General features: G+C 74.2%; 53 protein-coding genes and 1 pseudogene (2 of these 54 running past the window's edge). 10 read left to right on the top strand and 44 right to left on the bottom strand.

The features are described 5' to 3' along the window. The 30 genes from EBO35_RS08400 to EBO35_RS08255 form a co-directional block, all read right to left on the bottom strand. On the bottom strand, positions 1 to 594 hold the beginning of the coding sequence (locus EBO35_RS08400) for an RsmB/NOP family class I SAM-dependent RNA methyltransferase (RefSeq protein ID WP_122817317.1). The gene continues 834 nt to the left of window position 1, outside the view; 594 of the gene's 1428 nt are visible here — the first part of the coding sequence; its start codon is at positions 592 to 594; its stop codon lies off the left edge, out of view. Beyond that, on the bottom strand, positions 587 to 1006 hold the full coding sequence (locus EBO35_RS08395) for an MmcQ/YjbR family DNA-binding protein (protein ID WP_122817316.1): 420 nt from the start codon (positions 1004 to 1006) through the stop codon (positions 587 to 589). The genes EBO35_RS08400 and EBO35_RS08395 overlap by 8 nt, the downstream gene beginning before the upstream one ends. Then, complete coding sequence (gene fmt / locus EBO35_RS08390) at positions 996 to 1925, bottom strand: methionyl-tRNA formyltransferase (RefSeq protein ID WP_122817315.1); 930 nt, start codon at positions 1923 to 1925, stop codon at positions 996 to 998. The genes EBO35_RS08395 and fmt overlap by 11 nt, the downstream gene beginning before the upstream one ends. Next, a complete protein-coding gene (def, locus tag EBO35_RS08385; protein ID WP_122817314.1) occupies positions 1925 to 2470 on the bottom strand; it encodes a peptide deformylase in 546 nt (181 codons plus the stop codon). Before def ends, fmt begins: the two co-directional genes overlap by 1 nt. 73 nt (positions 2471 to 2543) lie before the next feature. Beyond that, on the bottom strand, positions 2544 to 4586 hold the full coding sequence (locus EBO35_RS08380) for a primosomal protein N' (RefSeq protein WP_206422712.1): 2043 nt from the start codon (positions 4584 to 4586) through the stop codon (positions 2544 to 2546). Between the two features lie 93 nt (positions 4587 to 4679). Continuing rightward, positions 4680 to 5876: a methionine adenosyltransferase gene (metK, locus tag EBO35_RS08375; RefSeq protein ID WP_122817313.1), complete on the bottom strand. Its 1197-nt coding sequence runs from the start codon at positions 5874 to 5876 to the stop codon at positions 4680 to 4682. Between the two features lie 137 nt (positions 5877 to 6013). Next, positions 6014 to 7294 (bottom strand): bifunctional phosphopantothenoylcysteine decarboxylase/phosphopantothenate--cysteine ligase CoaBC, encoded by a 1281-nt coding sequence (gene coaBC, locus EBO35_RS08370; RefSeq protein ID WP_122817312.1) that lies wholly within the window; start codon positions 7292 to 7294, stop codon positions 6014 to 6016. Beyond that, complete coding sequence (gene rpoZ, locus EBO35_RS08365) at positions 7291 to 7629, bottom strand: DNA-directed RNA polymerase subunit omega (RefSeq protein WP_122817311.1); 339 nt, start codon at positions 7627 to 7629, stop codon at positions 7291 to 7293. The genes coaBC and rpoZ overlap by 4 nt, the downstream gene beginning before the upstream one ends. 11 nt (positions 7630 to 7640) lie before the next feature. Beyond that, positions 7641 to 8216 (bottom strand): guanylate kinase, encoded by a 576-nt coding sequence (gmk, locus tag EBO35_RS08360; RefSeq protein ID WP_122817310.1) that lies wholly within the window; start codon positions 8214 to 8216, stop codon positions 7641 to 7643. Positions 8217 to 8220: 4 nt separating this feature from the next. Further along, entirely contained in the window at positions 8221 to 8547 is a 327-nt protein-coding gene (gene mihF, locus EBO35_RS08355; protein ID WP_122817309.1) for an integration host factor, actinobacterial type, read from the bottom strand. A gap of 138 nt (positions 8548 to 8685) precedes the next feature. Further along, complete coding sequence (locus EBO35_RS08350; RefSeq protein ID WP_122817308.1) at positions 8686 to 9150, bottom strand: hypothetical protein; 465 nt, start codon at positions 9148 to 9150, stop codon at positions 8686 to 8688. Beyond that, complete coding sequence (gene pyrF, locus EBO35_RS08345; RefSeq protein ID WP_122817307.1) at positions 9147 to 9980, bottom strand: orotidine-5'-phosphate decarboxylase; 834 nt, start codon at positions 9978 to 9980, stop codon at positions 9147 to 9149. Before pyrF ends, EBO35_RS08350 begins: the two co-directional genes overlap by 4 nt. Continuing rightward, positions 9977 to 10867 carry a tRNA-dihydrouridine synthase gene (locus EBO35_RS08340; RefSeq protein ID WP_122817306.1) on the bottom strand — a complete coding sequence of 297 codons (891 nt, stop codon included), beginning with the start codon at positions 10865 to 10867 and terminating at the stop codon, positions 9977 to 9979. Before EBO35_RS08340 ends, pyrF begins: the two co-directional genes overlap by 4 nt. Next, positions 10864 to 11691: an iron-sulfur cluster-binding protein gene (locus EBO35_RS08335; protein WP_122819495.1), complete on the bottom strand. Its 828-nt coding sequence runs from the start codon at positions 11689 to 11691 to the stop codon at positions 10864 to 10866. Before EBO35_RS08335 ends, EBO35_RS08340 begins: the two co-directional genes overlap by 4 nt. Next, positions 11688 to 12770, bottom strand: a complete 1083-nt coding sequence (locus EBO35_RS08330) for a quinone-dependent dihydroorotate dehydrogenase (RefSeq protein WP_241153926.1) — start codon at positions 12768 to 12770, stop codon at positions 11688 to 11690. Before EBO35_RS08330 ends, EBO35_RS08335 begins: the two co-directional genes overlap by 4 nt. Beyond that, on the bottom strand, positions 12767 to 16114 hold the full coding sequence (gene carB, locus EBO35_RS08325) for a carbamoyl-phosphate synthase large subunit (protein WP_122817305.1): 3348 nt from the start codon (positions 16112 to 16114) through the stop codon (positions 12767 to 12769). The genes EBO35_RS08330 and carB overlap by 4 nt, the downstream gene beginning before the upstream one ends. After that, entirely contained in the window at positions 16114 to 17262 is a 1149-nt protein-coding gene (carA, locus tag EBO35_RS08320) for a glutamine-hydrolyzing carbamoyl-phosphate synthase small subunit (protein WP_122817304.1), read from the bottom strand. The genes carB and carA overlap by 1 nt, the downstream gene beginning before the upstream one ends. Next, positions 17259 to 18548: a dihydroorotase gene (locus EBO35_RS08315; RefSeq protein ID WP_122817303.1), complete on the bottom strand. Its 1290-nt coding sequence runs from the start codon at positions 18546 to 18548 to the stop codon at positions 17259 to 17261. Before EBO35_RS08315 ends, carA begins: the two co-directional genes overlap by 4 nt. Beyond that, complete coding sequence (locus EBO35_RS08310; protein WP_122817302.1) at positions 18545 to 19522, bottom strand: aspartate carbamoyltransferase catalytic subunit; 978 nt, start codon at positions 19520 to 19522, stop codon at positions 18545 to 18547. Before EBO35_RS08310 ends, EBO35_RS08315 begins: the two co-directional genes overlap by 4 nt. Continuing rightward, entirely contained in the window at positions 19519 to 20172 is a 654-nt protein-coding gene (gene pyrR, locus EBO35_RS08305) for a bifunctional pyr operon transcriptional regulator/uracil phosphoribosyltransferase PyrR (protein WP_241153977.1), read from the bottom strand. The genes EBO35_RS08310 and pyrR overlap by 4 nt, the downstream gene beginning before the upstream one ends. A gap of 149 nt (positions 20173 to 20321) precedes the next feature. Next, entirely contained in the window at positions 20322 to 21347 is a 1026-nt protein-coding gene (locus tag EBO35_RS08300; RefSeq protein ID WP_122817301.1) for an NADPH:quinone reductase, read from the bottom strand. 53 nt (positions 21348 to 21400) lie between these two features. Next, positions 21401 to 21868, bottom strand: a complete 468-nt coding sequence (locus tag EBO35_RS08295; protein ID WP_122817300.1) for a hypothetical protein — start codon at positions 21866 to 21868, stop codon at positions 21401 to 21403. Between the two features lie 95 nt (positions 21869 to 21963). After that, complete coding sequence (locus EBO35_RS08290; protein ID WP_241153925.1) at positions 21964 to 23088, bottom strand: MinD/ParA family ATP-binding protein; 1125 nt, start codon at positions 23086 to 23088, stop codon at positions 21964 to 21966. A gap of 71 nt (positions 23089 to 23159) precedes the next feature. Beyond that, positions 23160 to 24533 carry a dihydrolipoyl dehydrogenase family protein gene (locus EBO35_RS08285; RefSeq protein WP_122817299.1) on the bottom strand — a complete coding sequence of 458 codons (1374 nt, stop codon included), beginning with the start codon at positions 24531 to 24533 and terminating at the stop codon, positions 23160 to 23162. A gap of 55 nt (positions 24534 to 24588) precedes the next feature. Then, complete coding sequence (locus EBO35_RS08280; RefSeq protein ID WP_122817298.1) at positions 24589 to 25413, bottom strand: DUF1206 domain-containing protein; 825 nt, start codon at positions 25411 to 25413, stop codon at positions 24589 to 24591. A 61-nt stretch (positions 25414 to 25474) separates the two neighbouring features. Then, positions 25475 to 25885, bottom strand: a complete 411-nt coding sequence (gene nusB / locus EBO35_RS08275; RefSeq protein ID WP_122817297.1) for a transcription antitermination factor NusB — start codon at positions 25883 to 25885, stop codon at positions 25475 to 25477. Next, positions 25885 to 26448 carry an elongation factor P gene (gene efp / locus EBO35_RS08270; RefSeq protein WP_122817296.1) on the bottom strand — a complete coding sequence of 188 codons (564 nt, stop codon included), beginning with the start codon at positions 26446 to 26448 and terminating at the stop codon, positions 25885 to 25887. Before efp ends, nusB begins: the two co-directional genes overlap by 1 nt. A gap of 223 nt (positions 26449 to 26671) precedes the next feature. Then, on the bottom strand, positions 26672 to 28123 hold the full coding sequence (locus EBO35_RS08265) for an RNA polymerase sigma factor (protein ID WP_122817295.1): 1452 nt from the start codon (positions 28121 to 28123) through the stop codon (positions 26672 to 26674). Positions 28124 to 28289: 166 nt separating this feature from the next. Further along, positions 28290 to 28874, bottom strand: a complete 585-nt coding sequence (locus EBO35_RS08260; RefSeq protein WP_122817294.1) for an HhH-GPD-type base excision DNA repair protein — start codon at positions 28872 to 28874, stop codon at positions 28290 to 28292. Positions 28875 to 28905: 31 nt separating this feature from the next. Further along, positions 28906 to 29307, bottom strand: coding sequence for a universal stress protein (locus EBO35_RS08255; RefSeq protein WP_122817293.1), 402 nt, complete (start codon positions 29305 to 29307; stop codon positions 28906 to 28908). Between the two features lie 117 nt (positions 29308 to 29424). Here EBO35_RS08255 and EBO35_RS08250 point away from each other — a divergent pair, with 117 nt between their 5' ends. Beyond that, positions 29425 to 29889: a hypothetical protein gene (locus tag EBO35_RS08250; protein ID WP_241153924.1), complete on the top strand. Its 465-nt coding sequence runs from the start codon at positions 29425 to 29427 to the stop codon at positions 29887 to 29889. 62 nt (positions 29890 to 29951) lie between these two features. On the opposite strand, the gene EBO35_RS08245 is transcribed toward EBO35_RS08250, so the two are convergent. The 3 genes from EBO35_RS08245 to EBO35_RS08235 form a co-directional block, all read right to left on the bottom strand. Continuing rightward, a complete protein-coding gene (locus EBO35_RS08245; RefSeq protein ID WP_122817292.1) occupies positions 29952 to 31418 on the bottom strand; it encodes a glutamate--cysteine ligase family protein in 1467 nt (488 codons plus the stop codon). Positions 31419 to 31428: 10 nt separating this feature from the next. Beyond that, positions 31429 to 32595 (bottom strand): carboxylate-amine ligase, encoded by a 1167-nt coding sequence (locus EBO35_RS08240; protein WP_122817291.1) that lies wholly within the window; start codon positions 32593 to 32595, stop codon positions 31429 to 31431. Positions 32596 to 32690: 95 nt separating this feature from the next. Beyond that, a complete protein-coding gene (locus EBO35_RS08235; protein WP_122817290.1) occupies positions 32691 to 33674 on the bottom strand; it encodes a DUF4192 domain-containing protein in 984 nt (327 codons plus the stop codon). Between the two features lie 125 nt (positions 33675 to 33799). On the opposite strand from EBO35_RS08235, the gene EBO35_RS08230 reads away from it, so the two are divergent. After that, on the top strand, positions 33800 to 35239 hold the full coding sequence (locus tag EBO35_RS08230) for a DNA polymerase IV (protein WP_122817289.1): 1440 nt from the start codon (positions 33800 to 33802) through the stop codon (positions 35237 to 35239). Positions 35240 to 35288: 49 nt separating this feature from the next. Here the strand turns inward: EBO35_RS08230 and EBO35_RS08225 are convergent. The 4 genes and pseudogenes from EBO35_RS08225 to EBO35_RS08210 all read right to left on the bottom strand — a co-directional run. Beyond that, a pseudogene (locus tag EBO35_RS08225) lies at positions 35289 to 36077 on the bottom strand (5-oxoprolinase subunit C family protein); the annotation flags it as partial. Continuing rightward, complete coding sequence (locus tag EBO35_RS08220; protein WP_122817288.1) at positions 36074 to 36667, bottom strand: 5-oxoprolinase subunit B family protein; 594 nt, start codon at positions 36665 to 36667, stop codon at positions 36074 to 36076. The gene EBO35_RS08220 and the pseudogene EBO35_RS08225, both read right to left, overlap by 4 nt. A 33-nt stretch (positions 36668 to 36700) precedes the next feature. After that, positions 36701 to 37495 (bottom strand): SDR family oxidoreductase, encoded by a 795-nt coding sequence (locus EBO35_RS08215; protein ID WP_122817287.1) that lies wholly within the window; start codon positions 37493 to 37495, stop codon positions 36701 to 36703. Between the two features lie 26 nt (positions 37496 to 37521). Beyond that, positions 37522 to 38199, bottom strand: coding sequence for a 5-oxoprolinase subunit PxpA (locus EBO35_RS08210; protein WP_122817286.1), 678 nt, complete (start codon positions 38197 to 38199; stop codon positions 37522 to 37524). 23 nt (positions 38200 to 38222) lie between these two features. On the opposite strand from EBO35_RS08210, the gene EBO35_RS08205 reads away from it, so the two are divergent. Together EBO35_RS08205 and EBO35_RS08200 are read left to right on the top strand one after the other, a co-directional pair. Then, positions 38223 to 40400 carry a S9 family peptidase gene (locus tag EBO35_RS08205; protein WP_122817285.1) on the top strand — a complete coding sequence of 726 codons (2178 nt, stop codon included), beginning with the start codon at positions 38223 to 38225 and terminating at the stop codon, positions 40398 to 40400. 210 nt (positions 40401 to 40610) lie between these two features. Next, positions 40611 to 41582 (top strand): sigma-70 family RNA polymerase sigma factor, encoded by a 972-nt coding sequence (locus EBO35_RS08200; RefSeq protein ID WP_122817284.1) that lies wholly within the window; start codon positions 40611 to 40613, stop codon positions 41580 to 41582. 4 nt (positions 41583 to 41586) lie between these two features. On the opposite strand, the gene coaE is transcribed toward EBO35_RS08200, so the two are convergent. Both coaE and EBO35_RS08190 read right to left on the bottom strand, forming a co-directional pair. After that, entirely contained in the window at positions 41587 to 42186 is a 600-nt protein-coding gene (gene coaE / locus EBO35_RS08195) for a dephospho-CoA kinase (protein ID WP_122817283.1), read from the bottom strand. Positions 42187 to 42195: 9 nt separating this feature from the next. Further along, positions 42196 to 42615, bottom strand: a complete 420-nt coding sequence (locus EBO35_RS08190; protein ID WP_122817282.1) for a MarR family winged helix-turn-helix transcriptional regulator — start codon at positions 42613 to 42615, stop codon at positions 42196 to 42198. Positions 42616 to 42686: 71 nt separating this feature from the next. Here EBO35_RS08190 and EBO35_RS08185 point away from each other — a divergent pair, with 71 nt between their 5' ends. Further along, positions 42687 to 44510: an ABC transporter ATP-binding protein gene (locus EBO35_RS08185; RefSeq protein WP_122817281.1), complete on the top strand. Its 1824-nt coding sequence runs from the start codon at positions 42687 to 42689 to the stop codon at positions 44508 to 44510. A gap of 7 nt (positions 44511 to 44517) precedes the next feature. Here EBO35_RS08185 and EBO35_RS08180 read toward each other — a convergent pair whose 3' ends face one another. After that, entirely contained in the window at positions 44518 to 45444 is a 927-nt protein-coding gene (locus EBO35_RS08180; RefSeq protein ID WP_122817280.1) for an NAD-dependent epimerase/dehydratase family protein, read from the bottom strand. 105 nt (positions 45445 to 45549) lie between these two features. On the opposite strand from EBO35_RS08180, the gene EBO35_RS08175 reads away from it, so the two are divergent. Next, positions 45550 to 46239 carry a TetR/AcrR family transcriptional regulator gene (locus EBO35_RS08175; protein ID WP_122817279.1) on the top strand — a complete coding sequence of 230 codons (690 nt, stop codon included), beginning with the start codon at positions 45550 to 45552 and terminating at the stop codon, positions 46237 to 46239. 30 nt (positions 46240 to 46269) lie between these two features. On the opposite strand, the gene EBO35_RS08170 is transcribed toward EBO35_RS08175, so the two are convergent. Further along, a complete protein-coding gene (locus EBO35_RS08170) occupies positions 46270 to 47214 on the bottom strand; it encodes a GlxA family transcriptional regulator (RefSeq protein ID WP_122817278.1) in 945 nt (314 codons plus the stop codon). Between the two features lie 93 nt (positions 47215 to 47307). On the opposite strand from EBO35_RS08170, the gene EBO35_RS19430 reads away from it, so the two are divergent. Continuing rightward, on the top strand, positions 47308 to 47448 hold the full coding sequence (locus tag EBO35_RS19430; RefSeq protein ID WP_164477871.1) for a hypothetical protein: 141 nt from the start codon (positions 47308 to 47310) through the stop codon (positions 47446 to 47448). Between the two features lie 79 nt (positions 47449 to 47527). On the opposite strand, the gene rpsA is transcribed toward EBO35_RS19430, so the two are convergent. Continuing rightward, positions 47528 to 49003 (bottom strand): 30S ribosomal protein S1, encoded by a 1476-nt coding sequence (rpsA, locus tag EBO35_RS08165; protein WP_122817277.1) that lies wholly within the window; start codon positions 49001 to 49003, stop codon positions 47528 to 47530. Between the two features lie 238 nt (positions 49004 to 49241). Between rpsA and EBO35_RS08160 the strand changes: the two genes are divergently transcribed. Next, a complete protein-coding gene (locus EBO35_RS08160; RefSeq protein ID WP_396954391.1) occupies positions 49242 to 50096 on the top strand; it encodes a class I SAM-dependent methyltransferase in 855 nt (284 codons plus the stop codon). An 88-nt stretch (positions 50097 to 50184) separates the two neighbouring features. Here EBO35_RS08160 and EBO35_RS08155 read toward each other — a convergent pair whose 3' ends face one another. After that, positions 50185 to 51108 carry a DUF3068 domain-containing protein gene (locus tag EBO35_RS08155; RefSeq protein WP_127480433.1) on the bottom strand — a complete coding sequence of 308 codons (924 nt, stop codon included), beginning with the start codon at positions 51106 to 51108 and terminating at the stop codon, positions 50185 to 50187. 169 nt (positions 51109 to 51277) lie between these two features. Between EBO35_RS08155 and EBO35_RS19425 the strand changes: the two genes are divergently transcribed. Together EBO35_RS19425 and EBO35_RS08150 are read left to right on the top strand one after the other, a co-directional pair. Continuing rightward, positions 51278 to 53098, top strand: a complete 1821-nt coding sequence (locus EBO35_RS19425) for a hypothetical protein (protein WP_164477870.1) — start codon at positions 51278 to 51280, stop codon at positions 53096 to 53098. Beyond that, positions 53095 to 54339 carry an acyltransferase family protein gene (locus EBO35_RS08150; protein WP_164477869.1) on the top strand — a complete coding sequence of 415 codons (1245 nt, stop codon included), beginning with the start codon at positions 53095 to 53097 and terminating at the stop codon, positions 54337 to 54339. Before EBO35_RS19425 ends, EBO35_RS08150 begins: the two co-directional genes overlap by 4 nt. Here the strand turns inward: EBO35_RS08150 and EBO35_RS08145 are convergent. Beyond that, positions 54231 to 56849, bottom strand: partial view of an alpha-(1->3)-arabinofuranosyltransferase gene (locus tag EBO35_RS08145; RefSeq protein ID WP_164477868.1) — the 3' portion only. The gene runs 1527 nt beyond the window's last position; only the last 2619 of its 4146 coding nucleotides appear in the window; the start codon falls outside the window, past its right edge; it ends in the stop codon at positions 54231 to 54233. The genes EBO35_RS08150 and EBO35_RS08145 overlap by 109 nt on opposite strands.

Genomic DNA, 56849 nt, shown 5'->3' with positions numbered 1-56849 from the left:
CTCGGGGCCGACGGCCTGGCGCAGCTGCTCGACCACCCAGCGGGGATGGGAGTGCGCGATGGCGGCGTGGCCGACCGGGTCGGTGCCGGCGTCCGGGGCGACCTGCGCGACCCAGGCGTCCAGGTCCCGCTCGGAGACCCGCCGCAGCACGGCGTTGGCGAAGCCGGCCGCGCCGGCGCCGACCCGGGACCGGACCAGGTCCACTGTCGTGCTGATCGCGGCGTGGGCCGGCACCCGCATCCCGAGCAGCTGGTGGGTGCCGAGCCGCAGCGCGTCGAGCACCTTGGCCTCCACCTTGGCCAGCGACCGGTCGATGCAGGCGGCCAGCACCGCGTCGTAGGTGCCCTGGCGGCGCAGCGTCCCCGAGGCGAGCTCGGTGGCGAAGGCCGCGTCGCGACCGGTCAGGCCGTGCTCGCGCAGCACGGCGGGGAGCACGAGGTTCGCGTAGGCGTCGTTGACGCGGACGGCCTTGAGCACGTCGAGGGCCGCGGCGCGGGCCGGGTCGGCGACGGGCCGGCCGCGGCCGGCGGCGGCCGGCGGGCGGGCGGCGTTGCGCGGGCGGTTGCCGCCGCGGCGCCGGGCGGGCTCAGCCATCGCCGAGGTGCTCTCGGACCAGGCGCTTCGGCGCGCGGGCGGCCCAGGCCTCGGTGATGACCTCGGCCAGCTCGTCCCGGTCGATCTCGCCGAGCCGGGACTGCGAGACGAGCACCGCGTTGCTGCGGGTCCGCTCGAAGTGCTCGATCGTGAAGAACGGCAGCCGCTGGTCCGCGAGCAGCGCCCGGGTCTCCCCCGGGCCGGCGGTCACGATCACCAGCAGGTCGTCGTACGGCGCCCCGGTCGCGGGGTCGAGCGCATGGTGGTCGGGCTTGCGGAACAGCACGAAGCCCCGGCCGCGGACCAGGTAGGTCGGCACGTCGCCCCACGACGTCCCGAGCTCGACCTCCGGCAGCGACCGGCAGATCTCGTCGACGTCCTCGGGCCGCGCCGGCCTGCGCTCAGCCGTCACCGAGCACGGCGCCCGTCTCGACGCGGGTGCCGCGCGCCCAGTCCGCGGCCCCCATCTGCTTCTTGCCGAACGCCTTGACGTCGCCGAGCCGGACCGCTGTGGTGCCGGTGCCGACGAAGACGGCGTTCTTGCGGACCCCGAGGGTGCCCGGGGGCAGCTCCACCTCGGCGTCGACGGTGACCGGGCCGATCTTGATCCGCTCCCCGGCGTACGTCGACCAGGCGCCGGGCCCCGGGGTGCAGGCCCGGATCCGGCGGTCCACCGCGACCGCGGGCTCGGTCCAGTCGATGCGGGCGTCCTCGACCAGGATCTTCGGGGCGAAGCTGACGCCCTCCTCCTGCTGGGGACGCGCCTCGAGGGCGCCCTGAGCAATGCCGTCCAGGGTCGCGACCAGCAGCCCGGCTCCGCCCTCGGCGAGCCGGCCGAGCAGGTCGCCGGCCGTGTCGGTGGGCCGGATCCGCTCGGTCATCACCCCGAAGGTCGGGCCGGCGTCGAGCTCCTTGACGATCCGGAAGGTCGTGGCGCCGGTGACCTCGTCGCCGGCCCAGATCGCGTGCTGCACCGGGGCCGCGCCGCGCCAGGCGGGCAGGCAGGAGAAGTGCAGGTTGACCCAGCCGTGGACCGGGATGTCCAGCGCGGACTGCGGCAGCAGGGCGCCGTACGCGACCACCGGGCAGCAGTCCGGGGCCAGCGCCCGCAGCTCGGCCTGGAAGTCGGGGTCGCGGGGGTGGGCGGGCTTGAGCACCGGTACGCCGAGCTCCTCGGCGCGCTGGGCGACCGGGCTGGCAACCAGCTTGCGGCCGCGCCCGGACGGCGCGTCGGGGCGGGTGACCACCCCGACCAGCTCGTGGTCGGAGGCGGCGACGGCGTCCAGGGCGGGCACGGCGACCTCGGGGGTGCCGGCGAACACGACGCGCATCACAGACCGAACCCGAGGGTGCGGTGCGGGCTGACCTTCACGGTCGGCCGCTCGAGGCCGAACCACTCCGACTCGCGGATCTCGCGCATCGCGGCCTTGCGGGCCTCGGCGTCGAGCCGGTCGATGAACAGCACCCCGTCGAGGTGGTCGGTCTCATGCTGGAGGGCCCGGGCGAGCAGCTCGGAGCCGTGGATCGTGACCGGCTCGCCGTGCATGTCGAAGCCCCGGGCGACCACCGAGAGGGCGCGGCGGCAGTCGTAGGTCAGGTCCGGCAGCGACAGGCAGCCCTCCGGGCCGTCCTGGGTCTCCTCGGAGAGGTCGAGGACCGGGTTGACCAGGTGACCCGGCTCGCCGTCGACCTGCCAGGTGAACACCCGCAGCCCGACCCCGATCTGCGGGGCGGCCAGGCCGGCGCCCGGGGCGTCCAGCATCGTGTCGGTGAGGTCCTCGACGAGCCGGCGCAGCTCGCGGTCGAAGTCGACGACCTCGACGGCGGGCTTGCGCAGCACCGGATCGCCGAAGAGTCTGATGGGCTGGATCGCCACGGGTGGTCGTGCTCCTCGGCTGCTGTGGATCTCGCGGATGGGACGTCGACCAACGATTCTACGGACCCGCGGATCACAGGCTCGGCGGGTCCACCTGGATCCGCACCGGATCGAGCTTGCGGCTGGCCCGGACCCGCTGCAGCTCGCCCAGCGAGCGGGACAGCGCCGGGCCCTGGGCGCGCGGCACCCGGAGCACCACCCGGCTCTGCTCGTCGACCTCGACCGGCCCCAGGACGTCGGCGGCCGGCGGCAGGTCCAGCAGCGTCACCGCGTCGTCGACCGCGCCCGGGTCGCCGGTCAGCGTCGCCATCCGCGAGGCCGGCGGCAGGTGCGCCGCCACCCGCTCGGCGGTCTCCCGCTCGGCGAAGCCGGCGTGGTCCCAGCGCACCAGGGCCTGCAGCGCCGGGTGCGCGGCGTCGCCGACCACCAGCGCGCGCCCCCCGGGGCGGACCAGGCCGACGGCGTTGGACCAGCGCCGCAGCGCCTCCTCCTCGGTGCGCAGGTCGGCGCGGCCCAGCAGCAGCCAGGTGTCGAGCAGCACCGCGACGGCGTACCCGCCCTCGGCGACCGGCTCCGCGCCGGGGGTGGCGACCACGATCCCGGGGCGGCCCTCCACCTCGGCCAGCACCCGCTCCCCGGCCGAGGAGACGACCCGGGCGCCCGGGAACGCCCGGCCGAGCTCCTCGGCGGTGCGGGCGTCGCCCAGGACCGGGGCCCGCAGGCCGCGGTGGCCGCACTCGGCGCAGGCCCACCCCGGGGCGGCGGTGCCGCACCAGCGGCACCCCGGCGGGGTGCCGGGGCCGGTCAGCGCCAGCGGGCCGGCGCAGGCGGCGCAGCGCGCCGGGGTGCGGCAGCGCTCGCAGGCCAGCGCGAGGACGTAGCCGGCTCGGGGGGTCTGCACCAGGACCGGCCCGTCGGCCAGGCCGATGCGGACCGCGTCGTGGACCTGGCGCGGCATCCGGCTCGCCCGGGCGTGGGCGTCCCGCTCCAGGTCGAAGTCGCTGGCCCCCGCCACGGCGACCCGGACCCGCTCGCGCACCAGGACCCGCGGCGGCGCGAGCTCCTGGGCCCAGCCGGTGCGCAGCAGGTAGGCGGCCTCGACGGTCCGGGCGAAGCCGCCGACGATCGCCGCAGCGCCCTCTCTCTCGGCGCGCAGCAGCAGGGTCTCGCGGGTGTGCGGGTACGGCGCCCGCGGCTCGGCGTGCAGGTCGTCGCCGTCGTCCCAGACGACCACGAGGCCGAGGTCGTGCACCGGGGCGAAGGCGGCGGCACGGGTGCCGACCACGACCGGGCGGGCGCCGCGGGCGACCGCGAGGAAGTCGCGGTAGCGGGCGGCCGGGCCGACGTCGGCGCGCAGCACGACGTGCTGGCCGGGTCCGAGCACGTCGGTGAGCGCCGCGGCGACCCGGTCGGCGTCCTTGCCGTCGGGGACGCAGATCAGCGTGCCGCGGCCGCCGGCGAGGGTGGCGGCCGCCGCGTGGGCGAGCAGCCGCGGCCAGTCCTCGCCGGGCGCGGCGGCCCACACGCCCCGGGGACGCCCGGAGCTCGCGAGGTGGCGCAGGAACGCCTCGGAGAGCGGGTACGGCGCCCAGGCGGCCACCGCGTCCGCCAGCGCCGACGCCGGGGGCCCGGCGGGTGCCGGCTCGCTGGGCTCCTTCTCGGTCGTGGCGTGCCGGGGCGGGACCGCGAGCCGCAGGACGTCGGAGCGGGTGCCGGCGTAGCGCTCGGCGAGGTCGGCGGAGAGCGCGGCGACCTGGGGGCTGAGCACCGGCTCGGGACTCACCACCCGGCGCAGCGGGACGAGCCGTCCGGCGTGGTCGGACTCGGCGGCCCGCTCGACGACGTACCCGTCGACGTCCTGGCCGGCGAAGCGGACCTTGACCCGGACCCCCGGCTGCGCGGCGTCGGCCATCGTGGCCGGCACTGCGTAGTCGAAGGGCCGGTCCAGGTGGGCCAGCGCGACGTCGACCAGCACCCGCGCGACCGGGTCGACGTCGGCGATCTCGGCGGTGGCGGCCCGGCGGGCCCGGGTCGCCCGCGCCTTCGCCTGCGACTCGCGGGCCGTCGCCCGGACCATCCCCGGAAGCTCGGGGTGCTCCAGGCGCTCGGGGCTCATGGGCAGATGTCTACCAGCGGGCGCCGACGCCGTACCTCGCGGGGGAAACCGGAGCTTCCGGGCCACCGGCTCGGCCCAGAAGCTCCCACCCGGTCACCCGGCGACGGCGGCGTTCAGGGCCTCGGCGCGGTCGGTGCGCTCCCAGGTGAACTCGGGCAGCTCGCGGCCGAAGTGACCGTAGGCAGCGGTCTTGGCGTAGATCGGGCGGAGCAGGTCCAGGTCCCGGATGATCGCGGCCGGGCGCAGGTCGAAGACCTGGAGGACTGCCTGCTGGATGACCTCGTCGGAGACCGTGCCGGTGCCGAAGGTCTCGATGAAGACGCCGACCGGGTGCGCCTTGCCGATGGCGTAGGCGACCTGGGCCTCGCAGCGGCGGGCCAGCCCGGCGGCGACGACGTTCTTGGCGACCCAGCGCATCGCGTAGGCGGCCGAGCGGTCCACCTTCGACGGGTCCTTGCCCGAGAAGGCGCCGCCGCCGTGGCGGGCCATGCCGCCGTAGGTGTCGACGATGATCTTGCGGCCGGTCAGGCCGGCGTCGCCCATCGGGCCGCCGACCACGAAGCGGCCGGTCGGGTTGACCAGCAGCCGGTAGCCCTCGGACGGGATGTCGAAGGAGGCCAGCACCGGGTCGATGACGTGCTTCTTGATGTCGGGCTGGAGGGTGTTCTCCAGGTCGATGTCCTCGGCGTGCTGGGTCGAGAGCACGACGGTGTCGACGCGCACCGGGCGGTTCTGCTCGTCGTACTCGATGGTGACCTGGGTCTTGCCGTCGGGGCGCAGGTACTCCAGCGTGCCGTCCTTGCGGACCGCGGAGAGGCGCTCGGAGAGCGTCTGGGCGATCTTGATCGGCAGCGGCATCAGCTCGGGGGTGTCGTCGCAGGCGTAGCCGAACATCAGGCCCTGGTCGCCGGCGCCCTGCTGGTCGAGCTCGTCCTCGGAGGACCCGACCCGGGCCTCGATGCCGGTGTCGACGCCCTGGGCGATGTCACCGGACTGCCCGCCGATGGCGACCATGACGCCGCAGGAGTTGCCGTCGAAGCCCTTCTCCGAGGAGTCGTAGCCGATGTCGAGGACCCGCTGACGGACCTTCTCCTTGATGTCGACGTAGCCGCTGGTGGTGACCTCGCCGGCCACGACCACCAGGCCGGTGGTCAGCAGCGTCTCGACCGCGACCCGGCTGTGCGGGTCCTGCTCGAGCATGGCGTCGAGGACGGCGTCGCTGATCTGGTCGGCGATCTTGTCCGGGTGACCCTCGGTCACCGACTCCGACGTGAAAAGGCGTCCAGTCACAGTCCTGCTCGCTCCCGCTCGTTGAAGGTGGCCGCTGGTGGGGCGGTCGAGGTGCTGGGCGAGGTGCCCGTCACCGGATGTCGCGGACACGATAACGCCGCGTGTGCCCGCAGGTCGGATCGTCTCAGTGGGTCGGCTCAGCGAGTTCCGGGCAGCCGGGCGGCCACCTGGTCCCAGATGACGTGGGACAGCGCCGCCTTGGTGCCGCGCGGCACCTCCACCGCGGCGCCGTCGGCGGCCAGCACGACCGCCTCGTTCTCGGCGCTGCCGAAGACCGCGCCGCCGCTGACGTCGTTGACGACCAGCAGGTCGCAGCCCTTGCGCTCCAGCTTGTGCCGCGCCAGCTCCAGGACGCTGCCGGTGCTGTCCCCGGTCTCGGCGGCGAAGCCGACCACCACGCTGTCCGGCCGCCCGCGGTGGTGGCTCAGCTCGTGGAGGATGTCGGGGTTCTGGACCAGGTCCAGGCCCGGCGCGGAGCCGTCACCGGCCTTCTTGATCTTGGCCTCGCTGACGGCGGCCGGGCGGAAGTCCGCCGGGGCGGCCGCCATCACGACCGCGTCGGCGGTCTCGGCCGCGGCCAGGACCTCCACACGCAGCTCGGCGGTGGTCTCGACGGGCACGACCTTGACGCCGGCGGGGTCCGGCAGCGTCACGTTCGCGGCGACCAGCGTGACCTCGGCGCCCCGGGCCGCGGCGGCCCGGGCCAGCGCGTAGCCCTGCCGGCCCGAGGACCGGTTGCCGAGGAACCGCACCGGGTCGAGGTACTCGCGGGTGCCGCCGGCCGAGACCACGACCCGGCGCCCGGCGAGGTCGGCGGCCGGGCCGGGCACGGCGGCGCGGGCCAGCACGTCGAGCGCGAAGGCGAAGATCTCCGCGGGGTCGGGCAGCCGGCCCTTGCCGGTGTCCTTGCCGGTGAGCCGGCCCTCGGCGGGCTCGATGACGCGGGTGCCGCGGGAGCGCAGCGTCGCGACGTTGTCCCGGGTCGCGGGGTGCTCCCACATCTCGGTGTGCATCGCCGGGGCGAGCACCACCGGGCAGCGCGCGGTGAGCAGGGTGTTGGTCAGCAGGTCGTCGGCGAGCCCGTGGGCGGCCTTGGCCATCAGGTCGGCGGTGGCCGGCGCGACCACGACGAGGTCGGCCGACTGCCCGATCCGCACGTGCGGAACCTGGTGCACGTCGTGCCAGACGTCGGTGGCCACCGGCTTGCCCGACAGCGCCGCCCAGGTGGGGGCGCCGACGAACTCCAGCGCCGCCGCGGTCGGCACCACTGTCACGTCGTGCCCGGACTCGGTGAACAGCCGCAGCAGCTCGCAGGCCTTGTACGCCGCGATCCCGCCGCCGACGCCGAGCACGACCCGAGGCCGCTCCCCCGTCGGGGAAGCGGCCTCGCGGTCGTGGTCGCCGAGCGGGTCGGTCACTCGGTGGTGTCGAACGCGGCACCCGCGTCGGCGGCGGCAGCCTTGGTGGCGGCCTCCTCCGCGGCGAGCTCGGCCGGGTCGACGTCCTCACAGGTCAGCAGGTCGCCGTTGATCTCGCGCAGCGCGATCGAGAGCGGCTTCTCCTGGACGTGGGTGTCGACGAGCGGACCGACGTACTCCAGCAGGCCCTCGCCCAGCTGGGAGTAGTACGCGTTGATCTGTCGGGCGCGCTTGGCGCTGTAGAGCACCAGCTTGTACTTGCTGTCGGTCTTGGTCAGCAGCTCGTCGATCGGAGGGTTGGTGACGCCCTGTGCGTCGATGATGGGTCCAGACACGCGAAAACGCCTCACAGATCAGTTGGGGAATGCTTCAGCAAGGCTACCAACTCACCGGCTGCAGCGTGAACTTCGTGATTGACGATGGTCACGTCGAACTCCGACTCGGCCGCCAGCTCCTCGCGCGCGGTGACCAGTCGGCGCTCGCGCTCCTCGGCGCTCTCGGTGCCGCGACCGACCAGCCGGCGCACCAGCTCCTCCCACGACGGAGGCTTGAGGAAGACGAACAGCGCGTCGGGCATCGTGCGCCGGACCTGCCGCGCACCCTGGAGGTCGATCTCCAGCATCGCGGGTCGACCGGAGGCCAGAGCGAGCTCGACCGGCTGGCGCGGCGTGCCGTAGCGCGCCGAGTGGTGGACGACTGCCCACTCCAGCAGGTTGTCCTCGGCGATCATCTTGTCGAACTCCGCGTCGGAGACGAACCAGTAGTGGACGCCGTTCTCCTCGCCGGGGCGCGGCGGCCGGGTGGTCGCGGAGACCGAGATCCACACGTCGGGGTGGTCCTGCCGCACCGCGGCGGCCACGGTGCCCTTGCCGACAGCTGTCGGTCCGGCGAGCACGACCAGCCGGGAGCGCTGCTTCGACACCCCGTCAGGCCGAGTCGCGAGGAGCGAACTCGGCCTCGAGGGCCGCGACCTGCTTGGTGCCCAGCCCCCGGACCCGGCGGCTCTCGGCGATGCCGAGGCGCTCCATGACCTGGCGGGCGCGGACCTTGCCGAGCCCGGGCATCGACTGCAGCAGGTCGATCACGCGCATCTTGCCGACGACCTCGTTGACCTGGCCCTCGCGCAGCACGTCGACGATCGAGGCGCCCGAGTTCTTCAGCCGGTTCTTGATCTCGGCCCGCTCGCGGCGGGACGCGGCCGCCTTGTCGAGCGCTGCCTGGCGCTGTTCTGGGGTGAGCGGGGGCAGTGCCACGGTGGATGCGGTCCTTCGGTCGGCGAGGCTGTCGACGGCGCTCGTGCGCCGGCTAGTCACCCTAGTCAGAAGCGTCCGACCCGGGCAATCGCCCCGACCCGTCCGCGGTGGAGCGCCAGCGGGCGGGAGCGGCGCACCTCACAGCACCAGTGGGGTGCCGCACACGTCGCGGGCCTGCTGCTCCAGGCCGCCGACGGCGGCGGTGGTGGCCGGGGCGACCAGCTCCCGGGCGGCCGCGTCCACGCGCGCCCGCGCGGCGTCGGTGAGCCCGGCCGGCGGCTGCTCCCGGTCGTACGCCGCGGGGTCCAGGCCGGCGGCACGCAGCGCCTCGTCGAGCGCGGCCACCCGGCCCACCACCTGCTGCCACTCGTCGGCGAGATCCCGCGGCGCCTGGTCCTGGAGCTCCCGGAAGATGCCCAGCGCGCCGAGCAGCGCGTCCGGGCCGCCGCCGCCGACGATGTCGGTCAGCTCGGCCTGGTGCTCCTCGACCAGGCCGCAGTACGCCGCGGCGGGGTCGTCCTGGCCGCAGCCGGCCACGCCGCCCAGAGCGGCCGTCAGCAGCGCTGCGCCCGCCGTCCGGGCCGCTGTCCGGACCGGCCTCACCCCAGCGCCGCGAGCTCGTCGTTGGTGCGTCGTACGGCGTCCCGCAGCGCGGCGGGGTCCGGTCCGAGGCGGAGCACCTCGCGCGAGGAGCTCGGCAGCACCCGGTCGGCGACCGCGCCGAAGACCCGGCGCACGTCGTCCAGGGTGCCGCCCTGGGCGCCGTACCCCGGGGCGAGCAGCGGGCCGCCCATGTCCAGGTCCTCCCCCGGGTCGCCGACCGTGACACCGACGACCGCCCCGAAGCTGCCCAGCGGGCCGGCGTCGGCGTTGAGGGCGCGCAGCCGGTCCAGGACCTCCCCGGCGACGGTGCTGCCGTCGGCGGCGCGGGCCCGCTGGACCTGGGCGCCCTCCGGATTCGAGGTCAGGGCCAGCACGAACAGGCCGGCGCCGTGGGCGCGCGCGGTCTCGACCATCGGGTCCAGCGAGCCGAAGCCCAGGTAGGGGCTGGCGGTGATCGCGTCGACGGCCAGCGGCGAGGACGGGTCCAGGTAGGCGTCGGCGTAGGCCTGCGAGGTCGAGCCGATGTCGCCGCGCTTGACGTCGAGCAGCACCAGCGCGCCCGCGGCGCGGGCCTCGGCGATCACCCGCTCGAGGACCGCGACGCCGCGGCTCCCGAAGCGCTCGTAGAAGGCGGACTGCGGCTTGACCACCGAGGCGTACGGCGCCACGGCCGCCACCGCACCGAGCGCGAACCGCTCCAGGCCCGCGACGTCGTCGGAGAGCCCCCAGGCCCGCAGCAGCGCCGCGTGCGGGTCGATGCCGACGCAGAGCCGGCCGCGCTCGGCCAGGGCGGCGTGCAGGCGGGTGCCGAACGGGACGGGGCTCGTCATCGGGCGGTCTCCTCGGGGTTGTCGGCAGCCTGGTCGGCGGTGAGGTCGGCGGCGATCCGGGCCGCGGTGGTCGGGTCGTGGAGCAGCGCGGTCCCGATCTGGACCGCGGTGGCGCCCGCGGCCAGGAAGGACCGGGCGTCGGCGGTGGTCGTGATGCCGCCGGCGCCCAGCACCGGCAGGTCGGGCAGGGCGGCGTGCAGCTCGGTGACGCAGCGCAGCGCCAGGGGCCGGACCGCGGGCCCGCTCAGGCCGGCGGGCCGGCCGTCGGGCATCGCCGCGGGCTGGGCGCTGCCGACGACCACGGCGCCGGCACCGGCCCCCGCGACCGCGCGGGCGGTCTCGACGACCCGGGCCAGGTCCGGGCGCAGCTTGGCCAGCACCGGCAGGCCGCGCGGCAGCGCGCCCGCGACCGCCGCGACGACGTCCGCGGCGGTGGCGGGCTCTCGAGCCTCGAGGAGTCCCTGGGCCGCGGCGTCGGGGGCGCCGAGGTCGACCTCCAGGGCCGCGATGCCCGGCGCGTTGCCGAGCCGGCGGGCGAGCTCGGCGTACTCCTGGAGCGAGGAGGCGACGACCGAGACCACGACCCGGACGCCGCTCTGCACCAGCGGCGGCAGCTCGGTGGCCAGGAACGGCTCCAGGCCGGGGTTCGGGTGGCCGGTGGCGTGCAGCAGCCCCGAGGGGGTCTCCAGCAGCCGCGGCACCGGCGCACCGGGGCGCGGGTCCAGGCTGATCGAGCGGGTGACGAACCCGCCGACCCCGTCGAGCCCGGCGTACGCCGCCAGCTCGCGGCCCGTGCCGCCGCACCCGGCGGCGACCAGGACCGGGCTGCGCAGGGCCAGGTCGGGGATCGCCCGACCGCTCGGCGGCCAGTGCAGGGGCCCGCTCATCCGAGCTCACCCCAGCGGACCCGGTCGCCCCGGATGACCGGGCCGTCGACGCAGGCGCGCACGGTGCGGGCCACGCCGTCCTCGCCGACCACCGGCACCGGGCAGCCGTGGCACAGGCCGGTCGCGCAGATCAGCGGCTGCTCCACTGCCGTCTGGCTCCAGGCACCGGCCGCCTCGGCCGCGACGGCGACCGCGTGCAGGGTGGCGGTCGGCCCGGCGGCGTACACGACCGCCGCGTCGGCGCGCGCGATCACCTCGCCGATCACGTCCGCGACCCGGCCGTGCGTCCCGATCGAGCCGTCACCGGTCACGACCGTGACGGCCCGAGCGGAGCGGCGGGCCTCCAGCGCGTCCAGGAGCCGGGCCTCGTCGGGGGCCGCCAGCACCAGCGTGACCGGGCAGCCGCGCTCGCGCAGCCGCTCGGCCAGCGCGAACATCGGCGCCGCGGCGTACCCCTCGCCGACCAGCACGCAGGGCACCGCCTCCTTGGGCAGCGCGAAGGGCCGGCCCAGCGGCCCGGTCACCGCGAGCCGGGCGCCGACCGGAAGGCCGGCGAGCCAGCGGGTGCCCGGGCCGACCGGCGCGACGACGAGCTGGAGGGCCTGGCCGCGACCACCGACCTGGCGGACCCGGTGCACCCACAGCGCCCGCCGGCCCAGCCGGGCGCCGGGCAGCTCGTCGTCGGGGGCCGAGCCGACCGAGACCGCGACGAACGTCCCGGGCCGGAACCGCTCGGCCACGCCGGGCGCGAGCACCGTCAGGTGCTGGTACCCGCCGGCCGTGCGGCTGGCGAGCACCTCCCCCGTGACATGGACCGGCGTCACGACCGGGCCGGCCCCCGGCCCAGTCCCCGGACGATCCGCCGCGGCCACCCGGGCCCCTCGTAGACGAAGGCGGTGTAGGCCTGGAGCAGGTCGGCCCCCGCGTCGAGCCGGGCGCGCGCGTCCTCGACCGTGGTGATGCCGCCGACCGCGACCAGCGTGGGACCGTCCCCGAGCCGGCCGCGCAGCAGCCGCAGCACCTCCAGGGACCGCTCAGCGAGGGGCCGGCCGGACAGGCCGCCAGCGCCGACCGCCGCCACCTCGGCGTCGGGCGAGGCCAGCCCGGCCCGGGAGGTGGTGGTGTTGGTGGCGATGATGCCGTCCAGGCCGGAGGCCGTCGCCAGGTCGGCGACGGCCAGCACGTCCTCGTCAGCGAGGTCCGGGGCGATCTTGACCAGCAGCGGCACCCGGCGGCCGGTCACGACGCCGTCGGCGGTCTGGCGCACCGCGGCCAGCAGCGGCTCCAGGCGCTCGACGGCCTGCAGGCTGCGCAGGCCCGGCGTGTTCGGGGAGCTGACGTTGACCACCAGGTAGTCGGCGTACGGCGCCAGCAGCCCGGCGCTCTTGCGGTAGTCCGAGAGCACCGCTGCCTCGTCGTCCTCGGGGACCACCTTGGTCTTGCCGATGTTGACCCCGAGCACCGGGCCGGGCCGGCGCCGGCCCAGCCCGTCCAGGCCCTGCTGGCGCGCGGCCAGCCGCCGCGCCACGGCCTCGGCGCCGTCGTTGTTGAAGCCCATCCGGTTCACGATCGCCCGGTCGGCGGGCAGCCGGAACAGCCGTGGCCGGGGGTTGCCGGGCTGGGCCTCGCCGGTGACCGTGCCGACCTCGACGTGCCCGAAGCCGAGGGCCGCGAGCGCGTCGATGCCGACTGCGTTCTTGTCGAAGCCCGCGGCCAGCCCCAGGACGTGCGGGAAGGTGAGGCCCATCGCGGTCACCGGGCCGGGCCCGCGCGCCGGCAGCCGCCGGTCCACGGCCGCGAGGACCGGCCGGGCGGCCCGGATCGCGCCGAACCCCGCACGGTGGGCCTGCTCGGCGTCGGTGCGGGTCAGCACCGAGTCGAAGAGCCGCTGGTAGGCGCTCACGCCGATGCGCCGCTCGTCCGCGGCGAGCCGGGCACGCCCTCGTGGGTGGCCCACTCCTGCAGGCTGCGCACCCCGATGTCGCCGCGCATCTGCGCCTCGATCCCCTGCACGGCCGCGCCGAGCCCCTGCACCGTGGTGATGCACGCGACGTTGCTCATCACCGCCGCTGTGCGGATGTCGTAGCCGTCCACCCGCGGCGAGCCGCCGGCGGTGGCGCCGTACGGGGTGTTGATCACCAGGTCGATGTCGCGGTCCAGGATCATCTGCACGATCGTGCGCTCGCCGTCCGGACCGGGTCCCTCGTGGTGCTTGCGCACCACGGCCGCCTCGACGCCGTTGCGACGCAGCACCTCGGCGGTGCCCTGGGTGGCGAGGATCTCGAAGCCGTGCCGGGCCAGGACCTTGATCGGGAAGATCATCGTCCGCTTGTCGCGGTTGGCCATCGACACGAACACCCGGCCGCTGGTGGGCAGCGGGCCGAACGCCGCGGCCTGCGCCTTGGCGAACGCGGTGCCGAAGTCGGCGTCGAAGCCCATCACCTCGCCGGTCGACTTCATCTCCGGGCCGAGCACGGTGTCGAGCTGCTGGCCGTCGGGGCTGCGGAACCGGTTGAACGGCATCACCGCCTCCTTGACCGCGATCGGCTGGCCGGGCGGCAGCGCGCCGCCGTCACCGGTGGCCGGCAGCACCCCGGCGGTGCGCAGGTCGGCGATCGACTCCCCCAGCATCAGCCGGGCCGCTGCCTTGGCCAGCGGGGTCGCGGTCGCCTTGGAGACGAACGGCACCGTCCGGCTGGCCCGCGGGTTGGCCTCGAGCACGTAGAGGATGTCCGAGCCGAGCGCGAACTGGATGTTGATCAGGCCGCGCACGCCGACGCCGCGCGCGATCGCCTCCGTGGCCTCGCGGATCCGGTCGACCTCGGTGGCGCCCAGCGTGATCGGCGGCAGCGCGCAGGAGGAGTCCCCGGAGTGGATGCCGGCCTCCTCGATGTGCTCCATCACGCCGCCGAGGTAGAGCTCGGTGCCGTCGTAGAGCGCGTCCACGTCGATCTCGACCGCGTCGTCGATGAAGCGGTCCACGAGCACCGGGTGCTCGGGGGTGATGTCGGTGGCGCGCTCGATGTAGTCCGAGAGCGCGTCGACGTCGTAGACGATCTCCATGCCGCGCCCGCCCAGGACGTAGGAGGGGCGCACCAGCACCGGGAAGCCGATCTCCTCGGCGATCGCGCGGGCCTCGACGAAGCTGGCCGCCAGCCCGTGCTTGGGCGCGGGCAGGCCCGCCTCGGCGAGCACCCGGCCGAACGCGCCGCGCTCCTCGGCCAGGTCGATGGCCTCCGGGGAGGTGCCGACGATCGGCACGCCGTTCGCCTTCAGCCCCGCGGCCAGGCCGAGCGGGGTCTGGCCGCCCAGCTGGACGATCACGCCCGCGACCGGGCCCGCCTGGCGCTCGGCGTGCACGATCTCCAGGACGTCCTCGAGCGTGAGCGGCTCGAAGTAGAGCCGGTCGGAGGTGTCGTAGTCGGTGGAGACCGTCTCGGGGTTGCAGTTGACCATGACCGTCTCGTAGCCGACCTCGGAGAGAGCCAGCGAGGCGTGCACGCAGGAGTAGTCGAACTCGATGCCCTGCCCGATCCGGTTCGGACCGGAGCCCAGGATGATCACCGCTGGCCGCTCCCGCGGCGCCACCTCGGTCTCCTCGTCGTAGGAGGAGTAGTGGTACGGCGTGGCCGCCGCGAACTCCGCGGCGCAGGTGTCGACGGTCTTGTAGACCGGGCGGATGCCCAGGGCGTGGCGCACCCCGCGGACCACGTCCGCGCTCATCCCCCGGATCCGGCCGATCTGCTCATCGGAGAACCCGTGCCGCTTGGCGCGGCGCAGCACCGCCGGCGTCAGCTCGGGCGCCGCGGTGACCTCGGCGGCGACCTCGTTGATCAGCGCCAGCTGGTCCACGAACCAGGGGTCGATCCGGGTGGCCTCGAAGATCTCCGCAGCCGTGGCCCCGGCCCGGAGCGCGTCCATGACCTTCTTCAGCCGGCCGTCGTGCGGGACCGCGATCTCCTCCAGCAGCGCGGCCTTGTCGAGCTCGACCCACTCCTTGCGCCAGTCGAAGACGGCGCTCTTGCTCTCCAGGGAGCGCAGCGCCTTCTGCAGCGCCTCGGTGAAGTTGCGGCCCATCGCCATCGCCTCGCCGACCGACTTCATGTGCGTGGTCAGGACCGGGTCCGCGCCCGGGAACTTCTCGAACGCGAAGCGCGGCACCTTCACCACGACATAGTCCAGGGTGGGCTCGAACGCCGCAGGCGTGCTCTGCCCGTCCTTGCGGGTGGTGATGTCGTTGGGGATCTCGTCGAGGGTGTAGCCGATCGCGACCTTGGCCGCGATCTTCGCGATCGGGTAGCCGGTCGCCTTGGAGGCCAGCGCGCTGGAGCGGGAGACCCGGGGGTTCATCTCGATCACGATCAGCCGACCGTCGACCGGGTTCACGGCGTACTGGATGTTGCAGCCGCCGGTGTCGACGCCGACCGCGCGGATGATGCCGATCGCGAGGTCGCGCATCTTCTGGTACTCGCGGTCGGTGAGCGTCATCGCGGGCGCCACCGTGATCGAGTCGCCGGTGTGGGTGCCCATCGGGTCGAGGTTCTCGATCGAGCAGACGATGACGACGTTGTCGGCCTGGTCGCGCATCACCTCCAGCTCGTACTCCTTCCAGCCGAGGATCGACTCCTCCAGGAGCACCTCGGTGGTCGGGCTGGCGGCCAGCCCGGCGCCGGCGATGCGGCGCAGGTCGGCCTCGTCGTAGGCCATGCCGGAGCCGGTGCCGCCCATCGTGAACGAGGGCCGCACCACGACCGGGTAGCCGAGGTCGCCGACGGCCGCGAGGCAGTCGTCCATCGAGTGGCAGATCGCCGAGCGGGCGGACTCGCCGCCGAGCTCCTCGACGATCTTCTTGAAGACCTGGCGGTTCTCGCCGCGGTCGATCGCCTCGATCGAGGCGCCGATCAGCTCCACGCCGTACCGCTCCAGCACGCCGTTGGCGGCCAGGGCCATCGCGGCGTTCAGCGCGGTCTGCCCGCCGAGGGTCGCCAGCAGCGCGTCGGGGCGCTCCTTGGCGATCACCTTCTCGACGTACTCAGGCGTGATCGGCTCGACGTAGGTGGCGTCGGCGAACTCCGGGTCGGTCATGATCGTGGCCGGGTTGGAGTTCACGAGGATGACCCGCAGGCCCTCCTCCTTCAGCACCCGGCAGGCCTGGGTGCCGGAGTAGTCGAACTCGGCCGCCTGGCCGATCACGATCGGCCCGGAGCCGATCACCATGACTGACGAGATGTCGGTGCGCTTCGGCATCAGTTGCCTCCGGTGGTCGAGCCCGTGCGGGACTCCATGAGCGTGACGAAGCGGTCGAAGAGGTACGCCGCGTCGTGCGGGCCGGCGGCAGCCTCGGGGTGGTACTGCACCGAGAAGGCGCGCAGCTCGCCGTCCGGGCCACGCAGCTCGAGGCCCTCCACGACGTCGTCGTTGAGGCAGACGTGGCTGACCGCTGCCGCGCCGTACGGCGTCTCGGTGGGGGTGCCGTCGCGCGGGGCGTCGACCGCGAAGCCGTGGTTGTGGGCGGTGACCTCGACCTTGCCGGTGGTGCGGTCCAGCACCGGCTGGTTGATGCCGCGGTGGCCGTAGGTGAGCTTGTAGGTGTCGAACCCGAGCGCCCGGCCGAAGAGCTGGTTGCCGAAGCAGATCCCGAAGTAGGGCACCCCGCGGCCCAACGCCTGCTGGAGCAGCTCGACCTGGTGGGTGGTCGCCGCCGGGTCGCCGGGGCCGTTGGAGTAGAAGAGCCCGTCGGGCTGCACCGCGAGGACCTCCTCCAGGGTGGCGGTCGCGGGCAGCACGTGCACCTCGACGCCGCGCTCGGCGAGCCGCTGCGGGGTCATCGCCTTGATGCCGAGGTCCAGCGCGGCGACCGTGAACCGCTTCTCACCCTGGGCGGGGACCACGTAGGCCTCCTTGGTGGTGACCTGGTCGGCGAGCTCCTGGCCCGCCATCGGGGCCGCGTCCCGGACCCGGGCCAGCAGCGCCGCGGGGTCGGTCTCGGTGGTGGAGATGCCGACCCGCATCGCGCCGCGCTCGCGCAGGTGGCGGGTCAGGGCGCGGGTGTCGATGCCGCTGATCCCGACCACGCCCTGGGCGGCGAGCTCCTCGTCGAGGGGCCGCGCCGAGCGCCAGTTGGACGGCACCCGGGCGGGGTCGCGCACGACGTACCCGGCGACCCAGATCTTGCCGCTCTCGGGGTCCTCGTCGTTGACGCCGGTGTTCCCGACGTGCGGCGCGGTCATCACGACCACCTGGCGGTGGTAGGAGGGGTCGGTCAGCGTCTCCTGGTAGCCGGTCATGCCGGTGTTGAAGACGGCCTCGCCGAAGGTCTCGCCACGGGCACCGAAGGCCTCCCCGTGGAAGGACCTGCCGTCCTCGAGCACGAGAAGTGCTGGGGTGCTGCTCATCGGACCAGTGCTCCGTTCAGGACGGTGGGAACGCCGCGCAGGAAGGTCGCGACCACCCGGCCGGGCAGCTCGCGGCCGGCGTACGGCGTGTTGCGGGACAGGCTCACCGAGCCGGCCGGGTCGACGACCCGGCGCACCGCGGGGTCGTAGAGGACGAGGTTGGCCGGGCACCCCACCTCGAGGCGCTGGCCGTGCTCGGCCACCCGCCCGATCCGGGCCGGGGCGTGGGACATCCGCTCGGCGACGCCGGCCCAGTCGAGCAGGCCGGGGTCGACCATCGTCTCCTGCACGATCGACAGCGCGGTCTCGAGGCCGAGCATGCCGAAGGCGGCCGCCGCCCACTCGCAGTCCTTGTCCTCGTGGGGGTGCGGCGCGTGGTCGGTGGCCACGATGTCGATGGTGCCGTCGGCCAGGCCGGCGCGCAGCGCGGCCACGTCGGCGGCGGTGCGCAGCGGCGGGTTGACCTTGTAGATCGGGTCGTAGGTCGCGGCCAGCTCGTCGGTGAGCAGCAGGTGGTGCGGGCAGACCTCGGCGGTGACGTCCCAGCCCTTGCGCTTGGCGTCGCGGACGATCTCGACCGAGCCGGCCGTGGACACGTGGCACACGTGCAGCCGGGAGCCGACGTGCGCGGCGAGCAGGCAGTCGCGGGCGATGACTGCCTCCTCGGCGACCGCCGGCCAGCCGGCCAGGCCGAGGCGGCCGGAGAGCTCGCCCTCGTTCATCTGCGCACCCTCGGTGAGCCGCGGCTCCTGGGCGTGCTGGGCGACGACGCCGTCGAAGGCCTTGACGTACTCCAGGGCGCGGCGCATCAGCACCGGGTCCCACACGCACTTGCCGTCGTCGGAGAAGACCCGCACCCGGGCGGCGGAGTCCGCCATCGCGCCGAGCTCGGCGAGCCGGTCCCCCTGGAGGCCCACCGTGACCGCGCCGACCGGGTAGACGTCGCAGTGGCCGGCCTCGCGGCCCAGCCGCCAGACCTGCTCGACGACGCCGGCGGTGTCGGCGACCGGCTCGGTGTTGGCCATCGCGTGCACGGCTGTGAAGCCGCCCATCGCGGCGGCGCGGGTGCCGGTCTCCACGGTCTCGGCGTCCTCGCGGCCCGGCTCGCGCAGGTGGGTGTGCAGGTCGACGAGACCGGGCAGCGCGACCAGCCCCGTGGCGTCGACGACCTCGCCACCGGCCGCGTCGAGGCCGGGGCCGATCTCGGCCACCACGCCGTCGCGCAGCACCAGGTCCGTGGGCTCGCCGCCGAGGATCGCTGCGCTCTTGATCAGGTAGGTGCTCACTGCTCTCCCTCAGGGGTGCTGCCGGGGGTGCTGCCGGCGGGGGTGCTGCCGCCGAGCAGCAGGTACAGGACGGCCATCCGGACGGCGACGCCGTTGGTGACCTGCTCGACGATCACGGAGCGGTCGGAGTCGGCGACGTCGGCGCTGATCTCCATGCCGCGGACCATCGGGCCGGGGTGCATCACGAGCGTGTGGTCCTGCAGGGTCGCCATCCGGCGCCCGTCGAGGCCGTAGCGGCGCGAGTACTCCCGCGCGGTCGGGAAGAACCCGCCCTGCATCCGCTCGCGCTGGACGCGCAGCATCATCACCGCGTCGGCCTTGGGCAGCGCCGCGTCGAGGTCGTAGGACGTCTCGACCGGCCAGGTCTCGACGCCCACCGGCAGCAGCGTGGGCGGGGCGACCAGCGTGACCTCGACGCCCAGCGTCTTGAGCAGCAGCGCGTTGGAGCGGGCCACCCGGCTGTGCAGCACGTCGCCGACGATCGCGACCTTGCGGCCCTCCAGGCCCCCGGGCTTCGAGCCGCCCAGGTGCCGCCAGAGCGTGAACGCGTCCAGGAGCGCCTGGGTGGGGTGCTCGTGGGTCCCGTCGCCGGCGTTGACCACGCTGGAGCGCACCCAGCCCGAGTGCGCCAGCCGGTGCGGGGCGCCGCTGGCGGGGTGGCGGATGACCACGGCGTCGGCGCCCATCGCCTCGAGGGTGAGCGCGGTGTCCTTGAGGCTCTCCCCCTTGCTCAGGCTGGAGCCCTTGGCGGCGAAGTTGATCACGTCCGCGGAGAGCCGCTTGGCGGCGGCCTCGAAGGAGATCCGGGTGCGGGTGGAGTCCTCGAAGAACAGGTTGACCACGGTGCGCCCGCGCAGGGCGGGCAGCTTCTTGATCGGCCGGTCGGCCAGCGAGCGCAGCTCGGCCGCCGTGCTGAGCACCAGCTCGGCGTCGTCGCGGGTCAGGTCGCCGGCGCTGAGCAGGTGCCGGTTCACAGCTCTGCCCCGTCCGGCCCGTCGGGTCCGTCGGCGCCGACGGGGTCGGTGGCGCCCGGCCCCTCGATCGTGCCCTCGATCGTGCCCTCGATCGTGCCCTCGATCGTGCCCTCGATCGTGACCGCGTCGACGTCGTCGATCCCGGCCAGCGTGACCCGGACCCGCTCCACCAGCGAGGTGGGCAGGTTCTTGCCGACGAAGTCGGCGCGGATCGGCAGCTCGCGGTGGCCCCGGTCGACCAGGACCGCCAGCCGGACCGCACGCGGGCGGCCGATGTCGTTGAGGGCGTCCAGCGCGGAGCGGATCGTGCGCCCGGAGAAGAGCACGTCGTCGACGAGCACCACGGTCCGCCCGTCGATGCCGCCGGCGGGGATGTCGGTGGGCATCAGCGCCCGGGCCGGCTTCAGCCGCAGGTCGTCGCGGTACATCGTCACGTCCAGGGAGCCGACGGGCACGTCGTACCCCTCGACCGAGGCGATGCGCTCGGCGATCCGCTGGGCCAGCGGCACGCCGCGGCTCGGGATGCCGAGCAGGACGAGGTCGTCGGCGCCCTTGTTGCGCTCGAGGATCTCGTGGGAGATGCGGGTCAGGGCCCGGCTGATGTCACGGGCGTCGAGGACCACGCGGCCGCTGGGGGCCGGGTCGGGCACAGGCTGCGCACACACAGGTGCGTGACCTCCTTCTCCGCCTCACAGGACGGCTCGTTAAAGGATGTCGAACATTGCCATGGTACTGCCGGGCGCCGGCGGGCAGCGACCCGGGCCGCCGGCGTCCCGGTCCGCGGACGCGGCGGGCGCCCTCACTCCTCGGAGACGTCGAGAAGCACCTTGCCCACCACGCCGCCCTCCACGGCGTCCTGGGCAGCGGCCGCCTCCGCGAGCGGGTAGTGGTGCAGCGGGACGCCGGCGTCCTCCCCGACGGCCAGCGCGCCCATCTCGACAGCGGCGTACACGTCCTCGACGGCTGCCGCGACCAGCGACGGGTCCAGGGTGTAGAGGATGATGAACTGGTAGCGCAGGTTCTTCGAGAACGTCTCCCGCAGCGGCACGACCAGCTCGTCGCCGCCGTTGTTCGCGTAGATCGCGACGGTGCCGTGGGTGCGCAGCACCGCAAGGTCGACTGCATTGTTCTGCGCGGGCGCGACCTCCACGACGAGGTCGACGCCGTCGGGGGCGAACGCGAGCACGGCGTCCGCCGTGTGCCCCGCGCCGCCGACCGTGTAGTTCACGGTGTGGTGGGCGCCGGCGGCGACCGCCAGGGCGCCCTTCTCGTCGCTGCTCACGGTGGCGACCACGGTGGCCCCGGACCAGCGGGCGAGCTGGATGGCGGCGTTGCCGACCGCGCCGGCGCCACCGGCGACCAGCACTGTCATCCCCTCCATGGCGCCGGGGGCCAGCCGGGTCGGGCCGCGCCACCCCGACGTCAGCGCCCGGTGCGCGGTCACCGCCGGCACCCCGAGGCTGGCGCCGAGGTCGTAGGACGCCCCGATCGGCAGGTGCACGACCCGGTCGGTGGGCTGGACGGTGTACTCGGCGGCGGTGCCGTAGGGGCGGCCGTGCTGGGCCAGCACGGTCCAGACCCGGTCGCCGACGCCGAAGCCGAGGACGTCGGGCCCGATGGCGTCGACCACGCCGGCCCCGTCCTGCCCCGGGGTGACCTCGTCGTGGCCGGCCATCATGCCGGCACGGAACTTCCAGTCGGTCGGGTTCACCCCCGAGCGGACCAGGCGGATCCGTACCTCCCCGGGCCCCGGCTCGGGCAGCTCCCGCTCGACGAGCTCCAGCACGGACGAGGGACCGGTCTCCCGGTAGACGACGGCACGCATGGCGACGACGCTACCGGGTGGGGAAGCTACCGGGTGGGGTCGTGGCCGGACGGTCAGGTCGACGGGGCGGTGGGCGTCGCCCAGACGTGGCCCCACGGGTCGCAGGCCAGCACCCACCTGTCCTCGCGTCGGGCCAGCGCCATCGCCACCCAGACCACGCCCCACAGGCCGCCGGTGGCCAGCGTGAGCAGGAAGTGGAGGCCGTGCGAGACCCGGCGCCGACGGCCGACCACTGTCCCGCTGGGGCCCACGTGCACCACCCGGGCTCCGTTCTCGGTCACGACGTCCTCGACCGCGAGCTCGAGGGCCCGGCGTCGCCGGGACTCGGCGATCGGCGGCCGCTGGTCGAACCGCTCGGGGCGCTGCAGCGCCGCCGGGTCCAGCGAGTACGCCGCCATCGTCCAGCGCCGCCCGGTCCACCGCCGCCACCGCTCGCCGTCCCAGCGCAGGTCCCCGGACACCGGCGGGCGCTGCGCCGTGCCGGCGCGGCCGGGGCTGACGACGGTCGTGGAACGGGCCATGGCGTCATCGTGCACCACCGGTCCGGGCACCGCTGGGGAACCGGGCAGGCGCTCGATCCGGGGGCGGTCCGGGGGCGGTCCGGGAATTCCGCGCGTCAGAGCGCCGCGGCCATCGCGGCGCAGGCGGTCAGCCACGATCTCCGGGTGTCCTCGGAGAGCCGGGCGTAGGGCACCACCGACCCGGAGACCAGGACCGGGTCGTACGGGACCCGGTGCACCCCGCGGGTGCGCTGCTCGTAGACGTCGGTGAGGTCGCGGGCCAGCGCGGCGTCGACCTCGGGCGAGGGGTCGGAGAGCACCGTGAGCGTCTTGTGCTTGAGGTCGGCGTACCCGGCGTCCTGGAGGGCGTCGAGCATCCACAGCCCGCTGTATCCGGTGTCCACCCGCACCGTGCTGGTCACGACGAGCAGGTCGGCCGCGTCGGCGGCGGCCAGCCAGTTCTCGGCCCGCATGTTGTTGCCGGTGTCGACCAGGACGATCCGGTAGAAGCGCTCGAGCAGGCGGTGGACCGCGTTGAAGTCGTCGGCGCGGATCTGGCCGGTGACGTCGGCGCGCTCGTCGGAGGCCAGCACGTCGAAGTGCGCGTCGCCCTGGGACCGGACGAACGCGCCCAGGTCGCCGATCCGCGAGCGGTGGACGTCCTCGAACCGGCCGAGGTCGACCAGCAGCTCGCGGGTGGTGTTGCGGTGGGCGCCGCGGGTCCCGCGGATGCCGAGGGTGCCCCGGGTCTCGTTGTTGTCCCACGCCACCACCCCGCCGCCGCGGACCGTGCCGAACGTGAACCCGGCCGCGAGCACCCCGGTCGTCTTGGCCGCGCCACCCTTCGGGTTGATGAACGCGATCGTCCGCGGCCCGGCGAGCTCGCGCTGGATCGCCCGCCGGTCCTGCTCGTAGGCCGTCTCGGCCGTGCCCATCCGGGGCCTGACCAGCCCGCCCGACCAGCGCCGGACCCGGCCGCGCCAGCCCCAGCTCGCCGGGCCGAGGTCCGCCTCCTCGATCCGGCGGTCCAGGAAGTCCGCCGCGCTGAGGAAGCGCCGCACGTCGGTCGGCGCCGGCGCGGCGTGGGCCGGTCCGGCCTGCTCGGGCGCCCCGGGTGACGGTCCGCTCGGCGGTGTCCAGCTCGGCGGTGGCCCGCTCGGGACGGCCGCTGCGGGCAGCGGGCCGGTCAGCGGGTCCCCGGGGTCAGGCGCGGCGCCCGACTGGTCGTGCGGCTGGCTCATCGCGTCCTCCCGGCTCCGGGGTGCAGTACGCGGCAGCGTTCCCACATCGCCGCGCGGTCACACGTCGCGCCTCACAGGCCCAGCGAGTCCAGCGCGGTCTCGATCGTGCGGTGGAAGGTCGGATAGGCGAAGTGCATCCGGCGCAGCGTCGCGACCGGCACCTCGGCGTGCACCGCCGTCGCGAGCAGGCCGAGCACCTCCCCGCCGTACGGCGCCACGACGGTCGCCCCGACGAGGATCCCGCGGTCGGCGTCGGCGACCACCTTCACGATGCCGTCGTTGCCGGCCTGGTGGATCCAGCCGCGGGTGGACTCCGGGATGTCGGCGAGCGCGGTGACGACCCGGATCCCGGCGTCGCGGGCCTGCCGCTCGCTGAGCCCGACCGCGGCGACCTCGGGGTCGGTGAACGTCACCCAGGACAGCGCCCGGTAGTCGGCGGTCGGCCCGTCGCCGCCGAGGACGTCACCCACGACGATCTCGCCCTGGTACATCGAGACGTGGGTGAACTGGCCCTTGCCGGTGATGTCGCCGACGGCCCACAGCCGCTCGCCGGCGCGCTGCCGCTCGTCGGTCTCGATCGTCCGCGCGGCCGGGTCCAGGCCCACGGTCTCCAGGCCGAGCCCGGCGAGGCTCGGGCGGCGCCCGGTGGCGACCAGCAGCTGCTCCGCCTCGACCGTGCGCCCGTCGGCGAGCAGCAGCGCGAACCCGCCGTCGTGGGTCACCCGGGTCACCTCCACCCCGGTGACGACCTCGATGCCCTCACGGGCGAAGACGTCGGCGATCACGGCGCTGGCCTCGGGCTCGACCGGGCCCAGGATCCGCTCGGCCATCTCGACCACGGTGACCCGGACCCCGAAGCGGGCGAACGCCTGGGCCAGCTCGGCGCCGATCGGCCCGCCGCCGAGGACGGCGAGGCTGCCGGGGAGCTCGGTGAGCCGCATCACCTCGCGGTTCGTCCAGTACGGCGTGCCCGCGAGCCCGTCGACGGGCGGGACTGCCGGCTCGGTGCCGGCGTTGAGGACGACGCCCCGGGCGGCCACGTAGGTCTGGACGCCCGCGTCGGTGTCGACGACCACCCGGCCGGGGCCGTCCAGGCGGCCCTGACCCCGGACGATCCGTACCCCGGCGGCCTCCAGGCGGCTGGTGTGGGAGCTGTCGTCCCAGTGGTTGGTCGCTTGCTTGTCGATCCGGGTCGCCACCAGCCCCCAGTCGGGGCGTACGTCGACCTCGCCGCCGAGGCTGGTGGCGCGCCGCGCCTCCGCGAGCGTGTCGGCGGCCCGGATCATCATCTTCGACGGGATGCACCCGTAGAACGGGCACTCCCCGCCGACCAGGGCGCGTTCCACGCCGACCACCGCCAGCCCGGCCTCGGCGAGCTTCTGGGCGGCGTACTCGCCACCCGGACCCAGCCCGATGACGACGATGTCGACGTTCTGCTCGCTCATGGCGGCCAATCTGCCATCCGCCGCCGGCGAGCGCATCCCTCCGACGGCCGGGCGGTCAGCGGCTCAGGTGCCGCGCCCGGGCGAACGAGAACAGGCCGAAGCAGGCGATGCCGAGCGCGATCGCCCCGAGCAGGACCGGGCCGAACGGCTTCTCGAGCACCTCTCGCAGGGCCTCGTCCAGGCCGCCGGACTTCTTCGGGTCGTGGGTGGCCGCGGCGTAGACGAACAGCGACCCGACGATCGCGACCGCGAGCCCCTTCGCGGCGTACCCGATCTTGCCGAACCACAGGTACGCCGTGCCAGTGCTGCCGCTCTGCCCCTCGCCGTCCAGCTGCTCGCGGTACTCGTCGGTCCAGGCCCGCCACAGGTGGTGCAGGCCGTAGCCGACGACACCGAGCCCGACCGCGCCGACCAGGAACTGGCCGCCCGGCCAGCCCATCACCTGGGCCGTCATCGTGTCGGAGCCGGACTTGCCGCCGCCGCCGGACCCGACGGCGACCCGGACCGCGCTGACGCCGATGGCCGCGTAGATGGCCGCCTTGCCCAGCGAGCCGACCATCTTCTTGGCCCGGTCGGCGCCGTCCTCCTCGCTGTTGGCCACGAGGGCCTCGAGGACCCGCCAGGCAACCAGCAGCAGCATGCCGAGGGCGACCAGCCACAGCAGCACCGTGCCGAACGGCTGCTCGGCCAGCTGCTGCATGGCACCGGAGTTGGAGGCCTCGCCCTCGCGCTCGCCGAACGCGAGCTGGAGGGCGAGCCACGCGATCAGGAGGTGGACGACGCCGTAGGCCACGAGCCCGCCCCGGATGCCGAGGTCGAGCCAGGTGCTGGAATTTGCTTCGTGCCCGAGCCGTTCGGCCCGGTCGCTGAGGGACGCCATGAGCGGGTCGTACCCGAACGGGCGGTGCGCCACGCACGCGATCGCGTCACGCGGCGCCGGGTCACTCCGGGAGGTCGTCCTTGGTGCGCATCAGGGTGCCGAGGATGCCGTTGACGAACTGGGGCGACTCGTCGGTCGAGAGCTCGCGGACCAGCGCCATGGCCTCGCTGACCGCGACCCCGTCCGGCACGTCGTCGGCGTACAGGAGCTCGTAGACGCCCAGGCGCAGCACGTTGCGGTCCACCGCCGGCATCCGCTCCAGGGTCCAGCCCTCGGAGTGGGACCGCAGCAGCTCGTCGATGCGCTGCTGGTGCTCGACCACGCCCCGCACGAGCGTGACCGTGTAGGCGTTGGTGGGCGCGTCGCCGTCGGCGATCGCCCGGTTCAGGGCCTCGTTCGGCGACTCGCCACGCATGTCGGAGGCGTAGAGGACGTCGAGCGCGCGCTTGCGGGCCTTGGATCGGGCCGACATCAGCTGGTGACGCGTCCCAGGTAGGAGGAGTCGCGGGTGTCGACCTTGATCTTCTCGCCGGTGGTGATGAACAGCGGGACCTGGACGGTCGCGCCGGTCTCGACGGTGGCCGGCTTGGTGCCGCCGGTGGAGCGGTCGCCCTGCATGCCCGGCTCGGTGTAGGTGACCTCGAGCTCGACCGAGGCCGGGAGCTCGACGTACAGCACGCGGCCGTCGTTCGTGGCGACGATCGCCTCCTGGTTCTCCAGCAGGAAGTCCGCCGCGCTGCCGACGATCTCCGGCGCGATCTCGAGCTGGTCGTAGCTCTGGATGTCCATGAAGACGTAGGAGGTGCCGTCGTTGTAGAGGTACTGCATCGTGCGCTTGTCGACGTTCGCGGTCTCGACCTTGGTGCCGGCGTTGAAGGTCTTGTCGACGGTCTTGCCGGACTCCACGTTCTTGAGCTTGGTGCGCACGAAGGCCGGGCCCTTGCCGGGCTTGACGTGCTGGAACTCGACGACCGCCCAGAGCTGGCCGTCGATGTTGAGAACCATGCCGTTCTTCAGGTCGTTCGTCGATGCCATCGCGGGTGTCAGCCTTCATCTCTACGGGGACCGGACCGCCGCCGGGCGAGCCCCGCGACAGCCGGTCAGTCTAGTCACCCGCCGCCGCCGCTCGTGCACGGAGGCCGGGTGCGGGGCCGGCTCGGCCCCAGGGGGACGGGGCCGGCACGGCCCCCGGGGTACTCGCGCCGGCACGCGGGTGCGTGCCGGCGCGCCGTGCTGCGGCGTACGCCGCCGGTGGTGCTCAGTCCAGGTAGTCGCGCAGGACCTGCGAGCGCGACGGGTGGCGCAGCTTCGACATGGTCTTCGACTCGATCTGACGGATCCGCTCGCGGGTCACGCCGTAGACCTTGCCGATCTCGTCGAGCGTCTTCGGCTGCCCGTCGGTGAGCCCGAAGCGCATGCTGACCACGCCGGCCTCGCGCTCGGAGAGCGTGTCGAGGACCGCGTGCAGCTGCTCCTGGAGCAGCGTGAACGAGACCGCGTCGGCCGGGACGATCGCCTCGGAGTCCTCGATCAGGTCGCCGAACTCGGAGTCGCCGTCCTCGCCGAGCGGGGTGTGCAGCGAGATCGGCTCACGCCCGTACTTCTGGACCTCGACGACCTTCTCCGGGGTCATGTCGAGCTCCTTGGCCAGCTCCTCCGGCGTGGGCTCGCGGCCCAGGTCCTGGAGCATCTGGCGCTGCACGCGGGCGAGCTTGTTGATGACCTCGACCATGTGCACGGGGATCCGGATGGTCCGCGCCTGGTCGGCCATGGCCCGGGTGATGGCCTGGCGGATCCACCACGTCGCGTAGGTGGAGAACTTGTAGCCCTTGGTGTAGTCGAACTTCTCGACCGCACGGATCAGGCCCAGGTTGCCCTCCTGGATCAGGTCGAGGAAGAGCATCCCCCGGCCGGTGTAGCGCTTCGCCAGGGAGACGACCAGCCGCAGGTTGGCCTCGAGGAGGTGGTTCTTAGCGCGGCGGCCGTCCTCGGAGATCCACTCCAGCTCCTCGCGGAGCTTCTCGGAGATCTTGCCGCCCTTGGCGAGCTTCTCCTCCGAGAACAGGCCGGCCTCGATCCGCTTGGCGAGCTCGACCTCCATCTCGGCGTTGAGCAGCGGGACCTTGCCGATCTGCTTGAGGTAGTCCTTGACCGGGTCGGCGGTGGCGCCGGCCACCATGACCTGCTGCTCCGGCTCGCCCGCGTCGTCGGCGTCGGAGACCACGAACGCGGCCTGCTTCTCGTCCTCGACGATGGTCGGGTCGGTCTTGACGTCCTTCTCGAACTGCTCGTCGGGCAGGTCGGGAAGGATCTTCTTGCCGTCGGGGCCGATCTTCTCCGCGACCGCGACCACCGCGGCGGGGATGTCGGTCCCGGCGGCGACCTTCTTGGCGGCGGCCTTCTTGGCCGGCGCCGCCTTCTTCGCGGGGGCGGCCTTCTTGGCGGTCGCGGCGGTGGTGGCCTTGCGGGCCCCGGACGCCGCGACGGCGCGACCGTTGGTCACCCCGATGTCGACGGAGATCCCGAGGGACGCCAGGTGCGCCATCAGGGACTTCAGGTGGCGCGGCTCGACCGCGGCCTCCTCGCTGGCCCGGCGTACGTCGTCAGGAGACACGCTCCCGGTCGGCTTGCCGCGATCGATCATGGCCGCCACGGCGGGGTGCGCCAGCACCTCGGCAGGGATCTTGCGCGCGTTCGAGGACACGAACACCTCTCGTCAACTTCAGTCGAAACTGATCGTGGGCGCGGCGAGGCCCGGTTACGTCAAGAGCCGCGTTTGTCATTCTGCCACGGCGATCCTGACCGCCGTCACTCACCCGTCCTTCAGCAATGATTCAGGCCGGCCTCAGCATCGAGTGCCCGCCCGCGCCGCACCGTTACCCGCCCCGAGCGGCCTTGGCGGCGGCCTTCTGCTCCTTCTTGTACTCGCGGACCTTCTGCAGCGAGGTCGGGTCCACGACGTCCGCGACCGAGCGGTACCCGTCCTCGGCGTAGGCACCCACGGCCGCCTCCCAGCCGTCGGGACGGACCCCGAGCTGCTTGGCCAGCAGCGCCACGAAGATCTGCGCCTTCTGCTTGCCGAAGCCCGGCAGCGCCAGCACCCGCCGCAGCAGCTCCTTGCCCGAGGTCGCCTCGGTCCACAGCCGCTCCGCGTGGCCGCCGTAGGCCTCCTCGACGAGCGCGGCGAGCTCCTGGAGGCGCGCGGCCATCGAGCCCGGGAACCGGTGGATGGCGGGCGGGGTCGCGCACAGCGCCGCGAACTCCTCCGGCGGCGCGGCCGCGATGGCGGCCGGGTCGAGGGTGCCGAAGCGGTCCAGCACCTTCGACGGCCCCCGGAACGCGTGCTCCATGGGGTACTGCTGGTCGAGCATCATGCCGACGAGCAGCGCGAACGGGGACTCGGTCAGGACCTGGTCGGCGACCTCGTCGCCGGTGATGTGGATGGCCGGTTGCGGGGACATGGGCCCATCCTGCCGCAGCCGGCGGCCCGGCTCAGCCCTCGGCCTTGACGGCCAGCACCGGGCACCGGGCGTCGAGCAGGATCCGCTGGGCGTTGCTGCCGAGGATCAGCTTGCCGACCGGCGAGCGGCGGCGCAGCCCGATCACGATCAGCTCCGCCTCGTTGGCCTCGGCGATGCTGATCAGGTCCTCGGCGGGCTCGAAGCCGCGCACCAGCTGGCGTACGTCGTGCTCGACGCCGGCGTCCTGGAGGCGCTCGCGGAGCCGGGCCAGCTCCGCGTCGGCCGCGCCCGCCGTCCGGGCGTCGAGCTCCTCCCCGGAGCGATGGGAGTCGACGACCACGAGCCGGGCACCGCGCAGGCGGGCCTCCTCGATGCCGATGTCCAGGGCGGCCTCGCCCTCGGGAGTGGGCACGTATCCGACGACGACTGTCATCGAGCCTCCTTCGATGCGCGGCCCGGCGGCCGTTGCCGGGCAGAGTACCCACTTGCGGCGCCCAGGGCTGTGGACGAGCCGGACCGGCTGTCCTCGGCGGCGGGCAGGCTGTCGGGCGTGGACCAGCGACCTCCCGCGGGCAGCGACCAGGCAGGCGGCCTCGTCGAGCCGCTCTCCCCCGCGCTCCAGGCACTGCTGAGGCGGGCCGTGCTGGACCACGCTGTCCTCGAGCGCCGCCGCTGGTTCCCGACCCTGGTCCACGTCGGGACCCCCGGCGGCGCCGAGTCGGTCTTCGCCGACCGGCCCGACGAGCCCACCGACCATGCCCTGCGCACGGACCTGGTCGCCGCCCTCCTGGCGCGGCACCGTCGCACCGGCGCGACGACGCCGGCGCTGGTCTGGCTGACCCGGCCCGGCGAGCTGGAGCTCCAGGACGTCGACGCGGCCTGGCTGGCCGCCGCCGGGGCGGCCTCGGCCGAGGCGGGCCGGGTCGGGCTGACAGTGGTCGTGGTCAACCGGCACGGCTGGCGGGACCCGCGCACCGGGCTGCACCGCACCTGGGTCCGGCTGCGGCGGCGCTGAGCCGGCCGGACTGGTCGCGCTGGTCGGGCCGGCCGGGCCGGCCGGGCCGGTCCTGCCCCGGCTCAGGTCCAGGTGTGCACCGGCTCGTTGGTGTGCATCCGCTCGCGGTACTCCAGCAGCGTCGCCCGCAGTGCGTCGTACCGGTCCTGGTCGGCCCGGTCGCCCATCCGGCAGGCGAACCACTCGGCGCCGTTGACGCCGCTGAGGCAGCGCTGCTCGATGATGCCGAGCAGCCGGTCGGACTCGGCGCCGGGCACCCCCCAGGCGTCGAGTCCCGCCCGGGCCATCGGCAGCAGCCGGCGCACCACCAGCTCGGTCGCGCGCACCTGGCCGAGGCCGGGCCAGTAGACCTGCGCGTCGATGCCCTGCTGGGCGGCGAGGTGGAAGTTCTCCTCGGCGGCGCTGAACGACATCTGCGACCACAGCGGCCGGTCGTGCTCGGCGAGGTAGCGCACCAGCCCGAAGTAGAAGGCGGCGTTCGCGACGGTGTCGGCCACCGTGGGCCCGGCCGCCAGGACCCGGTTCTCGACGCGCAGGTGCGGGACGCCGCGAGTGATGTCGTAGACCGGCCGGTTCCAGCGGTAGATGGTGCCGTTGTGCAGGCGCATCTCGGAGAGGTTCGGGGTGCCGCCGGCCTCGAGCACCTTGAGCGGGTCCTCGGCGTCGTCGACGATCGGGAGCAGCGCCGGGAAGTACCGGACGTTCTCCTCGAACAGGTCGAACACCGAGGTGATCCAGCGCTCCCCGAACCACACCCGGGGCCGCACGCCCTGGGCCTTGAGCTCCACGCTGCGGGTGTCGGTGGCCTGCTCGAACAGCGGGATCCGGGTCTCGCGCCACAGCTCCTTGCCGAGCAGGTACGGCGCGTTGGCGCCGATCGCGAGCTGGATCCCCGAGATCGCCTGGGAGGCGTTCCAGTACGCCGCGAACTGGTCGGGCGAGGTCTGGACGTGCAGCTGCGTGCTCGTGCACGCAGCCTCCGGGATGATCGACTCCGAGGTGGTGCGCAACCGCTCCTTGCCGGTGATCGCGATCGTGATGTCCTCCCCGCGCGCGGCCAGGATCTGGTCGCTGAGCAGGGCGTAGCGGGGGTTCGCGCTCAGGGTGTGGGCGCCCATGTGGCCCTCGTCGAGCGTGGGCAGGATCCCGATCATCACCAGGTGCGCGCCGACCGCCGCGGACTTGCGCTCGGCGTCGTTGAGGCTGCGGCGCAGGGTCTCCTCGAAGACACTGAGCCCGCCCTCGCGCAGCTTCGCCGGCGCGACGTTGATCTCGATGTTGAACTGGCCGAGCTCGGTCTGGAAGTCCGGGTCGGCGATCGCCTCGAGGGCTGCCGCGTTGCGCAGAGCCGGGTCACCGAGCTCGTCGACGAGGTTGAGCTCGACCTCCAGCCCGGTCATCGGGTCGTCGGTGTCGAAGCGGGCCTCGCGCAGCATCCGCTCGAACACGTCGAGGCAGCGGCGCACCTTCTCGCGGTACCGGGTCCGGTCCGCCGGCGTGAACTCCTGAAGCGCGACTTCTTCCCCCACGGCTGCCTCCTCAGGCTCCGGCCGCCGCTGATGCGTCGGCCTCCCACTCGGATGTGCTCCACGATGCCCGGGTCCGCGCGATCAGGTCGTCGACGACACCCTCGACGCTGCCGGTGCGCTCGAAGGCGGCCCGCTGCCGGGTCGCGCCGCCGCCCGCCAGCACGCGGGCCAGGCCGCGCTCGACCCGGTCCGTGTCGCCGGCCTCCTCGAGTGCGTCGCGGACCTCGGTGACCAAGTCGGCCAGCACCTGCGTCGCGGCAGCCAGCTCCTGGGTCTGCGGGTGCACCAGCTGACCGGCGAGGCCGTAGCGGGCCGCGCGCCACTGCGCGACCCGGACGGACTCGGCGCGCCAGCGGGGCGCCGGCGTCCCGGCAGCGGCCGCCCGGGCGGCGGTCTCGGCGAGGGCCCGGACCAGCACCGCCACCAGCAGCGCGTCCTCGGGGTCGGTGCAGACGTCGGCGACCCGGACCTCGACGGTCGGGTGGCGGGCCGCGAGCCGGGCGTCGAAGTACAGCATCCCCTCGTCGCGGGCGGCGCCGCTCCGCAGCATCGTCTGCGCCACCTCGCGGTAGCGGGCCGCGGAGCCGAACTGCTCGGTGGGCCCGGCGCTCGGCCACCGGGACCAGACCTGCTGGCGCCAGGAGGCGTACGTCGTGTCCCGGCCGCTGGAGAACGGGGAGTTGGCGCTGATCGCCAGCAGCACCGGCAGCCACGGCGTGATCCGGTCGATGATCGCGACGCCCTCCTCGTCGCCGTCGACCCCGACGTGGACGTGCATCGCGCAGGTCCCGCCGGTGCGGGCGACCTCGCCGAAGGTGTCGACCATGTCGCGGTAGCGGTCCCGCGGGCTGACCGCCACCTCCTCGTAGCCGGCGGGGACGATCCCGCAGGCGGCCAGGGCGAGGTCGACGGCCTCCGCAGCCCCGCCGGCGGTCCGGCGGGCGGCGATCACCTGGGCGTGCAGGGCCGTCGCGTCGGCGCTCGGGTCGGTGCGGACCTCCAGCTGGTGGCGGAACAGCTCCTGGTCGATCTCGTCGGTCGCCGCGGTTGCGACCCGCCGGCCGGGACCGTGCTCGCGGAACGCCTTGAGGACCTGCGGGGCACGGGCGCTCGCGCGCCGCGTGCGGGGATCGACGAGCAGGAGCTCTTCCTCGATGCCGAGGGTCCGGGGTGCCATGACCGGGTGGTACCCAGCCGGCCCCCGCCTGAGCGAGCCGCACCGCGGCCGGCCCGGGTGAGTCGGCCCACCCCGGCTCACGCGTCCAGCACCGCTCAGTCGTCCAGCACGTCGGGCGGCACGGCCCGCTCCAGCAGCTCCGCGACCAGACCCGCCAGCGTGTTCGCCGGATCGGCGCCGAGGCACCGGTCGATCGCGCACCAGGCCAGCGCGCCGTCGCCGGCGGCCCACGCGACGTAGGCCAGCACGGCGGCGGCGTCGGCCAGCACCTCCGCCGGCGCCCGCCGCACCGCATCGCTCCACACCTGGACGTGGTCCGCGGCCCCGGCCCGGCGCACCGGGGCCCACGCGGCGTCGCGGACCGCGACGTCTCGCAGCCCGAGCAGGAGGCCGGCCAGCTCGCCGTCGGGCACCGAGCCCGCGGCCAGGTGCCTGTCGAGGACGTCGGCCGCCTCCTCGGGGTCGCAGGCCACGGCGCCGGCGAGCGCGTCCCCGACCGCCGCGACCCCCGCCGGGTCGGGCCGGAGCCCGGCCTCGAGGTCGGCGCGCGAGCCCAGCACCGCCCGCCCGTCGTAGACCGCCTGCGCGGTGAACGGGTGGCTGGACACGTCGTAGGGCACGCCCCACGCGGGCACCCCGCGGGCCCCGCCCAGGAGCGGGAACCACCGGCTGCCGTCCGCCCGCAGGGCGTCGAGCACCGTGATGCCGGCGAGCTCGAAGCGCCGCGCCAGGGCCCGCGCCGCCGACCGGGCCGCCGCTGCGGAGGCCTCGCCGGCGTACACGACGAGGGCGGCCGCCTGCACCCGCTCGCGCCGGGCCGGCGCGAGCAGGGCGGCGGTGGCCGCCTCGACGTCGGCGGCGGAGCGGGGCAGGTCGAGCCGGGCGTGGAACTGGTGGTCCCCGCCGAAGGTCAGCAGGACGACGGAGTCCTCGGGGTGGAACCCGAGCACGACCGGCACGGCGGCGAGGAGGTCCTCGGGGCGCCGGGCGGTCAGCGTGGTGGGGGCCGGGCCGCCGGGGCGGCCGGCCGGTCTGGACGGTCTGGGCGGAGTGGGCGGGGGTGCGGGCCAGGAGGTCATGGCACGACGCTCCCCGGCCGCGCCGACCGGGCCGGGCGGGATCCGGAGCCGCTGTGGACGGCCCTCTCGGAGCTCGCACTGTGCACGGTGAGTGGCCCGTCGGCGCGTCGGGGTACGTTGCGCCGGTGCGCGACCACGCCTCGGTGCTCCACCTCGACCTCGACGCGTTCTTCGCAGCCGTCGAGCAGCGCGACAAGCCGTCGCTTCAGGGCAAGCCCGTCGTCGTGGGCGGGGTCGGCGGGCGCGGGGTCGTCTCCACGGCCTCCTACGAGGCCCGCCGGTACGGCGTGCGCTCGGCGATGTCGACGCGCGAGGCCCGCTCCCGCTGCCCCCACGCCGCCTTCCTCGGCGGCCGGTTCCACGCCTACCGGGCCGCGAGCACGGCGGTGATGACTGTGCTGCGCAGCGTCTCGCCGCTGGTCGAGCCGCTCTCCCTGGACGAGGCCTTCGTCGACCTCGAGCAGGCCGGCCTGCCGGACCTCGAGGTGCCGACGGTCTCGGCGTTCGCCGAGACCCTGCGCGCCCGGGTCAGCGAGGTGACCGGCGGACTGACCGCGTCGGTCGGCGTCGGCACCTCGAAGTTCATCGCCAAGGTGGCCAGCGACCTCGACAAGCCCGACGGCCTGGTCGTGGTCGCCCCCGGCACCGAGCAGGACCTGCTGCGCCCGATGCACGTCACGGTGATCCCGGGGGTCGGCCCCGCCACCGCCGAGCGGCTGCGCCGCGCCGGGATCCACACCGTGGCCGACCTGGAGTCGGTCGACGCCGACGAGCTGGTCCGGCTGCTCGGCAAGGCCCAGGGCGCCGGGCTGTTCCAGCTCGCGCGGGCGCTGGACGACCGGCCGGTGGTGCCCGAGCGCGAGGCCAAGTCGGTCAGCGTCGAGGGCACCTATGACACCGACCTCACCGACCGGAGGCTGATGGAGGGGCTGCTGACCCGCCAGGCCGGCGAGGTCGCGGCCCGGCTGCGCAAGAGCGGGCTCTCGGGGCGCACTGTCAGCATCAAGGTGCGCCTGCACGACTTCACCACGCTGAGCCGCTCCACCACCCTCGCCTCCCCCACCGACTCCGCCGCCACTGTCGCGCGGCTGGCCCGCTCCCTGCTGACCGACCTGCTGGCCAGCGCGGACGCCTCCGGCGGCATCCGGCTGCTGGGCGTCGGCGTCTCCGGGCTGGCCGATTGGATCCAGGAGGACCTGTTCGGGGAGACGGCCGAGGAGGAGCCGGAGCTGCCCGAGATCGCCGTGCCGCACCACTCCCGGCGTACCTGGTCACCGGGGATGGACGTCGTGCACACCGCGCTCGGCCGGGGCTGGGTCTGGGGCTCGGGCCGCGGGGTGGTCACTGTCCGCTTCGAGACCGCGGAGACCCCGGCGGGGCCGGTGCGCTCGTTCGCTGTCGACGACCCCGAGCTCAGCGCGTGGCACCCGGCGGAGCCGGACGATCCGGCCCAGCCGGCGGAGCCGGCCGAGTCCGCACAGCCGGCGGAGCCGGCGGAGCCGGCGGATTCCGCAGAGCCGGCGGAGCCGGCCGATTCCGCACAGCCGGCGCAGCCGCCCGGATGAACCGGACCTCCTCGCCGGGCCGCAGCTGCGCGCACTGCCACAGGTCCGCGGGATCCACGACCCCCAGCACCGGGTAGCCGCCGGTCGGCGGGTGGTCGGCGAGGAACACCACCGGCCGGCCGTCGGGCGGCACCTGCACGGCGCCGAGCACCATGCCCTCGCTGGCGAGCTCGCCGGCGCGGGCCCGGACCGGCGCCGGGCCGGCGAGCCGCAGCCCCACCCGGTTGGACTCCCCCAGCACCGTGTACGCCGCGGCGTACAGCCGCTCCAGCGCGCCGGCGGCGAACCAGTCCGCGCGGGGGCCCGGGTGCACCCGCAGCCGCCCGGGTCGGGGCTCGCGCGGGGTGTCGAGCGGCGCCGGGCCGCCGGCGGGGACGCCCAGCGGGAGCTCGTCACCGTCGGCGACCTGCGGCGGTCCGACCCAGGCGAGGGTGTCGGTCGACCGGGAGCCGAGGACCGCCGGCACCGCGATCCCGCCGGCCACCGCGAGGTAGCTGCGCACGCCCCGGTCCGGCGTGCCGAGCTCCAGGCGAGCACCCGCCGGCACCCACTCGGCCCGACCGTGGGAGCGGGGGGCGCCGGCGACGGTGAGCGGGGCCGGGGCGCCGGTCACGGCGACCCAGCACCCGACCGACGGCTGCACCGCCAGCCGGCCGAGGGTGACCTCGAGCAGCGCGGCCGAGGCCCGGTTGCCGACCAGCCGGTTGGCCAGCTCCGCGGCCGGGACGTCGAGCGCGCCGCCGCGCGGCACGCCGAGATGGGCCAGCCCGGGCCGGCCCCGGTCCTGGACAGTGGTGAGCGCGCCGGCCGCGGCGACCCGGAGGAACCGCCCGCTCATCCGGCCACGAACCGGACAGGGGTCCCGGGGGCCAGGAGCGCGGGCGGGTCGCGGTCGGGGTCCCAGAGCACCGCCGTCGTCCGTCCGAGGATCCGCCAGCCGCCCGGGGAGGCGGTCGGGTAGACGCCGCACCACCGGTCGGCCACGGCCACCGCCCCGGCCGGGACCCGGGCCCGGGGCGTGTCCAGGCGCGGCACCGCGAGCTCGGCGGGCAGCCCGGCGAGGTAGGCGAAGCCGGGCGCGAACCCGCAGAAGGCCGAGACCAGCTCCAGGCCGGTGTGCCGGGCCACGACGCCCTCGCGGGTGGTCCCCCAGATCCGGGCCACGTCGTCGAGGTCCTCCCCGTCGTAGCGCACGCGGATTTCCACCGGACCACCGGTCGGTGGCTCCTGCTGCGGGGTCCAGCCGGCCAGCGCGGCCGGCAGCCCCGCCGGGTCGTCCACTCCGTCGAAGAGCACGGTCGCGGCCGCGGGGACCACCTCGACGGCCCCCACGCCGCGGGCGCGGGCCCAGGTCGCCAGCGACAGCGCGGCGGCGGCGTCGTCGACCTCGACCAGGACGGCGCCGGGGCCGGCGGATCGCGCGCGCATGGGCGCCAGTATGGCCCGGATGGGGCCGCGGGATCAGAGCCCGTAGCGGGTGAGCACGTCCTGCTTGGGCGAGAGGAACTTCCTCATCATCCGGCCGTTCGTCAGCCAGGCGATCTCCTCGCCCGAGCGGGTGCTGGCCAGCATCTTCTCCACCAGGTACGGCGCGACGTCGTCGACGTGGTCGCAGAGGATGTTGAGGATCTTGCGCTGGCCGGAGACCTGCTCGGGGGCGACCGCCGCCTCGCGCAGCCAGCCGTCGGTGATCAGCATCCCGGGCCGGACCTGGCCGACCCGCACGCCGGTGTCCTTGGTCTCCTTGACCAGCGCCCGGGTGAACATGTCCAGGCCGCGCTTGGTCGCGGCGTACACGCCCATGTTGGGGCGGATCCGGCCGTCGCTGCCGCCGCCGAGGACGTTGAAGATCTGCCCGGCGCCCTGGGCGAGCATCCCGCGCACGGCGACCTGGGAGCCGAAGATCGTGCCGAGCATGTTCGTGCTCACCATGCCGCGGACGTCCTCGGGCGTGGTGTCGACGATCGCGGCGGTGGTGTTGGCGACGCCGGCGTTGTTCACCCACAGGTCGACGCGGCCGAGCTCGGCGACGGCGTGGTCCCACAGCGCCTGGACCTGCTCGACGTCGGTGACGTCGGTGGCCCGCCCGAGCGCCAGGGCGCCGCCGGTGGCGTCCGGGCCCAGCTTGCCGACGGCCTCGTCGACGGCCTGGGACGTGCGACCCGTGACGACCACGGAATGCCCGCGACGCAGGAACTCCCGGGCCAGCCCGTTGCCGATGCCCTTGGTGCTGCCGGTGATGACCACGTTGCTCATCCGCGCAGGCTATATCGTATACAGCATCACAGGGAAGCGATCCGGAAGCCGGTCTGCTCCAGCGCCCGGCGCACCGCGCGGGCCGAGGCCACCGCGCCGGGGCTGTCGCCGTGCACGCAGACCGAGTCCACGCTGCCGGCGAGCCGGACCGCCTGGGCCGCGATCTCGGCCTCGGTCTCCATCAGCGCCCCGGGGCGCCCGCGCGGCAGCAGCCGCCCGTCCGCGCCGTACCCCCGGTCGGGAAAGCCCTCCAGCCACGCCCGGCGGCCGCTGCGCTCGGCGCCGGAGAGCAGCGCGCCCGGCATGCCGAGCAGCGGCAGTACGCCGGAGCCGGCCAGGACGGCGGCCGCCTGCTCCTCGTCGTCGAGGACCCGGTGGTAGAGCGCGCCGTGCGGCTTGACGTAGCTCACGGTGGTGCCCGCGGCCGCCGCGATCTCACCGAGCGTGCCGACCTGGTGGGCCACCTGCTCGCGCAGCACGTCCCCCGGCACGTCGCGGGCGACGCGGCCGAAGTTCTCCCGGTCCGCGTAGGAGACCTGGGCGCCGACGGCGACGCCGAGCAGCGCTGCCTGCTCGCACACGGCACGCATGATCGGCACGGACCCGGCGTGGTAGCCGCACGCCACGTTGGCACTGGAGACCACGGCCAGCAGGCCCGCGTCGTCGGTGACCTCCTCGCCGAGGTCGATCGTCGGGGTCGCCATGGCCCGACGCTATCGTCGCGGCCATGCCCGACACCCCGCACCAGCCCCCGGTCGCCGACCGACGCCCCAGCACCCGCGAGATCCACGGCCGCACCCGCGTCGACGACTACGAGTGGCTGCGGGACAAGGACGCCCCCGAGGTCGTCGCCTACCTCGAGGCCGAGAACGCCTGGACCGAGCAGCGCACCGCCCACCTGGCGGACCTGCGGCAGACGATCTTCGAGGAGATCAAAGGCCGGACGAGGGAGACCGACCTGTCGGTCCCGACCCGGAACCGGGGCTACTGGTACTACGGGCGCTCCTTCGCCGGCAAGGAGTACGGCGCGAGCTGCCGGGTCCCGGTGGCGGACCCCGACGACTGGACCCCGCCGCGGCCGGCCGAGGACTGCGCCCCCGACCAGCCCGCCCTGCCGGGCGAGCAGGTCCTGCTCGACCTCGACGCCCTCGCCGCGGGCCACGACTTCTTCTCCCTCGGCGGCTCGGCGGTCTCCCTGGACGACCGGCTGCTCGCGTACGCCGTGGACGTCGTGGGCGACGAGCGCTACACGGTCCGGTTCACCGACCTGGACTCCGGCGAGCAGCTGCCCGACGAGCTCACCGACGTGCTCGGCGGGGTCACCTGGCACCCCGACAACACCAGCTGCTTCTACTCGACGGTCGACGAGACCTGGCGCCCCGACAAGGTCTGGCGGCACCGGCTCGGCACGCCCCAGTCCGAGGACGAGCTGGTCCTGCACGAGCCCGACGGGCGGTTCTGGACCGGGATCGGCCGCAGCCGCGACGCCCGGTTCCTGATGATCGCGGTCGGGTCGAAGACCACCACCGAGTACCACTACCTCGACACCGCCGACCCCGACGCCGCCTGGCAGCTGTTCGCGCCGCGGCGCGAGGACCTCGAGTACTCCCTCGAGCCGGCCCGGATCGCCGGCGAGGAGGTGTTCCTGGTCCACCACAACGCCACCGGCCCGGACTTCGAGATCGGCGTCGCGCCGATCGCGCCGACCCCGCCGGAGCAGTGGCGCCCGCTGGTCCCCCACGACCCCGAGGTCCGGCTCGAGGGCGTGGACGCGTTCGCCGGGCACCTGGTCGTCCACCAGCGCAGCCGGGGCCTGACCCAGCTGCGGATCCTCGAGCTCGACGCGGACGCGGGCGCCGGCGTCGGGGACGACTACCTCGTGGAGTTCGACGAGCCCGTCTACACGGTCGGCGCCGGCAGCAACCCCGGCTTCGACCAGCCGACGGTCCGGCTGGGCTACACCACGATGGCCGTGCCGCCCTCGGTCTACGACTACGACGTGCGGACCCGCGAGCTCACGCTGCTGCGGCGTACGCCGGTCCTGGGCGGCTACGACCCGGCCGACTACGAGGAGCACCGGCTCTGGGCCACCGCCGAGGACGGCGAGCGGGTGCCGATCTCGATCGTGTGCCGCATCGGCGCCCGGGAGGGCGTCGGCGGCGGCGCGGACCCGGTGCCGACGCTGCTCTACGGCTACGGCGCCTACGAGGCCTCGATGGACCCGTACTTCTCGGTGGGCCGGCTCTCGCTGCTCGACCGGGGCGCGGCGTTCGCGATCGCCCACGTGCGGGGCGGCGGCGAGATGGGCCGCCGGTGGTACGACCAGGGCAAGCTGATGCACAAGCAGAACTCGTTCTCGGACTTCGTCGCGTGCGCCCGCCACCTCGTCGAGACCGGGTGGGCGGACCCGGCCACGCTGGTCGCCGAGGGCGGCAGCGCCGGTGGGCTGCTGATGGGGGCGGTGGCGAACCAGGCGCCCGAGCTGTTCGGCGGGATCGTCGCCCAGGTGCCGTTCGTCGACAACCTGACCACGATGCTCGACGCCACCCTCCCGCTGACCGTCACCGAGTACGACGAGTGGGGCAACCCCGAGGCGGACCCGGAGGTCTACGACTACATCGCCTCCTACGCGCCCTACGACAACGTGGTGGCCCAGGACTACCCGCCGATCCTCGCGGAGACCTCCCTCAACGACACCCGGGTGCTCTACGTCGAGCCCGCGAAGTGGGTGGCCCGGCTGCGCGCGGTCACCGGCAACCCCGACGTGCTGCTGCGCACCGAGATGTCGGCCGGCCACGGCGGCGTGTCCGGGCGCTACCAGGCCTGGCACGACCGGGCCTTCTCGCTGGCGTGGATCCTGGACCGGATGGGGCTGGCGGGCGGCGGGGAGCCGGGCCGGGGCTGAGGACCGGCGGGACCGAGCGGCCGGGACGGGCTTCCTGGACAGGCCCTGAGAAGTCCCTGAGAGTTCGGCGCGACGGCAACTTCGCGGCGCCCCCGGGCGTCGTACGGGGGGAGAGCTCAGGTTTGCCCGGGGAATCCTAGGGACACCGTGAGCGTTGTCGACGATGTGGCTCCGCAGCGGTGGGGCCATAGAAGCTGAGGAGGGTCCCCCATGGCTACACGAACCGCAGCGGCCGGGACGCGCGAGATCGAGGGCCGCGACAGCGTCGGCCTGTACCTGGACGAGATCGCCCGCAACCCGCTGTTGGACGCGGCCGCCGAGGTCGAGCTCTCCAAGGCCATCGAGGCGGGGCTGCTCGCCGAACACCTGCTCCAGGAGGGCCGGGTCGGGCGCCGCAAGGGCGGCGCCCCGATGTCGGCCAACCGCGAGGAGCTGGAGTGGCTGGCCGAGGAGGGCCGCAAGGCCGTCGACACGTTCATCACCGCGAACCTGCGCCTGGTGGTCTCGATCGCCCGCAAGTACGGCCGGGCCCAGATGCCGATGCTGGACCTGATCCAGGAGGGCAACACCGGCCTGATCCGCGCGGTCGAGAAGTTCGACTACACCAAGGGCTACAAGTTCTCGACCTACGCGACCTGGTGGGTGCGTCAGGCGATCACCCGCGGCATCGCCCAGCAGGCCCGCGTGGTCCGGCTCCCCGTCCACGTGGTCGAGGAGCTCAACCAGGTCGGCGGCGCCCGCCGCACCCTGGAGCGCCAGCTCGGCCGCGACCCGGAGCCCCACGAGATCGCCACCGAGCTCGGCATGGAGCTGGAGCGGGTCATCGACCTGATGTCGTGGGGCCGCGAGCACGTCAGCCTCGACTCCCCCGTCGACGAGGACGGCGACACCTCCCTGGGCGACCTGATGGCTCAGGAGACCTCCCCCAGCCCCGACCTGACGGTCCTCGACGTCGAGTCGCGCGACCGGCTCAACTCGCTGGTCGGGCACCTCGACGACCGCGCGGCCGACATCATCCGCTCCCGCTACGGCCTCGTCGACGGGCGCCAGCACAAGCTGGCCGACATCGGCACCAAGCACGGCATCTCCGCCGAGCGGGTCCGCCAGCTGGAGCGGGAGGCGCTGCAGAAGCTGCGCCGGATCGCCGACCCGGACCTGGCGAGCGGGTCCTCCGCCGCCTGATCCCTCAGGCCGGCCGGGCCCCGGTCACCAGGCTCTCGAAGACCTCCACCACACGCTGGCGGAGGTCTTCGAGCGTCCCGGTGTTGTCGATGACGTACGTCGCGATGGCGCGGCGCTGCTCGCGGGTGGCCTGGGCCGCGATCCGGGCCTCGGCGTCCTCGCGGCTCATCCCCCGCTCGCGCAGCATCCGCTCGACCTGGGTCTCGACCGGCACGTCGACGACGACGACCGCGTCGAAGGTGTCGGCGCGGCCGCCCTCGGCCAGCAGGGGGATGTCGTGCACGACCACGGCGTCGGGGTCCGCGGCGGCCTCGAGCTCGGCGTACCGCTCGAAGACGAGCGGGTGCACGATCCCCTCCAGCACCTTGCGCCGCCCCGCGTCGGCGAACACGATCGCGCCGACGGCCGCCCGGTCCATCTCACCCTCGGCCGTGAGGATCTCCGGGCCGAACGCCTCGACCACCGCGGCGAGGCCGGGGGTTCCCTTCGCCACGACCTGGCGGGCGATCTGGTCGGCGTCGATGACCACCGCCCCGAGCTCCGCGAGGATCGCCGAGACCGTGCTCTTGCCCGACGCGATGCCGCCCGTGAGTCCCACCCGCATGCCGTGATCCTAGGGGTCGACCAGCAGCGCGAGGATCCGGTCCAGCTCGGCCCGGTCCGCCGGGCCCAGCCGCCCCAGCAGCTCCTCGGCGGCGTGTCGGCGGGCCTCGTCGAGCAGCCGCCGCAGCCGCAGCCCCTCCGGGCTGGGGACGACCGACGTGGCGCGCCGGTCACCGGGGTCCGGGCGGCGCTCCACCAGCCCGCGGGCCTCCAGCGCGTCGACGACCTCGGTCGCGGACCGGGGGGCGATCTGCAGGTGCTCGGCGATCACCGAGAGCCGCGCCCCCTCGTGCTCGGTCGCGACCCGCAGGGCCCGCGCCTGGGCCGGAGTCACGTCCCACTCCGCGAACGCCGCGGCGTACCGGCGGCGCAGCGAGCGGGCCACGGCGGTCAGCAGGTCGCCGGTCGAGGCGGCGGAGGGAGGCGGCACGGGAATTCTCCTGACGACGAGACGGTTACCCTCATGTTGAGGATACCTCAGTAATGAATCGAGGTGGTCAGATGACTGACCCCAGCACCCCCCGCGAGCGCAACGGACGCCGCAACCCCGACTCCCGTCGTGCGGACCGGCGTCAGCTCGCGGAGTCCCCCGTGTCGCTGCGCCGGATCGCGCGGCTCTTCGCACCGCACCGCCGGCGCCTGAGCGTCGTCGTCGCCCTGATCGTGGTCAGCTCGCTCATCGGCCTGGCCCAGCCGTTCCTGATCCGGCACGTGATCGACGACGCGCTCCCGCGCCAGGACGTCCGCCTGCTCCTGCTGCTCGTCGCGGGCATGGTCGGCGTGGCCGTGGCCACGGCCGCCCTCGGCGTCGTCCAGACCTGGCTCTCGACAGCTGTCGGCCAGGAGGTCATGCACCGCCTCCGCTCCGACCTGTTCAGCCACCTGCAGCGCCAGTCGGTCGGGTTCTTCACCCGCACCCGCGGCGGCGAGGTCCAGTCGCGCATCGTCAACGACATCGGCTCGATGCAGTCGGTGGTGACCAGCACTGCCACCTCGGTGGCCGCCAACGTCACAGTAGTCCTCGGCACGGCCGTCGCGATGGTCGCGCTCAGCTGGCGGCTCGCCCTGATCTCGCTGGTCGTCCTGCCCCCGGCCGTGGTGCTGACCCGCCAGGTGGCCCGGATGCGGCACGCGGTGACGAGTGCACGCCAGGCCAAGCTCGCCGACCTGCACGTGCAGGTCGAGGAGGGCCTCTCGGTCAGCGGCGTGCTGCTGACCAAGACCGTCGGCGCGGCCCCCGCCCTGGCGCGCCGCTTCGAGGACACCTCCGCGGACCTCGTGGGCCTGGAGATCCGCTCCCAGCTCGCGGGTCGCTGGCGGATGGCCACGATGACGATCGTCTTCGCCGCCGTCCCGGCCGCCCTCTACCTCGCCGCTGGACTGCCGGCCACGTCGGGCGGGATGACCATCGGCACGCTGGTCGCGTTCGTAGCCCTCCAGGGCGGGCTCTTCCGGCCACTCATGGGACTGCTCAACGTGGGCGTCGACCTGACCGCCTCCCTGGCCCTCTTCAGCCGGATCTTCGAGTACCAGGACCTGCCCGTCGAGATCGACGACCCCGCCGACCCGACCCCGATCGGGGACGTGCGCGGCGAGGTCCGGCTGGAGCACGTGGGGTTCTCCTACGGGGAGACCGACGTGCTCCACGACATCGACCTGGTCGTCCCGGCCGGCTCCTCGCTGGCACTGGTCGGCGCCACCGGGAGCGGCAAGAGCACGCTGGCGTCCCTGGTCGCGCGGCTGCACGACCCGACCAGCGGGACCGTCCGCCTGGACGGGGTCGACCTGCGCGAGCTGGCGCTCGCCGACCTCGCCGACGCCGTCGGCGTGGTCACCCAGGAGACCTACCTGCTGCACGCCTCGGTGCGCGACAACCTGCGGCACGCGAGGCCGGACGCCACGGACGACCAGATCGTCGCCGCGGCGCGGGCCGCCCGGATCCACGACCTCGTCGTCTCCCTGCCCGACGGCTACGACACGGTGGTCGGCTCGCGCGGCCACCGATTCTCCGGCGGCGAGCAGCAGCGCCTGGCCATCGCCCGCACGCTGCTGCGCGACCCGCGGGTGCTGGTCCTCGACGAGGCGACCAGCGCGCTGGACAACCGGACCGAGCGCGAGGTGCAGGCCGCCCTCGACGAGCTCGCCGAGGGCCGCACCACGATCACGATCGCCCACCGGCTCTCCACCGTGCGCGACGCCGACCAGATCGCCGTCCTGGACCACGGGGCGGTCGTCGAGCTGGGCAGCCACGAGGAGCTGCTGCTGCGCGGCGGGCGGTACGCCGACCTGGTGCGCGGCGGCCTGGACCGGGAGGCGGCCGCCTGAGTCCCGCTCAGGCCAGCGCGCTCTCGGCGGTCGCCCGACAGACCGCGTCCCACGGGGTAGGGACCAGCCCGAGCTCGCGCTCGATCGCCGAGGAGTCGAGCAGGTAGGGCCGCTCGAACTGGTAGACCGTCTCCCGCATCTCGCGCAGCAGCGGCACGACGGCGCCGCCCACCCCGAGCAGCGCCCCCGGCCAGGCCCGCACCGGCACCGGCGGCCGCCCGACCGCCCGGCACACGTCGCCGATCGTCTCCGCCTGGGTGCGCGCGGGACCGGTGGGCGCGTGCCACACCCGGCCGTGCGCCGTCGGCGTGGCCGCGGTGGCCACCAGGGCCCGCGCGACGTCACGCACGTCGGTGAACGAGTGCGGCACGTCGGGGCGACCGAAGACCCGCACCGCCTTCCCGGCCAGCGCCCGCGGCGCCACCTGGGCCACGTGGGCGGAGGCGACGCCCGGCCCCATGTAGTCCGACCCGCGCACCTCGACCGCCCGGAGCCGCCCGGCCTCGTGGCGATCCCGGGCCTCGGCCCACATGGCCGCCCGGATCCGGGCCTTGGTGCCGGTCGCGGCGTCGGGCAGGTCCTCGGTCATCGGCCCGCCCACGGGTCCGTACGGGTAGAGCGTGCCGGCCGTGGCCAGCACGGCGCCGCTCTGCTCGGCCGCGGTGAGGAACGCCGCCGCGGCCGGCGGCCACCAGGTCGCCCAGACGTCGTACGACGGCGGGTTGATGCAGTTGTAGAGCACCTCGGCCCCCGCCGTCAGCCCCACCAGCCGGTCGACGTCGGCGGCGTCGGCCGCCTCGCGGCGTACGCCGTCCAGCGCCGGCCCCGAGCCGGAGCGGCTCACCAGCACCACCTCGTGCGCCCGCTCGGCCAGCAGCCCGGCCACGGCCCGGCCGACGGGGCCTGCCCCCACCACCACGTGTCGCTCGCTCATCCGGTCCTCCTCTCTGACGCCCGCCGAAGCGCGAGCACCGCTCTCGCTTCAGGCTCGCACAGCGCGGCCGAACAAACAAGAGCACCGCTCTCGTACACTCGGGCCATGGCTCCCACCCCCCGCGCCGTCAACCGCGCCGAGCTCACCCGCGCGATCCTCGACAGCGCCACGAGGCAGCTGGCCGAGGTGGGCCCGGCCGCACTCTCGGTGCGGGCCGTGGCGCGCGACCTCGGACTGGCCTCCTCGGCCGTCTACCGCTACGTCGACTCCCGCGACGAGCTGCTCACCCGACTCCTGGTCCGCTCCTACGAGACCCTCGGCGCCGCCGCGGAGGGGGCGGTCGCGCCGATCGACGCCGACGATCACGCGGGCCGGTTCGCAGCCCTGGCGCACGCGCTGCGCGGATGGGCCCGCGCGCACCCGCACGAGTACGCCCTGCTCTACGGGACCCCGGTCCCCGGGTACGCCGCTCCTGCCGACACCGTCCCGTCCGCCATGCGGATCACTCGCGCCCTGCTCGGCGTGGTCGCCGACGCCCAGGCCGCCGGGCTGCGGCCACCCACCGCCCTCGAGCCCGGGAGCGCGGAGGCGGCCGCGCTCGAGCCGGTGCTCGCCATGACCGATCCCCGGCTACGGCCCGCGACGGCCGCGCGCGGCCTGATGGCCTGGGCCAACCTGGTCGGCCACGTCTCCCAGGAGCTCTTCGGCCACCTGCACCGCGGCGTCCTCGACTACGACGCCCACTTCGCGCACGTGGTCGACCAGCTCAGCGACGACCTCGGCCTGCGCCCGTGAGCGCGTCGCGGACCGGCGCTCCGGGACGGATCAGGCCGAGAACGCCCGGCGGTACTGCTGGGGGCTGATCCCGCGCACCCGGCCGAAGTGGTGGCGCAGCGTGGCGGCGTTGCCGAAGCCGACGTCGGCGGCGATCCGGTCCACGGAGTGGTCGGTCCGCTCGAGCAGCTGCTCGGCGCGGATCACCCGCTGCCGGGTGACCCAGGAGTGCGGGGTGGCACCGATCTCGGCCCGGAAGCGGCGCGCGAAGGTGCGCTCGGACATCAGCGCGCGGCGAGCCAGGGTCGTGACGTCCAGCTCCTGCCCGAGGTTCTCCAGGATCCACTGCTGCAGGCCGCCGAAGGTCTCCCCGTCGCACTCCGGCACCGGGTTGGCGATGAACTGGGCCTGGCCGCCGTCGCGCTGCGGCGGGACCACGATCCGGCGCGCCGCCGAGACCGCGGCCTGGGCGCCGAACTGCTCGCGCAGCAGGTGCAGCGAGGCGTCGATCCCGGCCGCGGAGCCCGCCCCGGTGAGCAGGTTGCCCTCGTGGCAGTACAGGACGTCGGGTCGCACGCGGGCGGCCGGATAGAGCTCGGCCAGCTCGCGGGTGTGGCGCCAGTGCGTCGTGCACTCCCGGCCGTCGAGCAGTCCGGCCGCGCCGAGCTCGAACGCCGCCGTGCAGTGCGCGTAGACGATGGCTCCCCGCGCGTGGGCGGACCGCGCGAGGTCGAGGACGGCCGGGTCGTGGTCGAGGAAGTCCGCCTTGGGGGTGAAGCAGATCAGGTCGGCCTCCTCGGCTGCCTCGAGGCCGCGCTCGACGACGAAGTCGAAGTCCGAGCGGCCCCGCACCCGTCCCGGGCGGGGCGTGCAGGTGCGGAAGTCGAAGACCGGGTTGTCGTCCTCCGGGTGGTAGGACTCGCCCCACACCTCGACCAGGGAGCCGAGCCCGAAGGGCTCCGCTCCGTCCTGCACCACCACCGCGACTGTCTGCATCACTCGAGGCTAGAACGCGCGTGGCGGAAAGTCGATGGATATCGGCATATCTGCCACTCGTGGCGGATATGCGATGGGCGCAGGATTACTGCCATGACCTTCCTGCTCCTACTCCTCGCCCTGTCCATCGTCGGTGTCCTGATGACGCTGCGCTCGGTCTGGCACGACGACCGCGGCGCCACTCCGCCCCCGCCGTCCCACCGCGAGGGGGAACGGCTCCGCTCCCCCCGGTGAGCCGCCGGCTCGCCGTACGCCGAAGGCCCGGTCCCCCTCGCGGGGAACCGGGCCTTCGTGCGTCGTGCGGGGCGCTAGATCAGCTCGCGCCGCCGGTCAGCTTCTCGCGGAGCGCCTGCAGCGCCTCGTCGGAGGCCAGCGAGCCGCCGGTCTCCTCCTCGGCCACGTCGGTGCCACCGCTGGAGTACGAGGTGGCCTCGCCGGCCTCGGCCTCGGCCTTCTTCGCCTCGGCCTGCTGCTTGACGTGGGCCTCCCAGCGGGCGTGCGCCTTGGCGTACTGGTCCTCCCAGGTCGCGCGCTGCTCGTCGTAGCCCTCGAGCCACTCGCCCGTCTCGGGGTCGAAGCCCTCGGGGTAGACGTAGTTGCCCTGCTCGTCGTAGGTGGCGGTCATGCCGTACAGGGTCGGGTCGAAGTCCTCGACGTCGCCCGCAGCAGCGGTCTCGTTGGCCTGCTTGAGCGACAGCGAGATCCGGCGACGCTCGAGGTCGATGTCGATGATCTTGACCATGACGTCGTCGTTGACCTGGACGACCTGCTCGGGGATCTCCACGTGGCGCTCGGCCAGCTCGGAGATGTGCACCAGGCCCTCGATGCCCTCCTCGACGCGGACGAACGAACCGAACGGCACCAGCTTGGTGACCTTGCCCGGGACGATCTGGCCGATCTGGTGGGTCCGGGCGAAGTGCTGCCACGGGTCCTCCTGGGTCGCCTTCAGCGACAGGGAGACACGCTCGCGGTCCATGTCGACGTCGAGCACCTCGACGGTGACCTCGTCGCCGACCGCGACGACCTCGGACGGGTGGTCGATGTGCTTCCAGGACAGCTCCGAGACGTGCACCAGGCCGTCGACGCCGCCGAGGTCCACGAACGCACCGAAGTTGACGATCGAGGACACGACACCCTTGCGGATCTGGCCCTTCTGGAGCTGGGTGAGGAAGCCGTGGCGGACCTCGGACTGGGTCTGCTCGAGCCAGGCACGGCGCGACAGGACCACGTTGTTGCGGTTCTTGTCGAGCTCGATGATCTTGGCCTCGAGGGTCTGACCCACGTAGGGCTGCAGGTCGCGGACGCGACGCATCTCCACCAGGGACGCGGGCAGGAAGCCGCGCAGACCGATGTCGAGGATCAGGCCGCCCTTGACGACCTCGATGACGGTGCCCTCGACGACGCCGTCCTCCTCCTTGACCTGCTCGATGGTGCCCCAGGCGCGCTCGTACTGGGCGCGCTTCTTGGACAGGATCAGGCGGCCTTCCTTGTCCTCCTTCTGGAGGACGAGGGCCTCGACCTTGTCGCCGACTGCGACGACCTCGGACGGGTCGACGTCGTGCTTGATCGACAGCTCACGCGAGGGGATGACGCCCTCGGTCTTGTAGCCGATGTCAAGCAGGACCTCGTCGCGGTCCACCTTCACGATGGTGCCGTCGACGATGTCGCCGTCGTTGAAGTACTTGATCGTCGCGTCGATGGCGGCGAGGAAGTCCTCTTCGGACCCGATGTCGTTGATCGCAACCTGAGGCGCGTCGTAGTCCGGAAGAGCGGAGATGGTACTCGTCATAGGGGAGTGAATTCCTTGGGTGGGCAGATGTCGTTCGGGCACGCAGCGAGGCCCGTTTCACTACCGGTGTGGTGCGCTCCATGGCCCGCCGAGAGGCGAGGATGGGGCTGATAGCGAGCTCGGTGTCCGCTCCGTCCGGGACGCAGGCAGACCTCTGGCGCATACCAAGCCTACGCCGAGGCCGCAGCGCCGTCCAACCGGCCTCCGTGCGGGCGCCCCGGGGGGCTACCGTCGAGGGGTGAGCAGCACCGCCGGCAACCCCGCCGCACCCGACTCCCGGCACCATCCTCCACTCCCCCCGGTGCGCGTCGAGCGCCGGCCCGTGACCGAGACCGAGTCCCGGCGGGCCAACGGCCCCGACTGGGACCGGTACGCCGACGAGTACCAGGCCACGCACGGGGAGTTCCTCGGCGACGTCGGCTTCGTGTGGGGCCCGGAGGGGCTCCGCGAGGACGAGGCCCGGATCCTCGGCGACCTCGCCGGGCGCGACGTCCTCGAGGTCGGCTCGGGCGCCGGGCAGTGCTCGCGGTGGGTGCGCGCCCAGGGCGGGCGCTCCTTCGGCATCGACCTCTCCCACCGCCAGCTGCAGCACTCGCGCCGCATCGACCACGACACCGGGGTCGCGGTCCCGTCCGTGCTCGGCACGGCCACCGCCCTCCCCTTCGCCGACGGGTCCTTCGACGTCGTCTTCTCCTCCTTCGGCGCCCTGCAGTTCGTCCGCGACCTCGACGTCGCGGTGGCCGAGGTCGCCCGGGTGCTGCGTCCCGGCGGCCGGTTCGCGTTCTCGATCACCCACCCGACCCGCTGGATGTTCCCCGACGACCCGGGCGAGGCGGGGCTGGTGGCGAGCCAGTCCTACTGGGACCGCACGCCGTACGTCGAGGTCGACGACGAGAGCGGCGAGGTCTCCTACGTCGAGCACCACCGCACGCTCGGCGACTGGGTCGGACTGCTTTCCGGCACCGGGTTCGTCCTCACCACGCTGCTCGAGCCGGAGTGGCCCGCCGACCACGACCGGGTCTGGGGCGGCTGGTCAGCGGTGCGCGGGCGGCTCACGCCCGGCACCGCGATCTTCGGGGCGGACCTGCGCTGAGGCTCCCCCGGCCACTGTTCCGCTCGGGCAGGCCGGAACGCAGATCGACCCCGTCCCGGGCGGGACGGGGTCGATCAGACGTGCTGGGTCAGGCGTCGGCCAGCTCGCGCTCGCGCGAGCCCTGGTCGGTGCCGCGGTGCCGCGAACGGCGACCGAGCAGGGCCAGGCCGAGCCCGATCAGCAGCAGCGGGATGCCGACGACGTACCCGATGAGCGGGACGGTGCCGGTGGCCAGCTTGAGCTGGTCGGCGTCGGCACTGATGTCCTCGACGTTCTTGGCGACCTGGTCCTCGGTGAACTCGACGCTGACGTTGAGCGCGGGGTCGCCGTCGGCGAAGGAGCGGTTCTGCTCGCGGACCTGCTTGACGATCTGGCCGGTGGTCGGCTCGACGAAGACCTCGGTCGTCTCGGTGTAGAAGCCCTGCACGCCCTCGGCGAGCTCCACCTCCGCATCCGAGATCTCGACGTTGTAGACGTAGGTCTCGAGCCCGTCGATCTCCTCGGTCCGGTCGTAGACGGCTTCGGTGACGCCGCCGGTGGTCCAGAACGGGTAGTCCTTCTTCTCCGCGTCGAAGGGCCACTTGTTGATCAGGCCCTCCCGCTCGGGCCCGTCGGCCGGGACGTACTTCTCGTCGTTGACAGCGAGGGCGGTCTCCCGGTCGGTCGCGAAGTTCTCGATCGACGCGTTCACCAGCCGAGCCTGCGGGTCGTCGTCCGCGACGCAGTCGCCGATCTCGCCGATGTCCTTGACCAGGCAGGTGGAGCTCTCGAAGACGACGACGTCGTCGTCGGACTTCTCGGAGTCGGCCTTGGTGGTGCTGGCCACCTTCGCCGCGAACGGCGCCGTGTCGGCACCGAGGTAGGACGTGGCGGTGCCGGACAGGCGGGTCACCGAGTCGACGTCCAACGGAGTCTTCTTGAGCTGACTCGCGCCGTAGGTCTGGGCCAGGACTGCCATCACCACGAGGAACGCACCCACAAAGATGCAGGCCACACTGAAGAACTTACGCACGAAGACCCCTCCCAAAGCACGTGCAAGGAGCGCTGACAGTAGCAGTAGCGCACGTCACAATCGGCGCAGCGCCACAAACGAGACGCAACTGTTGCCGGGCCGGCCAGGCCGCCAGTGCGTCCCGCCGGGATCGGTTCCACGACAGGACCGTTGTGCGATAGTTCCGTGCGTGTCTGACCGAACCGTCCAACGTTCTGGGATCGGGCCGGTCGGCGCACGCGAGCTGGTCCTGGGCGCCGCCGCCCTGCTGATCCTCGCGCAGCTCGCCCTGCGGGCCTGGGCTCTGTATCCGAGCTGGTTCTACCTCGACGACCTGCAGATGCTCGACGAGGCCGGCAAGGGCCTCGACGCCCGGCTGCTCTTCGAGCCGTACGACAGCCAGTTCATGCCGCTGGGGCGCCTGCTGGCGTGGGTGGTCTCGACGAACGGCCTGGTCAGCTGGGGCCTCGCGGCCACGCTCACCCTGGCCGTCCAGCTCGCGGCCAGCGTCGCCTGTCTGTGGATGCTCAGCACGCTGCACGGGATGCGCTGGGAGATCCTGGTCCCGCTCAGCCTCTACCTGTTCACCGCCATCACGGTGCCGGCCACGATGTGGTGGGCGGCGAGCCTGAACGCGCTGCCGCTGCAGGTCGCGTTCTTCTGCGCCGTCGCCACCTGGTGGCGCTACCTGCGGACCCGGCGGTGGCGGTGGCTGGCGCTGACCCTGCTGGTCCTGGGCCTGGGGCTGCTCGCCTACGTGAAGGCCCTGGTCCTCTTCCCGCTGCTGGCACTGCTGGCCCTCGCCTACTTCGGCGAGGGCAGCCTGCGGAACCGCTTCCGCGTCGTGGCCCGCCGCTACTGGCCCGCCGTCGGTGCCGGCGTGGCGCTGGCGGCTGCCTTCTCGGCGTACTACCTGAGCCAGGTGCCGCAGCTGACCACCGACTCCCCCGCCCCGGTGGCCGGGCCGCTGGCGGACACGATGCTCGGGACCGCCCTCCCCGTGGGGCTGCTCGGCGGCCCGTGGCGCTGGAGCGAGATCAACCCGCCCGCCGGCCTCGCCGACCCGTACGGCTGGGCGACCGGGCTGTCCTGGGTGGCGATCGCGGCCCTCGTCGCCTACCTCGGCATGCACCGGCGCCGGACCGGCCGGGTCTGGCTGCTGCTGGCCTACTACGTGCTCGCGTCCTACCTCCTGCTCCTGGTCACCCGAGCGCCGGTGGTCGGCAGTGTCGCCGGCCTGGAGTACCGCTACCTGGCCGACGTGGCATGCGCGGTGGCGCTGTGCGTGGGGCTGTTGCTGCTGCCGGCGCTCGGCACCGATCAGGGCACGGAGCCCCGGCCCGACCCCGTGCTCCGGTGGCGCCTGCCCCAGCGGTACGCCGCCGCGGGGGTCGCGCTGGTCCTCCTGGGCGGTGTCCTCTCCACCGTCGGCTACGCCCGGATCTGGCACACCGACAACCCGGGCGAGCGCTTCCTGCGCTCAGCGCAGGAGGGGTTGCGCGACGCCGGTCCCGTCGCGTTCGCTGACACCGTGGTGCCCGACAACGTCATCCCGGGATATCTCTACCCGTTCAACACCAGCGTCCGCCTGCTCCCGGTCGTCACCGAGAACGCCTACTTCCCGCGGGTGACCGGCCAGCTCGCGGTCCTCGGCGAGGACGGCGAGCCACGGCGTGCGGTGATCTCCCCGGCCGCGTCCGCGCAGCCCGGCCCGAAAGAGGGGTGTGGCTGGCTCGTCCAGACCGACCCGGTCCTCATCCCGCTGGACACCCGGGTCTTCGACTACACGTGGTGGGTCCGGGTCGGCTATCTGGCGTCCGCCGACACGACCGTCGAGGTCCGGATCGGCTCGAACGTCGTCGAGGCCCCGGTGCGCCGGGGCGCCCACGAGCTCTTCGTCAACGTCACCGACGACTTCGGCGTGGTGACGCTCGGCGGCCTGCCGGCCGGCCAGACCATGTGCGTCGACACCGTCGACGTCGGCACCGCCACCCCCGGAGGTCCCCTGTGAGCACCAGCCTCGGCGCCCGCGTGGGCGAGGCCGTCACCCCGCCGCCGCCCGCCACCGGCGGCACCTTCCCAGTGCTCGACACCCTGCGCGCCGTCGGCGCCCTGTGCGTCGTCACCACCCACGCCGCCTTCTGGGCCGGCGAGTACACCGGCAACGGTGTCTGGGGCACCCTGCTGGCCCGGCTGGACGTGGGCGTCGCCATCTTCTTCGTCCTCTCCGGGTTCCTGCTGGCCCGGCCGTGGCTGATCCGCGCGGCCGACGGGACGACCCGGCCCGCGGTGCGGCCCTACCTGCGCAAGCGCTTCCTGCGGATCGCGCCGCTCTACGTCGTCACGGTCGTGCTCGCGCTGTCGCTGGTGCAGGAGAACCGCGACCTGGGCGTCGCCGACTGGCTGCGCACGCTCCTGATGCTCGACACCGCGACCGGGCAGGTCTTCCCCGCCGGGCTCACCCAGATGTGGAGCCTCGCCGTCGAGGTGGCCTTCTACCTGGTGCTGCCCCTCGTGATGCTCCTGGCCGTAGGCCGCGGCCGGCCGCTCCGGATCGACCGGGTGCTCCTCTGCCTGGCCGCGCTGGGGGCCGTCAGCGTCTACTGGCACCTGGACGCGGTGCCCCGGCTGGAGGCCGTCATCGATGGGGCGCCTGTCCAGTGGCTGCCGGCCTACCTCTCGTGGTTCGCGGTCGGCCTGCTCCTCGCCCTGGTCCAGGTGCTGCACGAGCGCGGGATCGCGCCCCGGTGGGCCGCCACGATCGTGGCCCTCGGGCGCCAGCCCGGCAGCTGCTGGGTCCTGGCCGTCGCGCTGCTGCTGGTCTGCGCGACGCCCCTGGCGGGCCCCTCGATGTTCGATGCCCCGAGTCCCGCCGAGGCGCTGGCGAAGAACGTGCTGTACGCCACCATCGGCTTCCTGGTCGTGGTGACCGGCGTCTTCACCGTCTCCGGAGGCCGCTACGAGCAGGCTCTCGGCCACCTCGCGGCCCGGCGCCTCGGCTGGATCTCCTACGGCATCTTCTGCCTGCACCTGCCGGTGCTCCACCTGGTGATGTGGAGCACCGGCTGGCCGCTGTTCCAGGGACGCGGCCTGCAGATCTGGCTGCTCACCGTGCTCATCAGCGTGGCCGCCGCCGAGGTCGCCTACCGGGTCGTGGAGCGTCCGGCGCTGCGGCTGAAGATGCCCCGGCGCCAGATCCGGCCCTCGGCGAGCGAGACCACCAGCCCGACCACCGAGACCACCAGCAGGTAGCCCAGCCACCGCGAGTCCCCGGCCCATCCGGAGGGGTCGCCCCACGGCTGGATCGCGTAGCCCGCACCGACGACGACCGCCGGTGCGGCGAACAGCAGGGCGCGGGTCGGCTCGCTCGCGCGCAGGGCGTACGCCGCCGCGGCGGCGACCGCCCCCAGGAGCAGGCCGACCCACCCGGCGACCAGCCCGGCACCGAGGAGCGCCAGCGCCAGCACCAGCAGGGACGGGAGCTCGCGCTCGGCGAGGGGCGGGTGCTCCGGGCCGCGCCAGCGACGCCGGAGCACGAGGACCGCGCCGAGCAGGACGAGCAGGCAGGCCGCGCCCACCGCCAGGCCGGTCCGGTACGCCGTGTCCGGAGCGAACCGCGCCTCGACCGGCCCGTCGCCGTCCAGCCGCCAGCCCTGCTGCCAGCCGTCGACGACGACCGGCTCGAGCTCGGCGCCGTCCTGGGTGGCCAGCCATCCCGGGTTGGCGTTCTGCCGGAGGACGACGAGCCCGGCGCCCTCGGTCGGCTCGACCCGCCGGGTGCTCGAACCCAGGTCGAGCCGGGCGGCCTGCGCGCCCGCGGGGAGGGCCGCGGCCCCCGGGTCGGCGTCCCGGAGCACCAGGCTCGCCGGGGCGAAGGCGTCCGAGCCGGCCACGTCGATCACGGACCGTCCCGCGGGAGTGCTGATCGTGCCGTCCTCGGTGCTGCACAGGCGGGCCTCGACGGCCTTCCCGGCCAGCAGCTCGGCCGACGACGCGACGACCGCCGACGCGTACCTGGCCCCGGCCACGCTGACCACCGGGCCGCTGCCGCAGCCGAGGTCGCGCCGGTCCTCGGAGAGGCCGAGCGGGAGGTAGGGCACCCCGCCGACGGACATCTCGCTGATCCCGACGCCGATCGCCTGCGGCTGGGCGTCGAAGCCGAGGCTCGCGGTGGCGTCGGTGCGCTCGATCCGGACCTGGAGGGTGTCGGTCCGCACCCGCGGGAACCGACCCACACCCTGGGCGTTGAGCGCGACCTCGCGGGTCCCGCCCGGCCAGCTCACGCTCACCCGGGTGGGCCGGCGCGCGGCGACGGTGTCGTTGAGGGCTACCCGCACGGAGCCCACCCGGCGCTTCCCGAGCCAGTTGAGCGTGAGGGTCGGACGCAGGTCGTCGGGAGCGGCCAGCCAGGTCGTGGCCGCGCTGCCGTCGATCGCGGCCACCGCCGAGGCCCGGGAGTCCGGGACCGCCGTGGACGAGGCCTGGACGTCGACGGCCTGACCCCGCAGCATGGCCCGGTCCAGCGCCCGGCCGGCCACCGGCCGCACCGACAGCTCGGGCTGCCAGGTGGCCGACTCCGGGAGGGTCAGGACCCGCCCCATCGCCGAGGCCTCCTCGGGTGCCCGGGCCCGTTCGGCCAGGCACCGCACCGTGTCGTCGACCTCCGCACAGCCTCGCCGGGCGTCGCCCAGGGCGCGCACCACGACGGCGGCCGGCGTGCCCCAGGCCGCGGGGATCTCGGGGAGCGCCAGCCGGCGCCGCACCTCGACTCCCGGGACCTCGACCTCGGCGACCGCGACCATCTGGTCCCCGGGGCCGGCGTCCTCGATCCGCACCCAGGCGGTCTCGCCCGCCGGGAGCACCACCCGCCGGGTCTCCCCCGCGGCGAGCTGGACCGGCTCCGAGACGCCCGCGGCGGTGCGGACCCGCAGCACCTGGTTGTCCGCCGCGTCCGGGCCACCCCGCAGGGTGACCTGGGAGACCGCACGGGGGTCGGCCAGGTCCAGCCGCCACCAGGCGCGTCCAGCGGCGGAGCCGGAGCGCCACTGGGTTCCCGGGTCGCCGTCGACCGCGGCGTACGGGAGCTCACCGGGCCGCGGCCCTCCGGCGGTGTCGGAGTCGGAGCCCGACGAGGACGCCGACAGGCTGGCGGCCCCGTCGAGCACCGCCGACGTGGACCACCGCTCGGCGTCGTCGAGCAGGTAGTCGCGCGCGGGGTTGCCGGACCGGCGCCGGTCACCGGGCGTCAGCACCGCGGAGGAGCCGTCGTGGATCCGGGCGAAGAAGTGCTCGCGGGCCTGGAGCCCGTCGGTGAGGACGACCGGCCCGTCGACGCCGTCCTCCGGCTGCGCGCCGTCGGCGGCGAGCACGGTCGGCTCGGTGCCGACCACGCCGAGGTCGAGGAGGTCCGCCAGGTCCTCGGGGCCGCCGACCAGGGTCGTCGCGGAGGCTGCGGAGACGGCCGGCTCGGTCGTCCCGGCGACCCGGAAGACCTCGACCGCCGGATACCTGGCCTGCCAGCCGCCGTTGACCACGACCCGGTCGCCCTGGTCGTCGTCGAGCACGGCGCCGCCGCCGAGCTCGGGTCCAAAGCTGGCCACGCGCACCAGGCCGGGCGAGTCGCGCAGTGCCTGGTGCACGAGCACCGGGTCGGGGACGTCGGAGCGGTCCCCCAGGTCGTTGCGCACCACGAGGTGCCGCACGCCCGCCCGCCGCAGCGCGGCGGTCAGACCGGGCGACCCGGCACCCTGGGCGAGCCGGGA

It is taken from the genome of Nocardioides pantholopis, assembly GCF_003710085.1.
Classification (GTDB): Bacteria; Actinomycetota; Actinomycetes; order Propionibacteriales; family Nocardioidaceae; genus Nocardioides; species Nocardioides pantholopis.
This window is presented reverse-complemented; position numbering and strand designations above follow the sequence as displayed.

Coding starts and splice junctions, on each gene's coding strand:
- fmt (WP_122817315.1), bottom strand. CDS start 1,925: ATGCGCGTCGTGTTCGCCGGCACCCCCGAGGTCGCCGTGCCCGCCCTG.
- EBO35_RS08380 (WP_206422712.1), bottom strand. CDS start 4,586: ATGAGCCCCGAGCGCCTGGAGCACCCCGAGCTTCCGGGGATGGTCCGG.
- pyrF (WP_122817307.1), bottom strand. CDS start 9,980: ATGACGAGCCCCGTCCCGTTCGGCACCCGCCTGCACGCCGCCCTGGCC.
- EBO35_RS08340 (WP_122817306.1), bottom strand. CDS start 10,867: ATGAGCGGGCCCCTGCACTGGCCGCCGAGCGGTCGGGCGATCCCCGAC.
- carB (WP_122817305.1), bottom strand. CDS start 16,114: ATGCCGAAGCGCACCGACATCTCGTCAGTCATGGTGATCGGCTCCGGG.
- carA (WP_122817304.1), bottom strand. CDS start 17,262: ATGAGCAGCACCCCAGCACTTCTCGTGCTCGAGGACGGCAGGTCCTTC.
- EBO35_RS08300 (WP_122817301.1), bottom strand. CDS start 21,347: ATGCGTGCCGTCGTCTACCGGGAGACCGGTCCCTCGTCCGTGCTGGAG.
- EBO35_RS08295 (WP_122817300.1), bottom strand. CDS start 21,868: ATGGCCCGTTCCACGACCGTCGTCAGCCCCGGCCGCGCCGGCACGGCG.
- EBO35_RS08290 (WP_241153925.1), bottom strand. CDS start 23,088: ATGAGCCAGCCGCACGACCAGTCGGGCGCCGCGCCTGACCCCGGGGAC.
- EBO35_RS08285 (WP_122817299.1), bottom strand. CDS start 24,533: ATGAGCGAGCAGAACGTCGACATCGTCGTCATCGGGCTGGGTCCGGGT.
- EBO35_RS08280 (WP_122817298.1), bottom strand. CDS start 25,413: ATGGCGTCCCTCAGCGACCGGGCCGAACGGCTCGGGCACGAAGCAAAT.
- nusB (WP_122817297.1), bottom strand. CDS start 25,885: ATGTCGGCCCGATCCAAGGCCCGCAAGCGCGCGCTCGACGTCCTCTAC.
- efp (WP_122817296.1), bottom strand. CDS start 26,448: ATGGCATCGACGAACGACCTGAAGAACGGCATGGTTCTCAACATCGAC.
- EBO35_RS08260 (WP_122817294.1), bottom strand. CDS start 28,874: ATGTCCCCGCAACCGGCCATCCACATCACCGGCGACGAGGTCGCCGAC.
- EBO35_RS08255 (WP_122817293.1), bottom strand. CDS start 29,307: ATGACAGTCGTCGTCGGATACGTGCCCACTCCCGAGGGCGAGGCCGCC.
- EBO35_RS08240 (WP_122817291.1), bottom strand. CDS start 32,595: ATGGCACCCCGGACCCTCGGCATCGAGGAAGAGCTCCTGCTCGTCGAT.
- EBO35_RS08235 (WP_122817290.1), bottom strand. CDS start 33,674: ATGACCTCCTGGCCCGCACCCCCGCCCACTCCGCCCAGACCGTCCAGA.
- EBO35_RS08220 (WP_122817288.1), bottom strand. CDS start 36,667: ATGCGCGCGCGATCCGCCGGCCCCGGCGCCGTCCTGGTCGAGGTCGAC.
- EBO35_RS08215 (WP_122817287.1), bottom strand. CDS start 37,495: ATGAGCAACGTGGTCATCACCGGCAGCACCAAGGGCATCGGCAACGGG.
- EBO35_RS08210 (WP_122817286.1), bottom strand. CDS start 38,199: ATGGCGACCCCGACGATCGACCTCGGCGAGGAGGTCACCGACGACGCG.
- EBO35_RS08205 (WP_122817285.1), top strand. CDS start 38,223: ATGCCCGACACCCCGCACCAGCCCCCGGTCGCCGACCGACGCCCCAGC.
- EBO35_RS08200 (WP_122817284.1), top strand. CDS start 40,611: ATGGCTACACGAACCGCAGCGGCCGGGACGCGCGAGATCGAGGGCCGC.
- coaE (WP_122817283.1), bottom strand. CDS start 42,186: ATGCGGGTGGGACTCACGGGCGGCATCGCGTCGGGCAAGAGCACGGTC.
- EBO35_RS08185 (WP_122817281.1), top strand. CDS start 42,687: ATGACTGACCCCAGCACCCCCCGCGAGCGCAACGGACGCCGCAACCCC.
- EBO35_RS08180 (WP_122817280.1), bottom strand. CDS start 45,444: ATGAGCGAGCGACACGTGGTGGTGGGGGCAGGCCCCGTCGGCCGGGCC.
- EBO35_RS08175 (WP_122817279.1), top strand. CDS start 45,550: ATGGCTCCCACCCCCCGCGCCGTCAACCGCGCCGAGCTCACCCGCGCG.
- EBO35_RS08170 (WP_122817278.1), bottom strand. CDS start 47,214: ATGCAGACAGTCGCGGTGGTGGTGCAGGACGGAGCGGAGCCCTTCGGG.
- EBO35_RS19430 (WP_164477871.1), top strand. CDS start 47,308: ATGACCTTCCTGCTCCTACTCCTCGCCCTGTCCATCGTCGGTGTCCTG.
- rpsA (WP_122817277.1), bottom strand. CDS start 49,003: ATGACGAGTACCATCTCCGCTCTTCCGGACTACGACGCGCCTCAGGTT.